A 57,671-nucleotide genomic window follows, 5' to 3' on the forward strand; every position below is an offset into this window, starting at 1 on the left:
AACCGCTTCAAGCCGCTGGCGGCCAAGCAGTGGGTCGAACTGGTCTACGAAGGCTTCTTCCACGATCCGCTGAAGGCCGATCTGGAAGCCTTTCTGGCGTCCAGCCAGCGCTGCGTCAACGGCACGGTCACGCTGCGCACCGAAGGCGCGAGGGTCGATGCCGTCGGCGTCGAGTCGCCGCACATCCTCAACGCCAAAGGCGCGACCTATGCGCAGTCGGCCGACTGGGGCGTGGAAGAGGCCGAGGGTTTCATCAAACTGTTCGGCATGAGCTCGTCGCTGTGGGCCGAAGTGAACCGGGACGCCAAGGCATGAGCATGCTACTGGACGTCACGCTCGAACATCTCAAGGCGCTGGTCGGCTTCGATACGCGCAACCCGCCGCGCACCATCGATACCGGCGGCATCTTCGACTACCTGCAGGCGCAGTTGCCGGATTTCGACTGCACGCTCACCGACCACGGTGCGGGCGCGGTCAGCCTGCTGGCCGTACGCGGGAACCCGCGGCTGCTGTTCAACGTGCATCTGGACACGGTGCCGGATTCGCCGCACTGGACGGCCAGTCCGTTCGAGCTGCGCATCGGCGACGACCGCGCGACCGCGCTGGGTGCGTGCGACATCAAGGGCGCGGCGGCGGCGATGCTGGCCGTGGCGCAGGCGGGCGCGGGCGACTGCGCGTTCCTGTTCTCCACCGACGAGGAGGCCAACGATGCGCGATGCGTGCCGAACTTCGTGCGCGGCAAGCACGACTACGAAGCCGTGATCGTGGCCGAGCCGACCCGCTGCGAAGCGGTGCTCGCGCACCGCGGCATCAACTCGGTGCGCATGCGCTTCGCGGGTCGCGCCGGGCACGCCTCGGGCGAGCAGCAGGCGTCCGACAGCGCGCTGCATCAGACCGTGCGCTGGGGCAGTCGCGCGCTGGACTACGTCGAGGCGCAGGCGCATCACCGCTTCGGCGGCATGACCGGCCTGCGCTTCAATCTCGGTCGCATCGAGGGCGGCATCAAGGCCAACGTCATCGCGCCCGAGGCCGACCTCAAGTTCGGTTTCCGGCCGCTGCCGTCGATGGACCCGGATGCGCTGCTGAAGAGCTTCCACGATCTGGCCGATCCGCATCCGGCCGAATTCGAGGAAACCTTCCGCGGTCCGTCACTGCCGGCCGGCGACATCGCCGCTGCCGAGTCGCGCCGGCTGGCCGCGCGCGATCTGGCCGACGAACTGGGGCTTCCGATTGGCAATGCCGTCGATTTCTGGACCGAGGCCTCGCTGTTCTCCGCCGCCGGCTACACCACGATGGTGTTCGGTCCGGGCGACATCGCCCAGGCGCACACCGCCGACGAATGGGTCGCGTTGGACCAGCTCGCGTCCTACGCCGATCACCTGCAACGCATCATTCACGAAGGGCATGCGTAATCCCGTCATGGACACGCACAAGAATACCCGGCAAACCATCGTGCGGCTGTTGTCGTCGATGGGCAGCGCCAAGGAAATCCAGCAGTACCTCAAGCGTTTCTCGCAGCTCGATGCCAAGCGCTTCGCCGTGGTCAAGGTCGGCGGAGCGGTGCTGCGCGACGAACTGGACGCACTGATCTCCTCGCTTTCGTTTCTGCAGCAGGTCGGCCTGACGCCGATCGTGCTGCACGGCGCAGGGCCGCAGCTGGACGCGGAGATGAAGGCCGCCGGCATCGAGAAGCAGACCGTCGACGGCCTGCGCGTGACTTCGCCCAAGGCGCTGGAGGTCGTGCGCCGCGTTTTTCAGGCGCAGAACCTGCGCCTGGTCGAGGCCCTGCAGGAAATGGACGTGCGCGCGACGTCGATTCTGTCCGGCGTGTTCGAGGCGCGTTTTCTGGACCGTGATCGCCTCGGACTGGTCGGCGGTGTCGACGCGGTGAACCTGGCGCCGATCGAGGCCAGCTTGCGCATTGGTTCGATCCCGGTCATCGCCTCGCTGGGCGAGACGGCGGAAGGACAGATCCTCAACGTTAACGCCGACTTCGCCGCCAACGAGCTGGTGCGCGCATTGCAGCCCTACAAGATCGTGTTCCTGACCGGTACCGGCGGCCTGCTCGATGAACATGGCCAGATCATCGACTCGATCAACCTGCGCACCGAATACGAGCATCTGATGGCGCAGCCCTGGCTGCATTCGGGCATGCGCCTGAAGATCGACCAGATCAAGCATCTTCTGGACGACTTGCCGCTGACCTCGTCGGTGTCGATCACACGACCGGGCCAGCTGGCCAAGGAGCTGTTCACGCACAAGGGATCGGGCACGCTGATCCGCCGCGGCGAACGTGTGCTCACGTTCGAGAACAGCTGGGAAGGCGTCGACACCTCGCGCTTGCGCGCGCTGATCGAGTCGAGCTTCCGCCGCCGTCTGGCCGCGGACTACTTCGAGCGCACCCGGCCGTATCGCGTCTACATCAGTGAGAACTACCGCGCGGCCATGATCCTCACCGAAGAGGAAGGCTTCGCCTACCTCGACAAGTTCGCCGTGCTCGACGACGCACAGGGCGAGGGCATCGGACGCGCGGTGTGGCAGGTAATGCGCGAGGCCAATCCGATCCTGTTCTGGCGTTCGCGCCATGGCAACCTCGTCAATCCCTTCTATTACGCCGAGTCCGACGGCTGCCTCAAGCAGGAACACTGGAAAGTGTTCTGGTACGGCCTGGACGATTTCGACGCTATTGCGCGTTGCGTCGCGCATTGCGCACAAAGGCCGGCCACACTGGAGGACGAGACATGAGCGACTGGCTGCAACCGCTCACGCTGGAACATGCAGAGGTGCGCCTCGAACCGCTGGCGCGCACGCATCACGACGCACTGATCGAGGCGGCGTCCGACGGCGCGCTGTGGAACCTGTGGTTCACGTCGGTGCCGAAACCGGACGACATGGCCGCGTACATCGACGATGCGCTGGCCGATGCCGAGGCGGGTCACGCGCAGCCGTTCGTCGTGCGCCGCCGCCGCGACGAACGCATCGTCGGCTGCACGCGTCTGGGACACGCCGATGCGGCGAACCGGCGCGTGGAGATCGGCTGGACCTGGTACGCCGCCGGCGCGCAGCGCAGCGCGGTCAACACGGCCAGCAAGCGGCTGCTTCTCGGGCACGCTTTCGAGACGCTGCAGTGCGCTGCCGTGGAGCTGCGCACGCATCGGTTCAATCGTCGTTCCCGTGCAGCCATCGAGAGACTGGGCGCGTTGCAGGATGGCATCCTTCGCAACCACCGACGCATGCCCGACGGCAGCTATCGCGACACCGTGGTGTATTCCATTCTCGCCTCGGAGTGGTCGGCCGTGCGTCGTCATCTCGATCACATTCTGGAGCAAGCAGCATGAGCCGAAGCGTCGGTCTCGTCGGTGCGCGCGGTCATACCGGCGCCGAACTGATTCGTCTGATCGCCGGACATCCGCACCTGCGCCTGGACTTTGTGTCCTCGCGCGAGCTGGATGGTCAGCGCGTCGCCGATCACCAGCCCGATTACCAGGGCGACCTCGTCTACGAGAACCTCGATCCGGCGGCGGTGGCGACGAAGGGCTGCGACGTGGTGATTCTGGCGCTACCCAACGGCGCCAGCGTGAACTTCGTCGATGCGCTGGATGCCGCGGCGCCGGAGACGATCATCATCGACCTGTCCGCGGACCATCGTTTCGATCGCAGCTGGTACTACGGCTTGCCCGAACTGACCCGCGAGCGCTACCGGGGACAGCGGCGCATCAGCAATCCCGGTTGCTATGCGACCGCGATCCAGCTGGCAGTCGCGCCGTTGAAGGATCTGCTGACCGGACCGCCGGTGTGCTTCGGCGTTTCGGGCTATTCCGGCGCGGGCACCACGCCTTCGCCGCGCAACGATCCGGAACAGCTGCGCGACAACCTGATGCCGTACGGCCTGGTCGATCACATGCACGAGCGCGAATGCAGCTTCCAGCTCGGCATCCCGGTCGAGTTCATGCCGCACGTGGCGCCGCATTTCCGCGGTCTGACGGTGACCTGCAATCTGTACCTCGATCGCGCGCGCAGCGAAGACGAACTGATGCGCCGCTATCGCACCCGCTATGGCGACGAGCCGCTGGTCCACGTGGTCGACGAGGCGCCCTGGGTCAGCCGCATCGCCGGCAAGCACTACGCGGAGATCGGCGGCGTCCGTGTCGCGCCCGGCGGCAAGCGCGCCGTGGTGGTGGCCTGTCTGGACAACCTGCTCAAGGGCGCGGCGACCCAGGCCATGCAGAACCTCAACGATGCGTTGAGCATGCGCGAGCTCAAGGGCATCCCGCTGTAACGCGCGACGAACCATGTACATGAACCACGACAGAAAAGGGCTGCGGCGATGAGCGACCTGCTTTGGCAGAAAGAGGGCGTGCGCGTCGATGCGCGCATCATGCGATTCCTGGCCGGCGACGACGTGCTGCTGGATCGCGAGTTCCTGCTGCACGACATTACTGCCAGCAAGGCGCATGTGGCGGGCCTGGGCCGCATCGGCGTGCTCGGCGCGGACGAGGTCGCCTCGATCACGCGCGAGCTCGACGCGCTGGCGGAGGATTTCCGCGACGGCGACTTCATTCTCGATGACACCCACGAGGACGGCCATTCGGCCATCGAGGCGCGTCTGGTCGAACGTCTCGGCGACGTCGGCCGCAAGGTGCATACCGGCCGCAGCCGCAACGACCAGGTGCTGGTCGCGACGCGTCTGTGGCTGAAGGAACAGCTGGCCGCGCTGGGAGATCTCTGTGTCGCCATCGCGGAGGTCTGCCTGCAGCGCGCCGGTGCCGAGTCGCTGCCGCTGCCCGGCTACACACATCTGCAGCGCGCGGTGGTGTCCTCGACCACGATGTGGTTCGCGGGCTTCGCCGAGGGCTTTCTCGACAATGCCGTGCGCGCTCGCGCCACGCGTGACTGGCTCGACGCCAATCCGCTGGGCACCGCGGCCGGCTACGGCGTGAACCTGCCGCTGGATCGCGCATTCACCACCGAGGAACTCGGTTTTGCGCGCATGCAGGTCAGTCCGATCTACGCGCAGCTGTCGCGCGGCAAGTTCGAGCTGGGCGCGCTCGATGCGCTGGCGTCGACGCTGCTGGATCTGCGCCGCATGGCGTGGGACCTGTCCCTGTTCACCACCGCCGAGTTCGGCTTCGTGCGCCTGCCCGACGAATACACCACCGGCAGCTCGATCATGCCCAACAAGCGCAATCCGGACGTGATCGAAATGCTGCGCGCCAGCTATGCGCCGGTCGCCGCCGCGCGCGTGGAGATCGAACAGCTGCTGTCGCTACCCAGCGGCTATCAGCGCGACCTGCAGTTGAGCAAGGGGTCGCTGTGGCACGGTTTCACGCACGGTCTGCGCGCGCTCGATCTGATGCCGGATCTGCTTGCACGCCTGCAGTGGAACGAGGCGGCCATGCGCGCGGCGATCGAGCCGTCGATGTACGCCACCGATGTCGCCATCGAACAGGCGGCCGCAGGCGTGCCATTCCGCACCGCGTATCGCGCAGCGGCGGAAGCGGGCAGCGATACCGGCAGCGGCCGCACGCCGGAATCGAGCCTCGCCGCGCGCGTGTCGCCCGGCGGCGATGCGGCACCGGGCCTTGAAATATTGCAGCAACGCCTCAATGGTCTAAAGGATATGCATCGCGAATCGAATTGATTGCAATCACAGAAGGCGCATGACCACACCGAGGAAATTCAAGCAACAACCCGTCCCTCCCTGGAATCGAGCCGTGTTGAAAGTCGGCAGCAGTCTGCTGGCCGGCAACGACGGCGGCCTGAGCACGCAGTACGTGCTGGGCCTGGCGCAATTCATCTCTGCCTGTCATGCCGCCGGTCGCGAGATCGTGCTGGTCTCGTCGGGCGCGGTGGCTGCGGGCCGCATGCTTCTGGAAGGCCATTCCGACGAAGACACCAGCAGTGCCGCCAGGCAGGCCATGGCCGCGCTGGGGCAGACCCAGACCATCGCCCTGTGGCAACGCCTGTTCGACCGACCGCTGGCGCAGGTGCTGCTGACGCATGACGACATGCGCAACCGGCGTCGCTACCTCAACGCGCGCGCCACGCTGCAGGAACTGCTCAGCCACGGCGTGCTGCCGGTGGTCAACGAGAACGACACCGTTGCCGTCGACGAACTGACGCTCGGCGACAACGACAACCTCGCCGCCATCGTCGCGGCGCTGGTCGATGCCGATCTGCTACTGATCGCCACCGACATCGACGGCCTCTACACCGGCAACCCGCGCACCGATCCGGACGCCGAACCGATCAACGAGGTCGACGAGATCACTTCCGAGATCATGCACATGGCGTCGGGCGCCGGCAGCAGTGTCGGCACCGGCGGCATGCGCACCAAGCTGGAAGCAGCGCAGAAGGCGTCCGCGGCGGGCATCGAGACCATCCTGTTCAACGGCCGCGATAGCGAAGTATCGCGCCTGTTGTCCCAGGACCTGTTGTGCGGAACGCGTCTTCGCAGCACCTCGTCGCGCCTGCAAGCGCGCAAGTACTGGTTGCGTCACACGCCATCTGTTCCCGGCTACATCCGCGTCGACGCCGGCGCCGCGCGCGCCCTGATCGAAGAGGGCGCTTCGCTGCTGCCCAAGGGCGTGCTGGAAGCCGGCGGCGAATTCCAGCGCGGCGACATGGTCGAGATCATCAACGACGACAATTCGCAATGCATCGCCCGCGGCATCACCCAGTACGGTGCCGCGGAAATCAACATGATCCACGGTTGTCACACCCGCGACATCGAGGAGCGCCTCGGCTACAGCTACGGCGATTCCATCGTGCACCGCGACGACCTGGCGACGACCGATCCCCTGGATGCCATGACGACAGGAGTTGAATTTTCATGACTGATTCCGTGCGCGAACTCGCGCTGAAGTGCAAGCAGGCCGCCGTGCAGGTGGCCGAACTTTCCGAGAACGACAAGAACGCGCTGCTGCGCGCCATGGCCGACGAGCTGGAGGCGCAGGCCGAGACCGTCCTGGCCGCCAACGCTGAGGACATGAAGGCCGCACGCGAGAAGGGCATCGGCGAAGCCATGCTCGACCGTCTGGCGCTGGACGAGAAGCGTCTGGCCGGCGTCGCCGACGCGCTGCGCTTCGTCGCCAGCCTGCCGGATCCGGTCGGCGAGGTCACCGAAAGCCACACGTCCGACAAGGGCTTCGAGATCCAGCGCGTGCGCGTGCCGCTCGGCATTATCGGCATGATCTACGAGGCGCGTCCCAACGTCACCGCCGACGCCGCGGCGCTGTGCCTGAAGGCCGGTAACGGCGTCATCCTGCGCGGCGGCAAGGAAGCGGTGCGTTCCAATACCGCCATCGCCGCCTGCCTGCGCAAGGCGTTGCGCGACGCCGGTCTGGATGAGCACGCCGTGACGCTGATGGAGGACCTCAGCCGCGAAGCGATGATGGAGATGATGCAGCTCAACGACATCCTCGATCTGCTCATCCCGCGTGGCGGCGAGGGCCTGATCCGCTTCGTCAACGAGAATGCACGCGTGCCGGTCATCAAGCACTACAAGGGCGTGTGCCACCTCTACGTCGACGCCAGCGCCGACCTGGGCAAGGCGCTCGATATCCTCGTCGACGGCAAGACCACACGACCGGCCGCCTGCAATTCGCTGGAAAACCTGCTGGTCAGCAAGGACGTGGCCGACGCCTTCCTGCCGCGCGCCGTCGAAGCGCTGCGCAAGCACGGCGTGGAGATCGTCGCCGACGAAGCCTCGCGCAAGATCGTCCCCGATCTGGCCGAAGCCACCGACGAAGACTACGCCACCGAATTCCTGGCGCTGAAGATCGCCGTGCGCGTGGTCGACGACGTCGACGCCGCCATCGCCCACATCCGCCAGTACGGATCCGACCACACCGAGGTCATCGCAGCCGAGGACGAATCCGTCGCCAACCGCTTCGTCCACGCACTGCGCGCCGCGGTGGTGATGATCAACGCCTCGTCGCGCTTCTCCGACGGCGGCGAGCTGGGCCTGGGCGCCGAAATCGGCATCTCCACCACCCGTCTGCACGCCTACGGCCCGATGGGCGCCGAGGCACTGACCATCGAGCGGTTCGTCCTGCGTGGACACGGCGAAGTCCGCCACGCCGAGAGCAAGGCGGCGGCGTAGGGCAGGGCAAAACCGCAGCCATCGATCAAACGCCTGCGCCCGGAGCGCAGGCGTTTTTTTATGTCTGACACTTTGCCTTTTACGAAGCCACTTCCGACCGATAACTCACTTACGCTCCCGGATCTGTCATGTATCCACTCGCCGTTCAGCGAGCAAAGAATGTCTGATGTCGGCAACGCCTTGAATGTGTGGGCACTTTTCCTTGACTGTCCGTTCGGACTCCCTGAGTATCCGGTGTTATGCCCCGGATGTGGGGTCTACATGTAGTTAGATGCGAGCACCCTATGGCACCAGCGGCAACAATCAAAGGGCAACGAATGTTCGAGGACGAATCGTTCATTTTGCTGTGGTGTAAAGGGCCGCTCGGTATCAGCTATCCTCTATTCACGAAGTTTTACGTATACGTGAAGTCGAGAGATTTGCTTGTGAAGGTTTCTGCTAACGAAAAGCAGTTTTTGCTCGCTGTCATGGCAGAATGGAAACGCATGGGTCTTCAAGCTCGAGAGCTGGCCCACACCGACCTATTTCACGATTTTTCGCAAGCCGTTTCGAGCAGGGGGCGCGCGCTATGGAATTCATTCTTTAGAAGCACAGCGGCGCAGCAAACGGCTGCTACATATCAGTCGTATATCTAACTGTTCATCCAAGCGGGCGCCGTACCGGCGCCGTTTAATTCAAGCGTTAGCTCTTAATATCAGACATGATCTATTGTCCATACACAAACAAAGATATTGAGTCTTCTTCTACTAACAAGGAGCATATTATTCCATTGTCGCTAGGAGGCTCGAATAGCTTCATTCTGCCGGTAGATAATAAATTTAACTCTGAGGCCGGTTCAGATATTGATGGCGAGCTTGCTAACGATTTGTTGGTTCTTTTCAGGCGTAGAAGCTTTGATGCAAGAGGTCATAGCAAAAAGAAACCCAAAATACTGAGCAAAAATTCCAGTATGCATTCTGGTGCCAGGCCTGTCCAAGTTGAGTTTGCAGGTGAAGAGGGTCTCAAAGTCTTTGATCCTGTTCGAAGGCGAACACTGAGTGAGGATGAGATTTACGGTAAGGAATTCAATAGCAAGTTCAATATTTCTAGGTATGGGCGCTTGAGGTTTGCTGCCAAAACAGCTATGGCTGGTGGCTACTTTGTGTTTGGCGAGTGGTTTCGCGCAAACGTCAAGCATTCAGAGATTCGAGATCTAATGAACTTTAATCTCAATTCCGAAAGAAAAAATTTCGAGGGATTTGGGTTAAAGGTTATTGATGAATTCACTACTCCAGAAGAAAAGGATATCAGTCAACTGGCTGTGGAAAAGTTTTTTTGCCAGGTCATTAACGGTTCCTGTGTATATTTTGTACCAGGGCCAGTAAATATCGGGATTACCGTGGGTGTTCTTGGGCAATTTGTAGCAACACTGAACGTCCCAGCGAATACGGAGGGCTTCCCATTCACAGATGAAAATGACCTCGGCCATGCTGTTATTATTGAAGGTGGTAAAATGCAAAGAATGTCTTACCGCAACTTGGCGAAAAAAGCTTATGAGCATCTGCCTAATAGGAGCTAACAATGAAAAACGGTTCAAAAAGGGTTCCGCTTGCACATACGCCCGTTTGAATTGGAGTGGCGAAGGCTTCGAAAGTGCACCTGGAGCCGTTCTTAAGATGCGCCACCTTCTACGATGAAACGCGCCTGCAAGAATAATTCAAAAGCATTCTCGTGATTTTATGTCTAGATTTTCTGAAGAAAACCTTGACCGACTCCGTGACGCTCGAGTAGTTAATCGAAGAGGTGAAATCACTCCTGCCGGGGTGATTCTTCTTCGTTCTGTTGCAAGGCGAATGGGAATTGAATTCTAACAAAGCGTTGCACCGGATGAGTCGGTGAACGCGGCGTTAGAACTCATAGTAGCGTTTCTGGGGCAAATGATGTCTAGCAATAAAAGGCATAGTAGGCAGCAATACTTAGGGGTCGGCATAGCGTTTGGTGTTGCGATCGGCGCAGGATTAGGTCTTGCTTTCGGCAACTTGGCGTTGGGCATGGGGCCGGGCATTGCTATCGGAGTCGCACTTGGCGTCGCAATGTCTCGTGGCAAGCGCTCAAGTTGTGACAACAAGCGGCTCCCGGAGCAGCAGGATCCTGTAAAGCAAAACGGTTCCAGGTACACATATGCCCGTTTGAATCGGAGTAACAAAGGCTTCGAAAGTGCACCTGGAACCGTTCTTGAAGGCGAGCGTTAGCCGCCACAATCAAGACCGGCAGTCGTTTTGGAGAAAGGCGTGGATATCGATCTATTTCAAACCGTAGATGCTCTAGACGACGCACTTCTCCATCAGAAGTATTTATTGCTTAGAGACAATGTTCTTCTTGCATCTGAAAAACGGGTAATTAGTTCGTGGTCGAAAGGGTTTCAGGATCGTGATAACAAGATGAGGCGCGAGTTTCAGACCACGTTTCACTCGACCCTGTGGGAGTTATACCTGTTTCAAATACTAAAATCGATTGGACTAAATATTGACTGGAGTAAAAACCGCCCAGATTTTATTGCTAAAGGCCAGACAGAATTAAATGTCGAAGCTGTTGTCTCTGAAATTAAGCAGGGCGGCAGGCCAGAGGCTGACCGCGGCTTCGATGATCTGTACAGCATGATTGAGCCACCGTGGGAAGACACTGATTACCAAGAGATTATAGCAGAAGCCATAACGAGGTACTCCAACTCCATCCTAAGCAAACAAAAAAAGTACGTAGCGCAGTACTCAAAACTTGATTGGGTAAAGAACGAAGTTCCGTTTGTTATCGGTGTGTCATCATATTCGCAGGTCCGCTATGGAAAGGAATATCACTATCCCATGGTGGCGTTGCTATATGGGAAACTGTACGATCCTAGATCGGATACGTATGTGAAGGAAGCGGAAATTATAAAACCAGGAACAACTGCTGGGATTCCGCTTGGGATTTTTCAGTCAGAGGATATGAAGTGCGTATCCGCCATTCTATTCTCATGCACGGTGACCCTCGGCAAGCTCGCTTCGTTAGCTATATCTGATCCTGCAATAGGGCATCCGACGAATTACGTGCTTCTGGTCAGGTACGACTACGAGCCACCGCATTATAAAATCCAAGAAGTGTCCCCAGAAACCCCGGAGGACCTATTCGATGGCTTGTTTGTTTTCCACAATCCAAACGCTGACCACGAGCTCCCACGGTCTCTATTCGACTCAACCAGCGCCATTCAGGTTTGGGAAAGTGGAGGTGGGCTTTACTTCGAGGGAGGTGATCTTCCGGTAGTGGCGCGCCTGAACCTTGCAAAGATGTTGGTGTCTGGCGAATTCAAAAATATGCTGCTACAAGACATCTTTAACAGATTTAATTCGGAGTGGTTGCGTGCAAACAGTGGCGGCTAACTATGCGCTCAAGCGACGACCAAAAGGCGGTGGCCTTTTGGTCGTCGCTTGAGCTTTGTCGTTAGACCGTATATGGAGATCGAAATTGACTAACAAGCTAACGGTCGAGGAAGCAGCGGAGATCATTAGCGCAGGTTTTATGCCACTGCGCTGCGTCGCGGAACCATGGGATTACAAAAGTAAAATTAGATTCCGTATCTTCGATGCCAATGACGAACCACTGCTATGCATGGAAGATCTGACACGATCTCAGGCTACAAGCCCAAGGCAGTTAGAGTCTGTCATTGTTCACGCACGCAGCAACCTTACAGGCCGCGGCTGCGAGCTCGCGCCATGGAGTTTTCCTACTCGTGCATAGCTACCCGTACTAAAAACAGTGCCAGGGACAATTTCTTGGATGCTCACCCGCTACTCGGGATCGCTGCGGCTACCTCGGGCGTTAGGCTCCAGGTGATCTTTTTATCGGAGAAGGAATGAATAGGAGAAAAAGGCTGACCTTCTGGGGCGCAGACGAGAACGATGACAGCCTTCCTCGCAGCGTCATGGACGGCCGCAAAACCGTCACGGCCGACACAGTTGCTGACTACTACACGCCATATGGAGAATATGGCGATGGCAGCTATGAGCCAGGCGACATCATTGAAGTCTATGACTTGAAGCAGAGGCTTCGCTGCATCATCAAGGCAACCAAAGTCTATACGATAGAGTTCGGCAACATTCCGGAGGAAGTCTGGCGCGGCGAAACGTTTTCCAGCGCGGACGAGTTCCGGGAGTGCCACATTCGGTGCCTACCGCATTTGCACCTGCATGACCGCTTCGAGTTCGTGACACTGCATTTCGAATTGGTTGAAATCATTGCGCGGGAAATTCCGTAATGGGCCGAACAACCTTCAAGGCGGACGCCTTCGGGGCCGCTTAACTCCAGCGTTGGGTCTCAGGAGAAGGCCATGTTGCAACATGAGAAGATCAACTACGTTGAGTATCCGTCCCGAGATCTCGAAGAGACGAAGCGCTTCTTTGGGCAGACATTCGGTTGGGCATTTGAGGATTATGGTCCCGATTACGCTGCATTCTCCGATCAGGGATTGGATGGCGGCTTCTTCCGGTCCGATTTGGCAGCCCGCACTGAAATCGGAAGCGCTCTCATCGTTCTCTACAGTGATGACCTTGAAGGCACGCTCCGCAAGGTCGAGGCTGCTGGTGGCAAAGTGATCAAGCCAATCTTTTCTTTCCCGGGTGGACGCAGGTTCCATTTCATCGAGCCAGGCGGAAATGAGTTGGCTGTATGGTCGGAGTCCGAGGCCTGACCATGCGGCCACGTAGACATGCTGGCGTGCTCCGCCTGATTTAACCGTCACTCGTTCATGCTAAATAACGGTCCCAGATGCCCTTTCAAGCGGCGATCTTGGCCTTCGGCTCGGGTCAGCGATTGATCTGATTCTGCAGATGTTCGGGATAGCGCGCGCCGTGCACGGTGATGCGGTCGAGGGACTGTTGGATGCGGTCGAGGTCAGCATCCGTGAGTTCGATGTCGGCGGCGGCGAGGTTTTCCTCCAGGCGATGCAGCTTGGTGGTGCCGGGGATGGGCACGATCCACGGTTTCTGTGCCAGCAGCCAGGCGAGGGCGATCTGCGCGGGTGTGGCGCGCTGGGCGTCGGCGATGGCGGTCAGGGCGTCGATCAGGCCCTGGTTGGCCTTGCGGGCGTCTTCGCTGAAGCGCGGCAGGTTCTGGCGGAAGTCGTTCTTCGCAAACTCGGTGTGCGCATCGATGGCGCCGGTGAGGAAGCCGCGGCCCAGCGGGCTGAAGGGGACGAAGCCGATGCCCAGCTCTTCCAGTGTCGGCAGGATGTCGCGTTCGGGTTCGCGCCACCACAGGGAATATTCGCTCTGCACGGCGGCGACCGGCTGCACGGCATGGGCGCGGCGGATGATGTCCGCGCCGGCTTCGGACAGGCCGAAGTGTTTGACCTTGCCCTCGGCGATCAACTCGCGCACGGTGCCGGCGACGTCTTCGATGGGCACATTCGGATCGACGCGGTGCTGATAGAAGAGGTCGATATGGTCGGTCTTCAGTCGTTGCAGCGACGCATCGGCCACGGCGCGGATGTGCTCGGGTCGGCTGTTCAGGCCACCTTCGCCGCCGATCACGAAACCGAACTTGGTGGCGATCGTCACCTGGTCGCGCACGGGCGCCAGCGCCTGACCGACCAGTTCTTCGTTGGTGTAGGGGCCGTAGACCTCGGCGGTGTCGAAGAAGGTCACGCCGCGATCGACGGCGGCGCGCAGCAGGTCGACGCCGACCCGGGTTTCCACGGGCTGGCCGTAGGCGTGGGTCAGGCCCATGCAGCCCAAGCCGAGGGCCGAGACCTGCAATCCAGAGCGGCCGAGTTCACGGGTTTTCATGGGGACTCCTTGATGCGTGGGGCAGGGCGCGTGCGGCCGTGAGCGAGGACGGCCTCCTGCTTTATGGTTGCGCGAATATGTTTTTGCAACCGGCGCTCGCATGCGCCGGGCATGCGGGTGGGATGGTGGAGCACGGTCAGTTTGTGGAACCGCCCGACGATCTGGAAGGATGGTGGTTTCGCGGCAATGGGATGATCGAAGGATGCGCGTGCGCTACATCGTGTTCATGGGCGTTTCGGGGAGCGGCAAGTCGACCGTGGCCCGGCGCGTGGCGACGGCGCTGGGCTGGCCGTTCGTCGAAGGCGACGATCTGCACCCGACGGCCAATGTGGCGAAGATGCGCCGGGGCGAGGCGTTGGACGATGCCGACCGCCAACCGTGGCTGGACGCCGTCGCGGAGACCCTCCGGGCATGGCGCGCGGAAGGGCAGCCCGGGGTGATGTCGTGCTCGGCGCTGCGGCGCATGTATCGCGACCGCATCGTGGACGGTCGGGACGATGTGCTGTTCGCCTATCTGCACGGCACGCGGGCGCGGCTGGCGCAGCGACTCGCGGATCGTCGCGGCCACTTCATGTCCGCCGATTTGCTGGACAGCCAGCTGGCGACGCTGGAAGTGCCGATGTCTCCGCCCGAGCGTGTGGTGCGCCTGGACATCGAGCGTGATGCGGAGGCGCTGGTGCGCACGGTGGTTGGTGTCGTGTCCGAGTCTGCCGTAGATTGACGATCTTCCTTCATCATTCCGCGCGAGGTGGTCCCGCGATGCGCGCATGGGCGGCTCTGATCGTATTTCTCCTGCTGGTGACGCTGACGGCGGCCTCCGGGTCGTTCTTCCAGCCCGGCGACTGGTACGCGCACCTGCAGAAGCCGGCGTTCACACCGCCGAATCTGGCGTTTCCGATTGCCTGGACGCTGCTGTATCTGAGCATGGCCATCGCCGCGTGGCGCGCCTGGCTGCGGCGTGGCTTCGACGGCGCGCAGGTGCTGTGGCTGGTGCAGCTGGCGCTCAATGCGCTGTGGTCGTACGTGGTCTTCGGTCGGCACCTGCTGGCGGCGGGCGCGGTGGAGATCGCGGTGCTGTGGCTGGTGATCCTGGCGACCACGGTGGCCTTCTTCCGGCGGGACCGCGTGGCGGGCTGGCTGATGGTGCCCTATCTGGCCTGGGTTGCTTTCGCCTTCGCACTGAACGTCGCGCTGTGGCGGTTGAATCTTCCCGGTTGAGAACGACGGTTCCGGCGGCAGCGGAAGCATCCATCCGTGCGGGCGAAAGGCTTGCCGGATGTTCGACGCGCTGTGCGCCGACAAAAAACGGCCCGGCATCGCGCAAGCATGCCGGGCCGGATTCGGTGACGCGGACGGCGGGTCAGTAGCCGGCCGCGAGTCCTGCCGGGCGGCGGCGGTCGTTGGCGCCTTCCAGCAGTCCAGTCTTCGGATTGCGCAGGATCGCCTCGTCCGCGCCCCAGGAGCGGATCTCGTGGAACTTGTGGCCCATGGCTTCCAGCGCGCTCTGCGTGGCCGCGCTGAGCAGGCCCGGTTCGACCATGGTCATGTCCGGCAGCCACTGCATGTGCAGGCGCGGCGCATCGACGGCCTGCTGCATGTTCATGCCGAAGTCGATCACATTGACGATGCTCTCCATGGTGGTGGAGATGATGGTCGAGCCGCCGGGGCTACCGGTGACCATGAACAGCTTGCCGTGCGGGTCGAGCACCAGACTCGGCGACATCGAGCTGAGCGGACGCTTGCCCGGCTCGATCTGGTTGATCTTGCCCTGCACCAGACCGAAGGTGTTGGGCACGCCTGGCTTGGACGTGAAATCGTCCATCTCGTTGTTGAGGAAGAAGCCGGTGTCGCCCGCCATCTGGCTGATGCCGAACAGGTAGTTCAGCGTGTAGGTGACGCTGACCGCATTGCCCTGCGCATCGACCACGGAATAGTGCGTGGTGTGCATGCCTTCGGCCGGGCCGAGGCTGCCATGGATCTCGCTCGACGGCGTGGCCTTGTCGGCCTGGATGGTGCTACGCATCGTGGCGATGTGCTTGGGGTTGAGCAGCTTGTCGATCGGGTTGTGCACGAAGGCCGGGTCGCCGAGGTAGGTGTTGCGGTCGGCGAAGGCGCGGCGCTCGGCCTCGATGATGTAGTGCGTGGCCTTCACCGAGCCGTAGCCCCACTTGTGCAGCGGATAGGGTTTGAGGATCTCCAGGATCTGGCAGATGGTCACGCCGCCGGAACTCGGCGGGGCGGCCGAGACCACGGTGTAGCCGCGGTAGCCGCAGGTGACCGGCTTGTCCCACTTCACGGAGTAGTCGGCCAGGTCCTTCATCGTGATGAGGCCGCCATTGGCCTTGTTGGCCGCCGCCAGCTTGCGCGCGATCGAGCCGTGGTAGAACGCCTTGGTGCCGTGGTCGCGGATCAGCTCCAGCGTGTGCGCCAGTTGCGGTTGCTTGAGGCGGTCGCCGACCTGCCAGGGCTTGCCGTCGTGGAGGAAGATCGCCGCCACGTTCGGCCACTTCGCGAACAGCTTGGTGTGCGTGGCCATGATGTTGATGTCGCCCTGCTTCAGGACGTAGCCCTTGCGCGCCAGCGCGATGGCGGGGTCGATGACCTGTTTCAGCGACATCGTGCCGTACTTCTTCAGCGCGCTGTCCAGGCCCATCACGGTGCCGGGCACGCCGACGCCGAGGTAGGTCCTGGTGCTGCGGCCCTTGACCACGTTGCCGTCCTTGTCCTGGTACATGTCCGTGGTTGCCGCCAACGGCGCCTTCTCGCGGAAATCCAGGAACAGGTTCTTGCCGTTTTTCAGGTGCACGACCATGAAGCCGCCGCCGCCGATGTTGCCGCAGCACGGATGTACCACGGCCAGCGCGTAGCCCACGGCCACGGCGGCGTCGACGGCGTTGCCGCCCTTCTTGAGGATCTTCAGGCCGACCTGGGTCGCCAGGTGCTGCGCCGAGACCACCATGGCGTGCTTGGCGCGCACGGGCTGCGCCTGGGCCAGCGCTTGACGCGTGGTGGGCGGCGCGGAGACGTCCAGCGCCGTGTCGGGAATGTTCGTGTTCTGCGGCGGTTTCGCCAGTGCCAGCGGGGCGGCGAGGAACAGGAAGAGGGGTACGAATACGAGTCGCAATCTAGGCATGATTCGGGTTGTCTTCGCGGGGACGATCCCCCGACATTCCGACATCCAGAGCGATTTCGCAAGTTTTCAAGCTCGGCCGCGCCGCATTCAAACCTCTGTTTGAGGAGGGCTTCGCGTTTCAGCGCTGCGCGGCCCACGCCGCGACTGCCTTGGCGAAACCGAGGCAATCCTGGAAGCGGTTGTACAGCGGCACCGGGGAAATGCGGATCACATCCGGCTCGCGCCAGTCGCCGATGATGCCGTGTTCGGTGAGATGCTCGAACAGTGCGCGGCCCTGATCGCGTCCGCCGAGCACGCGGATCGACAGCTGTGCGCCGCGGCGCTTGGATTCACGCGGTGTGACCACTTCCAGCACTTCCGGAAGCTGCGTGTCGACCAGCCATTCCAGGTAGCCGGTCAGGCGCTCGGATTTCTCGCGCAGGCGAGTCATGCCGGCCTCGCGGAACAGCTGCAGCGAGATGCGCAGCGGCACCAGCGCCAGGATCGGCGGGTTGGACAGCTGCCAGCCTTCCGCGCCCGGGGTCGGGTCGAAGAGCGGTCCCATCTGGAACCGCGTGTCCTTGTTGTGGCCCCACCAGCCGGCGAAGCGCGGCCGCGCGGTCCGGGCATGGCGTGCGTGGACGAATGCGCCGCCGACCGCGCCCGGGCCGCCGTTGAGGTATTTGTAGTGGCACCACACGGCGAAGTCTGCGCCGCTGTCGTGCAGCGCCAGCGACAGGTTGCCCACCGCATGCGCCAGATCGAAGCCGACCACACAGCCGCGCGCGTGGCCCATCTCTGTGATCGCGGCCAGATCGAAGGCCTGACCCGTGCGGTACTGGATGCCGGGCGTCAGCACCAGCGCGGTGCTGTCGCCGTGCTCGGCCAGCGCGCGTTCGATGGCCGCCATCGAGATCGTGCCGTTTTCCTCGTCGGCGGCCAGTTCGATCAGCGATTCGGCCGGATCGAAACCGTGGAAGCGGATCTGCGATTCCACCGCGTAGCGGTCGCTCGGGAACGCGCCTTCCTCGATCAGGATCTTGTGACGCTCGCGCGTCGGCGTGTAGAAGCTGACCATCAGCAGATGGAGATTCACGCTCAGCGTGTTCATCGCCACCACTTCGGACATGTCCGCGCCGACCAGCTCGGCCAGATCCTCGCGCACGAACTCGTGGTAGTTCATCCACGGCAGGCGGCCCTTGAAGTGGCCTTCGACGCCCAGTTCGCCCCAGTAGTCGAGTTCGGCGTTGACGGCTTCACGCACGGCGCGCGGCTGCAGACCCAGCGAATTGCCGCAGAAGTACAGCGTGTCGCCGTCGGCGTGCGGCGGAATCAGGAAACGGTCGCGGAACTCGCGCAGCGGATCGTCGCGGTCGGCCGTTTCGGCCCAGGCGAGGGTGGCTTCGTAGGGTGCAGTCATGAATCGTCCGTTTCGTGGGCGTGAAGATCGAGCGCGCGGGTCAGGCCTTCGCCTTGGGTTCGAAGCGGGCCTTGGGCAGGTCCAGCCATTCCAGCGCGGTGCCGTGCATCAGACGCGCATTGGCCGATTCGTCCAGCTCCAGCGCCTCGATGCCCGATCCCGGTTCCTGTTCGCCGAGCGGGAACGGGTAGTCCGTGCCCAGCATCACGCGGTCGTGGCCGACCACGTCCAGCAGATAGGCGAGTGCCTGCGGATCGTGCACGCAGGAGTCGAAGTACAGACGCGCCAGGTACTCGCGCGGATTGCGCGCGTTGTTCTTGGCCACCAGATCCGGACGCATCTTGAAACCGTGCTCGATGCGGCCGATGGTGAACGGGAAGCTGCCGCCGCCGTGCGCGAACATCACGCGCAGCTTCGGCAGGCGTTCCAGCACACCGCCGAAGATCAGGCTGCAGGCGGCGCGGGACTGTTCGGCGGGCATGCCCACCAGCCACGGCAGCCAGTAGTCGGGCATGGTGTCGCGGCCCATCATGTCCCACGGGTGGATCATGATCGCCGCGCCGAGGTCGGCGGCGGCCTCGAAGAACGGGAACAGTTCCGGCGCGTCCAGGTTCCACTGGTTGCAGTGCGAGCCGATCTGCACGCCAGCCAGGCCCAGTTGCTCGACGCAGCGCTCCATCTCCTGGATCGCCAGCGTCGGCGACTGCAGCGGCACGGTGCCGATGCCGACGATGTGCCGGGAATGTTCGCGGCTCAGGCCGGCAGCGTGGTCGTTGAGGAATCGGTGCAGTTCCAGCGCCTGATTGCCGCGCGCCCAGTAGGAGAACAGCACGGGCACGGTCGAGATCACCTGCACGTCGACGCCGTGCGCGGCGTAGTCGGCGATGCGCGTATCGACGTCGAAAGCCGAATCCCACACCTGGCGGAAGAACTTGCCCTCGCGGTAGATGCGATGGCGGCCGGCGCTGTGGGTCATCACCGGGAAGCGCGGCTCGCCGTACTTTTCCGCAAGATTCGGCCAGTCACGCGGCAGGATGTGGGCGTGGGTGTCGATTTTCAGCATGGGCGGCAGTGTAGAGGCTGGCGCGCCGCGCTGCACGTGATCGCTCAATCCGGCGTGGTGGAGCGCATGTCGCGGTCGAGCACGTGATGCAGGGTGTCGACGTTGTCGGCCAGTCGGTCGCTCAGCGCGATCAGGCTCGGCGTCATCGCGCCGGTGTGCACAGCGAGTCGAGCAGTCAGCGCCTGTTGGCGCGCGCGCAGGTCCGGGGGCGGTACGTCGCGTTGCGTGTCGCAGGCTTCGGACAGTGTGCGGACCGTGGCCGCGACATGGGTCAGGTAGTCGTCCAGCACGTCGCGCGCCGGGAGCGTTTCGCCGTCGTGTAGCACGGCTTCGAGGGTCATCGCGGTGCGCACCAGCCGGTTGCCGTTGGCGAACAGCGATTCGCCGCCCTGGCGCAGGGCGGGCGGTGCGCCGGGTTCGGCGCGCAGGCGTTCCAGCGAGGCCTGGGCATTGCTGCGCGCCAGCCGGGCGGCGGCGCGGGTGTCGTCGCGCTGGCGTCGCGTGCCGTGCTCGGTCAACGCTTCCAGGTAGTCGGCGTAGGTGCGCAGCATGTCGGCCAATGCCGCGCGCGTGCGGCCGCGCTCCCAGGTCGGCCAGACCAGATAGGCAGTCAGGGCGAGGCCGCAGCCGAGCGCGGTGTTCAGCAGGCGGTCGAGCACGGCGGCGTCGGGGCTGCTGCCTTCGAACGAGAGCAGGATCACCACCGCGCCAGTCAGCGCGGCGACGGCCAGTCCGTAGTGTGCGGTGGCCAGATAGCGGAACGCGAAAACCAGGATACCGAGCAGTAGCACGTGCGCCCACACGGCGTCGGGCACGGCCATCAGCAGCAGACTGGTCAGCACCAGTCCGAGCACGGTGCCGACGATGCGCAGCAGGCCGAAGCTGAAGGTGGCGGCGAAATCGGGTCGCAGCACGATGGCCGCGGTCATCGGCAGCCAGTAGCCGCGGGGCAGGCCGAGCGTGCGTTCCAGCCATTGCGCCAGAACCAGGCAGACGGCGCAGCGCAGCGCGTGGCGGAAGGCGGCCGAATGCAGCGTGAGGTTGGCGCGCAGCGTGGCCTAGGGCGAGACGCCGCGCAACGCGCGCGGCAGGTGCGCCTCGCTGCGCAGGGCGCGGATCTCGCCGCGGCTGCCGGCCCAGCGGGCATTGCGCGCGGCGGCGGTCAGCTGTCCATGCAGGGCGCGCAAACGTGGCGCCAGGACCGAGGATGCATTCAGCGCATCAAGACGTTGGCGAAGACGTTCGGCGTGCTGCTCGGCCGCAGTGGGTTCGCGGCCGTGTTCCAGCGCCTCGGCGAGTTGCGAAAGCGTATCGCCGATGGCCGCGGGCAGCGCGCCGTCGACGGTCGTCTCGGTGCGGCGAAGCTGGTCGATGGCCAGCAGCTCCAGACGTATGCGCTCGGCCAGCTCGGTCAGCACGCGCAGGGCTTCGACGGCGCGGCCGCGCACCGGGTGGCGGCCGAGCAGCATCTGCTGCAGGCGGTTGATGGCGTCGCTGAGCGCTGGAGCCTCTTCCTCGCTTTCGCGCCGCGTGGCGAGTTGCGCCAGGTCGCGGAAGATCGACGCCAGTGCCTGGCGCTCGGGGCGGTAGCGTTGCAGCGGCCACGCCGCCACCGAGACGACCGCCAGCAGCAGGCCGCCTGCAGCGATCAGCACGCTGGCCGGCCAGGCCTGCGACCACGGCATCGGCGAGGCGGCGGCGATGACCAGCAGGATCATGCTGATCATGCCCACCCGCGCCATGTCGGCGCCGAACACCACCAGCAGTCCGCCGAGGAAGCCGCTCGCGGCGACGGCCGCCAGCAGCCATGGCAGGTGCGCGCCCAGCAGGAAGCCGGCCAGCGCGGCGACGCCGGCGGCCAAGGCTGCCAGCACGATGCGCGTCAGACGCTGCCGATACGGACCGGGCTGATCGGAGAAGATGACGTTGAATGCGCCTGCGCCCAGTCCCAGGCCGACGGCTTCGTGTCCAGTCGCCACGCCGATGGCCAGCGGGCCGGCCACGAGCAGCGCCGCGCGCAGGGCGATCCGCGGCGGGACATCAGGGCGTTTGAAGTGCGTCAGCGTGTGCAGCAGGCTGGCGCGTAGCGAATAGGTGGGGGACATGCGGCGCAGGCGATGGCGTCGAAGTCCGCATTGTGCGTCATGCGCACGATCGCGGGCGAGGGCACTGCGCGGCGCGGACGCCGTGCAGTGCGGTTTTGTTCATGCTCGCTAGGTGGCTGTCTCAGGCGCGGCCGGCGAATTCGCCGGTCACGGTGTTGACGCTGACGCGCTCGCCGATCGTGATGTACTCGGGCACCTGGATCTCCAGGCCGGTTTCCAGCGTGGCCGGCTTGGCGCGCTTGGTGGCGCTGGCGCCCTTCAGCTCCGGCGCGGTGTCGGCGACGGTCAGCGTCACTGTCGCCGGTACCTGCAGGCCGACCGGCGCATCGTCGATCAGCTGCACGTAGCAGTCCTCCAGGCCGTCGACGATGTAGCCGGCGTTGTCGCCCACCAGCTCTGGCGGCAGCAGGTACTGGGTGTAGTCCTCCTGATCCATGAACACGAAGGCGTCGCCTTCCTTGTAGGAATAGCTGGCCTGGCGGCGCAGCAGCTCGACTTCCTTCAGGTCGTCGTCCGCGCGCAGGCTGAGATCGAATTTCTGCGCACCCGGGATCGCGTACATGGTGAAGCGGAAGGTGACGTTGCCGCCACGCGCGGTGGGCGCGCTGCGCTCGATGTCGCGCACCTGGTAAACGGTGCCGTTGTGTTCGACGACGTTGCCGCGCTTGATGTCGGAGGCTTTCATGGCTCGAGAAGTGAGTGGTGAGAACGAAAGGTGGGAAGACCGGGGCGAGCGGACGGAGGCATCGGTCCAGAAAAGACGTCGCGTTCCGCGTGGCTCGCCCCTGGCTCCGATGGCTTATTTGGGCTGCAGCCGCACGCCGCCGTCGAGACGGATGGTCTCGCCGTTGATGTAGCGATTGACCAGGATGAATGCGGCCAGTTCGGCGTACTCCTCGGGCTTGCCCAGGCGTGACGGGAACGGGATCGACGCCGATAGCGATTCCTGCACGGCTTCGGGCATGCCGTCGACCATCGGGGTCCAGAAGATGCCCGGGGCGATGGTCGCCACGCGGATGCCGAAACGCGACAGCTCGCGCGCCATCGGCAGGGTCATGCCGACCACGCCGCCCTTCGAGGCGGAATAGGCGGCCTGGCCGATCTGGCCCTCGTACGCGGCGACCGACGCAGTGTTGACGATCACGCCGCGCTCGCCGTCTTCGCCGGCTTCGTTGTGCTGCATCAGGTTGGCGGCGGCCTTGGCGACATTGAAGCTGCCGACCAGGTTCACCATCACCGTGGTGGAGAAGTTGTTCAGCGGCATCGGCGCTTCACGTCCGAGGACGCGGCCCGCACCGAGGATGCCGGCGCAGTTGATGACGGCGTTGAGGCCGCCCATGGCTTCCTTGGCGGCTTCCAGGTTGGCGACCACGCCGTCCTCGGAGGTCACGTCGGTCCGGTAGAAGGTCGCGGCATCGCCGAGGTCGGCGGCGGCCTGCTGTCCCTTCTCCTCGTTGACGTCGAACAGCGCGACCTTGCCGCCGTGGGCGACCAGATGGCGCGCGACGGCGTTGCCGAGTCCGGAGGCGCCGCCGGTGATGACGGCCTTGATTTCGTTGAGCTGCATGACCTTGGGTTCCTGTCTTGGCAAACGTCCATGGTAACCGACGGCGCTGGCATGGATGTAGATCCGCGCGTTCCACGCAGGGGGTCGCTCTTGCGCGATGTGTTTTCTGAACGTATTCTGGCTGAATAAATTGTGTGATGCAGTTCACACATTGGCTCGGGGTGAGTCGATTCCGCGCACGGCGGATCCGGCAAGGGGAAAGGGGAAAGCATGAAGCAGGTGCTCGTTTACGAGCGGCCGGTTCCGATCCATCGGGACCGTCACAGGACCATGCGCATACGTCCCGTTCCCGGTGGTTACGCTTTCGCGCGAAACGTCAATTCGGTGCCGCTGGTCGGTTCGGAGTTCGCGGCGGCGGCCTGCCATTTTCCGATCGTCTTCGCGGGCGGTTCGCCGGAGCAGATGATGCCGGCGGCGCTGCTGGGTCTGTCGCAGGACGAGAATCTCTTTGTCGATGCCGAAGGGCGCTGGGCGGAAGACGTCTACGTGCCGGCGTTCCTGCGCCGGTATCCCTTCGTGGTGGCCGAGAACGGCGAGGGCGAGGATTTCACCGTCTGCGTCGACGAGGCCGTGATCGACGAAGCGGACGATGCGATGCCGCTGTTCGATGCCGACGGCAACGATTCGGAGATGCTGCAGCACGCGATCGCGTTTCTCGGCGAATACCAGAAAGACGTGCGCCGGACGCGCGAGTTCATGGAGCTGTTCGCGCATCACAAGCTTCTCGTCGAGAAGGTGATCCGTCTGGAGCGTCCCGGTAACGAACCGGCTACGCTCAGCGGCTTCAGCGTCATCGACGAAACGCGGCTGAACACCTTGGGCGCGAAGACGCTGCAGAAACTGGCCAGGTCCGGCGCGCTCGGGCTGGCCTACGTGCACCTGATGTCGCTGAGCAACGTGCAGCGGCTGTCGGCGCGCATGGACAGGAAACACCAAGGAGCGCACGGGCTGCACTGAAGCCCGTGCGCAATTGTGGAATTCGAGTCATCGGCGCGCGTGCGCCATCACGGCCTTTGTGCCGTTTTCAGTTATCAGGGGAACAACATGCGTACCAATGTGCCGTCCCATCCGGGCCAGGGATCGACGACGACTCATGATCGGAAGCGCACGCAGCCGCTTGCATTGAAATCCCTGGTGGCGGCGATGTCCGCCGTGCTCGGCGTGACCCACGCCGCCGGTGCGATGGCAGCCAGCAACATCAACAAGGACGGGCGCACCCAGACCACCGTCACTACCACGCCGGCGAGTGGACACAACACCTACGACATCGTCACCAGCACGCTCAACGCCGGCGGCAACACCGGCTTCAACTCGTTCCACGATTTCCAGCTGGACAGCGGCGACACGGTCAACATGCACGTGCCAACCGGGGCGAAGAACCTGGTCAACCTGGTCTGGGACAGCCAGACCGTCATCAACGGCACCCTGAACAGCTATATCGGCAACAGCAGCAAGGTCGGCGGCAATGTCTTCTTCGCCGATCCGCACGGCATCGTGGTCGGCAACGGCGCGACGCTGAACGTCGGCGCGCTGTCGCTGAGCGCGCCGACCGCCGACTTCATGAGCACGCTGCTGGATTCGAGCAACAATGTCGATCCGGACGCGACCGCCGTGAATCTGCTGCTGACCGGACAGGAGCCCGAGGCGGCGGCCGGCAGCGGCTGCATGATCTGCATCCGCGGCACCATCAATGCGCAGAGCGCCGTGCGTGTGCGGGCGACCGCCATCGACGTCAGCGGCACGATCTACGTGCAGGGCGACGGCAAGGACACGCTGTCCACGGCGGTCAACGTCGAAGGGCAGACCGATCCGCAGATCGTGTCCGACGGCAACACCATCCGCCTGATCGCCGACGCCAGCGAGGAAGCCGGGTTCGGCGATGCCGACGCCAAGGCTTCGGTCAACGTCAGTGGCACGCTGACGACCGACAGCACCACCACCGCGCCGGCGTCCGGCAGCGATGCAGCGGGCAGCTGGGGTCTGATCCAGGCGACGGCCCACGCCGAAGCCACGGCCGAGTACAAGACGCCGACCAGCTCGGCGGACACCGTGACCCTGGCCACCGGACAGGTCGGCGATCTGTTCAAGGACCAGGAATCGCTGGTCAAGAACGGTTTTGCCGCGGCCGCGCAGGACGCGAATCTGGCGGCTTCCGACAAGCTGGGGCAGGTTGCCTACGTGCGCGCTTCGGCGGAGGCCACCGTCGATGTCACCGGCAGCATCCTGGCGGCGGGCGATGTCGATCTGGCGTCGTCGACGGCTGCGAAGGCGGCCACCGAGGCGACGTCCGAAGCCGGAGCCAATGCCGCGCCGGTGATGGTCGGTGCCATGTACGGCGCGATCTACAGCAAGGCGGAGACAAACGTCGGCAGTGCGGCGGTGGTGCATGCGGGCGGTGCGCTGTCGCTGAATTCGGACACCGAGAACGAACTCGAGGTCTCGGCCGAGACCGTCGCCGGCGATCAGGCGCTGGCGACCACCGTGGCGTGGTCGCAGGCCGCCGTGGAGTCGGCCAGCACGCTCGACGGCGACATCCAGGCGCAGTCGATCCAGGTGCTTGCGCACAACAGCAACAGTTTCTCGACCGAGGCCAAGGCCTCGACCAACCCGACCACCGGGTCGGTCGGCGCCGCCGGCGCCGTCAGCCTGCAGACCGTCAGCGCGAACGCGAAGCTGGACAGCAGTCCGACGCTGGTTTCGGGAGGCAGCGGCGACGTGGTGATCGCTGCCGGCAGCGACACCAGCAAGAACGCGACCTCGGCCAGCACCGACACCGAGGCCGAGAGCACTGCGGACACCCAGGACAAGACCGCCGAGACCAATGCCGATCTCGGCAGCACGCTGGCCAACAAGAGCAACGGCGGTCTCAATGCCGACGGCAGTTCGGCCACCGACGCGCTGCCGTTCCACCTCGGTGCGGCCGTGGCCTACACCGACAGCAGCAACACGGCGAACGCGAGCATCGGCGACGGCGTGAAGATCGACACCGAAGGCAGCGTCACGGTGTATTCGAATCTCACCGATGCCGGCATCCACAACGGCGCGTCCAGTGCGGCCGTGTCGAAGGCCGACGAGGGCGACACGGACAGCTCCGGCAACCCGGTTTCGGTCGATGTCGCCGCTGCCGTGGCCTATGCCCACTACAGCCACGACGCCTCGGCGACGATCGGCAAGAACGCCGACATCACCGCCGAGAACATCGGCGTCGGTTCCAACGTCAACATCCCGTTCGACTGGTACTTCGGCAACGCCGACAACGTCGACGCGATCAAGAACATGTTCGGCAGCCTCGACCAGTTCGTCGACGGCGCCACGGCGCTCAAGGACCTTGCCGGCAGCACGCCGGAGGACATCACCAACGGCGTCAGCGGCTACGCCAGCGCCAGCGCGGGTGGCGACACGCCAATCGCCGTAGGCGGCTCGGTCAACTACTTCGCGATGACCAACCGCAACACCGCCTGGGTCGGCGACGGCACCACGCTGCACGCGACCTCGGCCGCCGCGGCGACGCCAGGTCAGGACAGCTGGGAATCGGAGGTCGAATGGCTGTCCTCGCCGGTCGAGTGGGAGCATTCGATCGACGTGCAGGCCGACACTTCGGTCACGTTGTTCAACCTGGTCGGCGACATCACGCCGTGGAAGCAGAGCACCAAGGGCGACAAGGCCGCCATCGGCGGCGCGTTCAACTACACCGGCTACAAGAACACCACCGTCGCCGGCGTCGGCGGCGACGCCAGCCTGACCAGCGACCATAACGACGTCGCGGTCAACGCCACCAGCACCGACCGCATGATCGCGCTCAGCCCGATCTCCGGAAAGGGCGGCACGCTGGCCATGCAGGGTACGGTCGCGATCACCGACGTCGACGACACCACGCACGCGACCCTCAGCGCAGGCAGCGACGTCGATGCGCGCGCGCTGGACGTGGTCGCCAGCAATCCGGTGATGATCTGGTCGCTGTCCGGCGCGCTGGCGATGTCCAGCGAGGCCAGCATCGGCATCAGCGTGGGCATCAACCAGACCACCACCGACACCGTGGCGAAGATCGGCGACAACCGCGCCGACGACCCCGCCGTGGCCGGCGGCGCGATGGTGCCCAGCGAGAGCGGCGGCACCATCGCGGTCGATGCGCTGAACGTCAACGCGGTCAGCAGCGGCCAGTCGGGTGCATTGTCGCTGGCCGGCTCCAAGGGCGGTTCGAACGGCAGCTCCAGCAGCGGTTCCGGCAGTTCCGGCGATACCGGCGAGGGCGAGAGCAGCGGTGGCGAAGGTTCCGGCGAAGCCCTGACCTCGCTGATCGAGAACATCAAGACGGTCAACGAGAACTTCCAGACCGGGCTGGCCGCCGTGGACGGCATCTCCAGCCTCGCCGGCGGCAGCGACGGCGGCGGCGGCGATTCCATGCTGGACAAGGCCGGCGAGGTCATGGAGCAGGTCTCCAGCGCCTCGGAGTCGGTGGGCAGCGCGGCGGAGAGCCTCAACAAGCTCAAGGACAAGGCGTCCGGCATCGGCAAGAGCAAGGGCGGCAGCGAAGAGGGCACGTCCAAGTCGAAGGGCGGCAAGTTCGGTATCGGTGTGTCCGGCTCGGCCAGCGTCAACATCGCCAACCTCGGTGCCAAGGCCGAGATCGACGGTGTCACCCTCGACAACGGCAGCACGGGTACCGACGTCACGGTGCAGGCGCTCGACCAGGCCTCGCTGATCAGCGGTTCCGGCGCGGCGGCGCTGAGCCAGAGCAAGAGCGGTTTCGCCGGCGCCATCGCCGGTGCGGTGGCGTACTCCAGCGTCGCCAACACCACCACCGCGGTCATCGCCGACAGCACGCTGAACCACATCAACCACGCCGTGGTGCGTGCGCTCGACGGCAGTTTGCAGGTCGATGTCGCCCTGGGCGTCGCGACCAACACCAGCAACACCACCTCGACCACCATCGCCGGCTCGGTCTCGATCGGCAAGTCGGCCAACACCACGCACGCCGGCATCGAGGGCGGCAGCACGCTCACCGCCGGCAGCGCGGCGGACAGCAGCGTCGAGGTCACGGCCTACGACCACTCGCGTATCGGCGTGGGCGGCGGCAGTCTGTATTTCAACAAGAGCGGTGCGACCAGCGGCAACGTCGGCGTCGGCTTCACCTATGCCGACATCGGCAATACCACCAGCGCCGATCTTTCCGGTCACACCGGTGCAGCCACCGACAACGACATCTCCGGCTTCAAGGGCCTGACCCTGCGCGCGCTCGATTCCTCGCTGATCGGCGCGGGTTCGGTCGCCGGCGGCTACAGCGCCAGCCAGGACAGTGCCAGCCTCGCCGGCGCCGTCGTGTGGACGCAGATTGGCAACACCACCCAGGCCTCGGTCGATTCGGGCATGCGTCTGGGCCTCGACGGCGATGTGCTGGTTCAGGCCAGCGCCGTCGCGCCGATCATTGAACTCGACAGCATCGTCGGCGACCGCGACACCGAAGGCTACGACTTCAGCGGCGCGACGCTGGGTGCGCCGAGCGTCGACCACAGCGGCGACAAGACCGCCGGCTCCGACGGCGATCCGAGCCAGCCGGGTAGCGACGTGCTGACGCTGGGCGACAGCGGTGTCGGCAGCTCCATCATCGCCATTGCCGGCACGGTGCAGGTCGGCGGCAACAACGTTGGTTTGTCCTACGTCGGCAACAACGTGCACAACACGCACACGGTGCGCATCGACGACGCCAGCATCGACACCACCGGTTCGGTGCAGCTCGGCGCGCACGACGACACGCGCATCGTCGGGCTGGCGGTGGGCGTGGGCGTCAGCAGCGGCCAGTTCGCCGGTCTCGGCAGCGCTACCAGCAATGTCGTCGGCAACACCGACAGCATCCTGCTGGGTTCGGCCGCAACCGCGGGCCACACCGCGAACATTCACGCCAACAGCCTGACGGCTGAAGCCTCCGACGACACCAGGATCTACAGCCTCGCGGGCAACGCCGCTATCGGCAAGGGCCAGGCGGCCGCGGGCGGCGCGCTGACCTACAACGACATCGCCAACACCATCACCACGCACGCCGGCCATACCTCGCTGGACATCACCAACGACGCCAGCCTGAACGCCGACGAGTCGGCGCAGATCATGGCCGGAGCGGTGGCCGGCGCGGCCAGCAAGGGTTTCGCGCTGACGCTTTCCTTCGGCTGGAACCAGACCGCCGACAGCAATCAGGTGCTGGTCGACGACGCCAGCGCGATCACGGCTGGTTCGCTGAGCCTGGGCGCGGACAATGCCGCGACCATCTATGCGCTCAGCGGCGGTGTCAGCATCGGTGGCCGCGCGGCCGTCGGTCTGGCCGCGAGCGTCAGCGATATCGGTGACACCACGCATGCCGGCATCTCCAACGCCGGTCTGGATGTCGCAAGCGGCGCGGTCAACGTGCATGCTTCGGGCACCGGTACGCAGTACGCGCTGTCGGTGGCCGGTGCGGTGGGTTCACAGGGCGCGGGTGTCGCCGGCGCGGAAACCACCAGTCTGATCAGCAGCGACGTGACGGCCTCCGCCAACGACCTCTACGGTCTGAAGAGCGACGGCAGTGTCGACACCGCGGCGGCCGCGCAGGCGTTGAGCCTGAGCATCGAGGCCGAGAACACGGCAGGCATCTACAGCTTGGCCGGCGGTGTCGGCATCGGCCAGTCGGCGGGCGTGGGCGCGTCGGCGACGATCGCCGACGTCGGTGGCTCGACTTCGGCCAGCCTGAGCGACTCGACGCTCGACGTGACCGACACCACCGATGTCAACGCGCACGCGGGCACCACCATCGACACGGCCTCGCTGGCCGGTTCCGCAGCCAGCAGCGTCGCGGTGAGCGCCTCGGACACCACAAATCTCATCCACAACAGCATCGCCGCGACGATGACCAACGTCGCCGCCGGCGACGCCAGCGACAGCAGCGTCGTGTCGACCAACGTGACCACGGTCAGCGCCGACAACGACGCCACCATCAACGCGCTGTCCGGCGCGGTCGGCGGCGCGGGTTCGGTCGCGGTCGGCGCGGCGGTGTCGGTGAACAACATCGCCACCACCACGCGCGCCTCCTTCCTCGGCAGCGCGGACGGTTCCACGTCCGGCCCGGTCTACAAGGCCAGGCAGGTCGTGGTGCAGGCCGGCACGAGCAGTACCTCGCACGTCAACACCATCGCGGTGGGCGCGGCCGGCGGCGGTTCGACCGCAGTCGGCGGCTCGGTCGCGGTCAACCTGCTCGGCGGCACGACCTCGGCGACGATCGCCAATCAGGCCGACGTCATCGCCAGCGACAACGTCGGCGTGCTGGCCGGCAACCAGCAGGGCATCAACGTGTTTGCCGGACAGGCGGCCATCGGCGGCGACGCCGGCGTCGGCATCGGCGTGGTGGTCAACAAGATCGACGGCAGCACCGACGCCAGCGTCGAGAACAGCGACGTCAGCGCCTACGGCCACGGCAGTGCGCTCAGCGTTGACGCCGGCACGGCGAGCAAGACCGACGCGCTGCAGGCGGGACTGGATATCGCCAAGAGCGACGCCAACGCCAAGAGCATCTCCGATCCGACCCATTACCTGACGCCGGATCTTTCCGGATCGACCAAGTCCGTGCACGGCGTGGCCGTGAACGCGGTCAACCAGCAGTCGATCGCCACGCTCGGTGTCGGCGCGAGCGTCAGCGGCGGCGTGGCCGTCAGCGGGCAGGTCGGCGTGAACATCGTCGGCGGCAGCACCAGCGCCACGATCGACAACGCCCACATCAACCAGGCCGACCGCACCGTCCAGGCCGGCAGCGGCAGCATCGTGGGCGACAATGGCGTCTATTACACGCAGGCGGCTTCGGATCAGCAGGTCGACGTGACAGCGGGCAGTCGCCAGTACGAGGCCAACTTCATCGTCAACGTCGCCGGTTCCGGCGGCGGTTCGGCGACCGGTAGCGTCGCCACCAATGTCTTCAATGCCGATACTTCGGCGAAGGTCAGCGGTTCGACGGTGTCCGCGCAGGATGCGGCGGCCGTCGATGCGGTCGGCCAGCAGTGGTCCCTGATCACGGCGGTGGGCGCGAGCGTCAGCGGCGGCGTCGGCGGCGCCGCCTCGGGCGGCGTCAACCTGTTCCAGGCGAGCACCCGCGCGACGCTGGACGGCGGCACGCTCGATGCGGGCAGCCTCGACGTGCTCGCGCAGGGCGACACGGTCAGCGCGCAGTTCACCGGTGCACTGGGTATCGGCATTGGCGCGGCCGGTCTGGCCGGCGCGGCCGGTGTCAACGTCGACCACACCACGACCACGGCGAAGATCACCGGCGGTGCGACAGTGGTGAGCGACAACGACGTTCACGTCGACGCGAACAGCAAGAACGTGGCGCAGAGCATCGTTGTCGGCGCGGCCGGCGGCAGCAGCGTCGGCATCGCCGGCGGTGCCGTGGTCAACGTGGTGTCCAACAACACCCATGCCAGCATCGAGGGCGGCAGCAACGTCACCGCCGCCGATGTGGCGGTCGATGCGCTCGACCAGCAGTTCATCAGCGCCTACTCGGGCGTGCTTGGCGGCGGCTTCGTCGGCGTCGGTGGCGGCATGAATCTGGTGCTGCTGCAGTCCAGCGTTGGTGCCGGCATGCAGGACAGCACGGTCCACGCACGCGGCCCGGTGTACGGTGATCACGGCCACGTCGATGTGCACGCCGAGTCGGATCGCGATATCCAGTCGGTCGCGGTGGCGGTCGGCGGCGGTGCGGTCGGCACCGGCCTTTCGGCCAGCGTGGTGGTGGCCGGTACCGGTGACATCACCGGCGGCGGCGGTGCGGGCGACGACTTGACTGCGGACGGCCAGCTCAATCTGAACAACCTGGACAGCCTGTCCTCCGGCAGCAAGCTGGATAGCGATCCGTCGTCCTACGGACTGAACGATTCGCAGCTGTCCTCCAGCGACCTTTCCGGTATCAACAGCAGCGCCAGCTACAGCCTGAGCAGCGCCACCGGCAGCAACCACAGCGCGTTTGGCGGCAACGACGGTGTGCAGGCGAAGATCAGCGGCGGCAGCGTGACCGCCAACAACGGCATCGACGTCGACGCCAGCGTCAAAAGCAGCACCGACAACATCGCCGGCAGTGGTGCAGTGGGCGTGGTCGGCGTAGGTGGTTCGGTGGCCTACACCTCGCTCAACAGCGATATCCAGGCATCGGTCGGCGGTGGTACGGCCACGGCCGGTCACGGCATCTCGATCCAGGCCGGCGCGGCCGACGGCAGCAACGGTCCGGCGGCCAAATCCACGGCGTACGCGGGCGTGGGCGGTCTGGTCGGTGTTGGCGCGGCGGTGGCCATCAGCGATGTCCACAACACGGTTTCGGCGACGGCCGGCGGCGCGCTGGATTCGTCGCGCTCGGGCAAGGGCACCCTGAGCCTGAAGGCCTCCGACAGCAGCACCTCGCTGGCCGGCAACGCCAATCAGAAGGACCCCAGCGGCATCAACGTCGGCGGCGTGGTCGCCGGCGCGGTCGTGGTCGACGCGAACCGCTCGAGCACCGTCAGCGCGACGCTGGCGGACAGCGCCGACGTCAACGATTTCGGCGCACTGACGCTGTCGGCGAGCGACAGCGGTGCGATTACCGCCAATGGCGTGATGGGATCCGGCGGCATTCTCACGGCCATCAGCGCCGTGGTCGCCACGGCCAGCGACAGCAGCCACGTGACCGCACACATTGGCACGCATGCCGACATCACGGCCGGTAGTACCAGCGTGACGGCCTCGGCCGATCCGGTGATGAATGCCGGTGCGGTCGGCATCACCGTGGGTGGCATCGGCGGCGGCATCGGCGCCAACGTTGCGGTCGCCGACATGACCGCCAGCGTCGAGGCTTCGGTGGCCGACTACGCGGTGTTCCACCAGGGCACGCTGTCCGTGGACGCTTCGGTGTCGCCGACCGTGAACGCTTCCAGCAGCGGCGGCGCGGGCGCGGCCATGCTCGGCGTCAACGCTTCCACGGCCACGGCCTCGGACACGGCCAGCGCCAACGCGACGGTCGGCGACAGCGTCACGCTGCCGGCGACTTCGGTATCGATCTCGGCCACCAGTGACACGCATCAGGACGCCAGCGCCACGGGCGTGAGCGTGGGTCTGGTCGCGGCGGGCGCATCGGTTGCCAAGGCGACTTCCAATACCACGATCAACGCCTCGCTCGGCAACGGTCTGCTCGACAGCAGCAATAATCCGGTCGCGGCCGCGACCACGGGCGCGCTGTCGGTCATTGCGCACGGTTCGGATTCCAACATCGCCTACAGCAAGGCCGGCAGCGGCGGTCTGGTCAGCGGCAATGGCGCGTCGGCGACGACCAGCGCGACGTCCACATCCAGCGCCAGCGTCGGACAGAACCTGGATCTGGCCAATCTGGCCAGCTTCCAGCTCAATGCCACGCAGAACGTCGAGTACGGCGGCGAGGCCAATTCGGTCCTGGCCGCGGCGGTCGGCGGCAGCGGCGCGAACGTCGACAACACCATCGCCACCACGACCAACGCGACCATCGGCAACGGCACGGCCATCGCCACCGGCGGTGACATCGACGTGCTGGCCAAGACCTTGGTGGCCAGCGCCGACGGCAAGAACGCCGGCGCCATCGGCGGCGCGGGTGGTGTCGTGACCGGCACGGCGGCCGGCGTCAACACCACGGTGACGGCCCACAACAACCTCAAGCTCGGCACCGACGTCCAGATGACGTCGGGACTGGACAGCTCGACAAGCGTGATCGGCCACATCTCCCTGGTGGCGGGCACGCTGGTGGGCGGCATGGCCGATGCGGCGACCATCAGCACCGGCGGCGCGGTGCCGGTGGCCAATGCCAACGTCCATGTCACCGGCCAGTTCGGCAACGATCTCGAGGTCGGCGACGGCAGCAATCTGCTCAGCTACGGCCGCACCAATCTCGCCACCTACACCGTGCTCGACCAAGTGGCGGCGACGGCGACTTCGAACGCATGGGGCGCGGCGCCGGTCGGCGCTTCGGATTCGAGCGTCAAACTGACGTCGAATCAGACGCTCAAGGTCGGCGACAACGTCCACGTGAAGAGCTACGACGAGGCCGACATCGTCGCTGGTCGCGACATCCTAGGCTTGCACAAGACCAAGCTGGCACCGTCTGCGGTCGCGCAGTCGTACGTGCGCGGCTTCATCGCCATTCCGCATGCCTCGGCCACGGCGAACACGACCAGCAACGCCACGCTGACCCTGGGCAGCGGCAGCACGGTCATCGGCGCCGGCGACGTGGCGATCGGTGCAGTGCAGGGCGACGCCCCGGTGTCCACCAACGGCACCGGTCACGGCTACGAGCTGGGCTTCATTCCGGCCACGCAGCATTCCAATCACCAGAGCAGCACGGGCACGACCTCGACCACGATCGACGGCACGGTCGTCGCCGGCGCGTTCAACAAGGTCAACCTGAAGATCGCGCAGGACGGCACGATCGACGCCTCCGGCACCAACGCGCCGTACAACCTCGTGCTCGACAAGACGCTGAATCCGACCACCGAGCTCAACAAGCTCAATGGCACGCCGGACGGCACCTACAACGGCATCGACAACGCCAATGTCGGCGGCATCCTGTTCGATCCGCTCTATGTCGGCGGCGGCAACGTGTATCTGTACGGCGCCAGCGTCGGCGGCAACGGCACCATCACGGCGCAGGGCGCGCCGTCGGTGACGATCGACAACGCCAGCCCGTACTACATGTTCATCCCGAAGATCGAGGCCAGCTTCGGCAGCTCCGGCAGCGTGCTGGTCTCGGGCGGCGCGAATCCGAGTGCGCTCGGCAACCTGACGGTGAATGAGGCCCCGTCCGACGCCTTGCCCACGGTGACGATCAATTCCACCTATCCCTCGCAGCCGGGCGGCGCCACGCCGGGCATCATCCTCGGCGACGTGGTCAATCTCGGCGGTTCGCTGAACATCAAGGACCTGGCCGGTTCGCTGCTGGAGCGCGGCGAGATCCACACCAACTCGCAGAACGTCTACGTGCCGAACGGCTACGTCGTGGTCAAGCCGACCAGCGGCGATACGTGGTTCTCCGGCGCCGATCCGACCAGCAATCTCGATTCGAGCTGGATCAAGGCCTTCCTCGACGCGGCCATCTCCGATCCGGATCATGCGGCGGCGGCCATCGCGCAGTCGTACTACGACCTCGGCGGCAGCAACGGCAACAGCGTCTACTTCAACAACACCTACTACAGCGACGAGCAGGCGCAGGTGCTGGTGCTCTACGGTTCCTGCGCGCCGCATACCGGCGGTTCGGGTTCGGAGGAAGCGCTGGACGGCTGCAACGTCAGCGGTCCGAGCGGCACCACGTCCGTGCTGGGACGGCCGGTGCCGAACATCCCGTACGTCGCGCTGCAGCAGAGCGGCAAGTTCTCCGGCAACCAGCTGGCCTCGACCGGCGCGTACACCGGCCAGAAGTTCATCGTCGAGGCGAAGTACATCGACATCGACGGCGCCATCAACGCCGGCACACCGGCGACCTGGACCGTGCAGACCACCGATGCGCTGAAGGACTTCATCGCCCATGTGAAGTCGCAGTACGCACAGGGTCAGATCAGCAATCCGAACATCCAGCTGACGGCCGGCAACAGCAATGGCGCGATCAGCCTGGACTACAACGGCGAGCCGCTGCTCACGCTGGCCGGCGGCCAGGCCAGCCAGCTGATCGGCGCGACCTACAACGTCGCCAACAACCAGCTGATCCTGAACAACGTCAATGCCTCCGGCGGCGGCAGCGTCCGTCTCAGCGGCAAGATCGTGAGCACGGCGCAGGGCAGCATCAACATCAACAGCGGCTACGGTTCGGTGACCGTGGACAACACTACCGGCGTGCCGCTGGTGGTGCAGAACGTGTTCGCCGGCAGCGGCGGTCTCGGCTTGATCACTCTCGACGACAAGCTGAAGACGTGGACCTCCGGCGCGAATGCCGGCAAGAACGTGGTGACCTGGTACGTCAGCCAGGATGGTGCGCCGGCGAAGATCTACGACAACTACAACGGCGCCACCGACTGGACCGACGCCAATGCGCGTCTGCTCGGCGGCGTGAACAGCTCCACACAGTACGCGCCGAAGGCCGGCGCCGAGTACCAGTGGACGGCCAGCACCAGCGTCGCCCGTTCCTTTGACCGGACCTCGGGCAACCACAGCTGGAGCCTCGGCGACTGGGGTTGGTCCAGCGCCAGCGGCGGCACCGCCGGCCAGCACTGGGCGCTGGGCAGTTCCGGGTTTATCGACGGGGCCGGCAGCTCCGGCTACGTCGATCTCGCGGGCAACGACTACAAGCTGTCCATGAGCGGGTACTTCACCAACCAGTTCAACGTGATCGTGGCGTACCACGGTTGCGACAGCGACGGGAACTGCCACTACGGCTCGCACCAGAGCGGTACCGACAGCAGCGGCAACGCCGCTTCGCTGTGGGGCTTCATCTATCCGTACCAGGGCACGCTGACCGTCACTGACACGCAACGCGCCGATCTGCCGATCAACATCAACTTCATCACCAGCGCGTCGAACAACGTCGACATCACGTCCAACAACGACGTGCTGCTGAGCGGCCAGATCACCAATACCCACGGACCGACCAGCGTGCACGCCACGCAGGGCGACATCGTCCAGTCCAACGATCATGCGCTGATCTGGACGCACAGCCTCGCGCTGCAGGCCGATGCCGGGCAGATCGGCAGCGCCAGCGATCCGATCCAGGTGAAGATCGCGCATGACAGCAATCCAGGCAGCACGCTGACGGCACAGACCGGCGGCGGTGACATCGCCCTGAATGTCGACTCCGGCAGCAGCGCCCAGCAGTTCAGGGCGATCTCGAGCGGCGTGCTGGCGAGCGGCCTGTCGAGCCATGGCGACGTGCTGATCCGCTCCACCGGTTCGCTGGTGGGCATTCCGGGTCGCAGTGTCGACGTCATCGGCCGCGACGTGAACCTGACCAGCACCCAGGGCGGCATCGGCAGCATCGCCACACCGCTGAACATCGAGACCCATGCGGACACGCTCGCCAACGGCGCACCTTCGGGCGGCCAGCTCGACGCGCACGGCGTCGGCGACGTTGCCCTGAACGACACCGGCGGCGACGTGTGGGTCGGCAGCATGGTCTCGGACAACGGCGATGTCCGGCTCTCGGCGCCCAACGGCGGCATCTACGATGCGCGCCAGCTGGATGCCGATTCCACGCTGTCCTCGGATCAGGCCAGAAAGATCTGGGACCAGCTGCATCTGACCGACGGCAACGCGGCCGACACCACCATCGCGGCGATCGAGCAGCAGGTGGATACGGGCTACGCGCAGTATTACCAGCTGCTCAAGGTCGGTACGGTCAGCAATGGCCAGTACACGCTGAACAGCGATGCGGTCGATCTCTACTGGCCACTGGCCGCGGCCGCCAACGGCATGGATCCGTCGAGCGTGACCGATCCGGCAACCCGGGCGACGCTCGCGCAGCAGTACGTCAGCGACCGCTACCAGACCATCGTGAAGGATTTCACGACCTACATCGGCACGGACTGGCAGTCGCAGAGCGACTTCGCCGGCACCGATCCGGTGAGTAACTTCAGCTTCACCATGGATCCGAACTCGGATGCCTACAAGAACCTGACCAAGGACTCGACCTGGACCGAGGAGCAGCTGACCTCGGCCATCAACGAGGCCGCGCTCGGTTCGCCGACCGGCGGCACCGTGGGCACGGTCGCGCCGAACCTTTCCGGCAAGAACGTCACGCTGATTGCCGGTGACGGCGGCATCGGCCGCACCGACAAGCCGCTGTCGATCACCTACCAGGCGCTGAAGGACCTGTACGCAGGCAGTTCCACCGCGCTGACCGCGCAGCAGGTGGCGGCGCTGGGTCTGGCCAATGCGCCGGGCGACGTGCAGCTGATCGACGCCAGCGGCAACGTGATCTCACCTGACGATCCGAATCTGCAGAACAAGCTGGACCACCTGTCGGTCACGCAGACCATGCCGCTGTATGTGACCGCGACGGGCACCGTCACCGGTTCGGCCTCGGCCTCGGTCTACCTGCAGGCCAACGGCGATCTGCACTTCGACGACTTCAGCTCCGGTACTGACATGCGTGTGGCGGCCACGGGCAGCATCGGCGCGGCGGACGGCGTCGACACCAGTCAGCCGGTGCTGACCTCCGGCGGCGACCTGCTGCTGACGGCCGGTGGCGGCTACATCGGTCTGGGTAACGACAGCGCCGGCGGCGCCGGCGATGCGCTGCCGGTGCAGATCGGCGGCGAGCTGCGCAATGCCTCGGCGGCCACCGATCTGCTGCTGACCCAGCTCAGCGGCGATCTCCGCGTCGGCACCGTGTTTGCCAATGGACTGGCGTCGCTGGATGCGCAGACCGGCAGCATTCTGGCGCAGCAGAACACCCTCAGCATCAAAGCGCGCGACATCGTGCTGACCGCCGACGGCGACATCGGCCGCCGTGATGCGGTGAGCACGGGCGTCGATGCGCCGTTGAAACTGCAGGTCGGTTCGGACGGCTCGCTCAATGCGACCGCCGGCGGCGCCGTCAACATCGACTCGCCGACGGGCAACCTGCATGTGGGCACGATCACCAGCGGCGACAACCTGGTGCTGACAGCCGAACTGGGCAGTCTCGACGCCAAGCATCTGACCTCCAACCATGGCACGGTCGTCTCCACGGCCGGCGCCGACGGCAGTTACGACGACGTCCAGGCTGATGGCGACGTCACCCTGGGCGCGACCGGAAGCCTGACCGAAGGTTCGATCACCAGCACGCAGGGCAACGTTCTGCTGACCGGTGTCACCGGCATGCAGCTCAAGGACATCAGCGCGCTGGCCGGCACCATCACCGCGAAGCTGATCGGCACTGGCGCGCCGGTGCTGAACGTGGCCGACAACGGTCTGGTACAGGCGGCATCGGACGTCACGCTGCAGTCCTCGGGCAGCCTGACGATGGGCACGGGCAGCGAAGTGACCAGCGGCGCGCTGGCGAAGCTGATCAGCAGCGGCGACATGACGCTGGGCCTGGTCGCCAGCACGGCCACCAGCGGTACCGGCATCGACCTCGATGCGGGCGGCGCGATGGCGGGCAACGGCGATGCCGTGAATCTGCGCTCGCGCAGCGGCGCCACGACGGCCATCCACGCGGTCCACGACATCGGCAGCGCATCACTGCCGCTGACCGTGGACGTGGATACGCTGCACGGTAGCAGCGATCAGGGCAGCATCTGGCTGCACGGGCTGGGCGACGTGCACTTCACGGACCTGCAGGCCGGGCAGGGCAATCTGGATCTGTCCGCGCAGAACACGCTGGCCTACGACAACCTGGTTTCGGGCGGCGACAGCCATCTGCAGGCGCAGACCATCCAGGGCACGACGCTGCAGGCTGGCGGCTCCGCGACCTTCGCCTCGACCGGCGACACCACGGTCGACACCGTGCATGCCGGCAGCTTCCTGACCATGAACGCGGGTGGCAATCTGACGGCGACGACGCTGAACGCCGGCACCGACGCCACGCTCATCGCGGGCGGACTGCTGTCCTACACGAACGTGACGGCGGGCGGCGACGGCCATCTGCATGGGCAGGTCATCCAGGGCGGCAAGCTGGTCGTCGGCGGGCACGCCGACACGACTTCGACCACGGATACCACCGTGGACACGATCCAGACCGGCGACGATCTGGTCATGAACGCGGGCGGCAACCTGACGGCGACGACGCTGGATGTCGGCACCGACGCCACGCTCACCGCGGGCGGATTGCTGTCCTATACGAACGTGACGGCGGGCGGCGACGGCCATCTGCAGGGGCAGGTCATCCAGGGCGGCAAGCTGATCGTCGGCGGGCACGCCGACACGACTTCGATCACGGATACCACCGTGGACACGATCCAGACCGGCGACGATCTGGTCATGAACGCGGGCGGCAACCTGACGGCGACGACGCTGGATATCGGCACCGACGCCACGCTCACCGCGGGCGGATTGCTGTCCTATACGAACGTGACGGCGGGCGGCGACAGCGTCCTGCACGGCGACAGCATCCAGGGTGGCAAGCTGGTCGCGGGAGGTCATGGCCAATTGACCTCGACGGCGAATACGACCGTCGACACGATCCAGACTGGCGACTTCCTGACCGTGAACGCGGGCGGCCATCTGACCGCAGATACCCTGAACGTCGGCACGGATGCCTCGCTGCGCGGCGGCTCGCTGATCCGCCTCGGCACGGTGACGACCGGCAACGACCTGTCGGCCGTCAGCGGCGGCGATCTCGATGCGCAGACGCTGGACATCGGCCGCGATGCGACGCTGAACGCCACGGACGCACTGGCGCTGACGGGCGCGGTCAAGACCGGACGCAACCTGGACATGACGTCGGGCGCGCACATGGGCTTCGCCACGCTCGATGCGGGCGGGCACGTCTTCGGCCAGTCGCTGCACGGCGACATCGACGGCGTCGGCGTGACGGCATCGGATTGGATCAAGTTCATCGCCGACGGCTACATCCATATCGGTTCGATGAACGCCGGCACGGACGTCACGCTGCAGGCCGGCACGGATGTCCAGGCCGATTCGATCCTCGCCGGACACGATCTCGACGTGACGGCGGGCCGCAATATCGACCTGGTGTCGGCCACGGCTGGCAACGCCATCAAGATGGATGCGGGCGGCAGCCTGAACGCGCACGACATGAAGGCCGGCCACAGCATCGATCTGGCGGCCAACACCATGAGCTTCGTCTCGCTGGAAGCGCCCGACCGCATCACGTTGCTGGCGCGCAAGGGCGACATCGTTGCGGACACGCTGACCACGCGCGATGCCTACATCTCCGCTTTCGGCGCGATCCGCCTGAATGCGGCGAACATCGGCGACCGCATCAACCTGGCCGGCGACACCATCGATGCGCATCTGTACCAGACCTCGACCGGCCAACCGCTGTTCTCCGCGCTGACCGGGTTCCGCAACGGCGTGGCCCGACGCATCACGATTGATGCCGATGTGCCGCAACAGTGGATGATCGATCGTCTTGCCGCGGTCAACGCGGCGCTGGCGACCACTGCGCCCAGCGTGCACGTGGAAGCGGGACACATCGAGAACATCCTTTCGCTGGACACGGCTTCGGCGCGCATCCGCATGAACCAGCACGACCCCGTGCTGGTGCCGGCGGACGTCCAGCTGATGCAGAAGACTTACGACTTCAAGCTCTATCAGGACGGCGTGCACACGCTGACGGATGCCTTCGTGGTGCGGTACGGCCACGGTTACCAGATCCAGACGCCGAACTACGTCTACGACCATCAGTGGGTGTCGCCCGACTACTACGGCGATGCCGCACTCCGCTACAACGGCCGCACGCTGACGCTGCACACCGAGCAGGACGATGCGTCGCCGCGGGATGGCGCCATGCCGTCCTGGTCGACCGACGATGGCAGCGACCTGGTCCAGCCCGATCCGTCCGTGCAGGGCGCACCCGTCAACACCAAGGCTCCACGATGATGATTCGTTCCACCCCGTTCCGCATGCTGCGGCTGCGCGCTGTCCCGTATGCCGTGCTCGCCGCGTGTCTGTTCGCCTCCACGGCACAGGCCGCGCCGCAGACGGTGCCGAGTACGCTGCAGAACGATGCCCAGCGGCTGCAGCGCTACTACGAGCAGCAGCAGGCCACGCCGAAGAAACCCACGGATCCGCTGCAGGAGCAGAAAGCCGAGCCGAAAGACCGGCATGCGGTCGCGAAGGCCGCCGGTCCCGGTTTTGTGCTTCGCCGCGTCCGTTTCAGCGCTTCCGTATTGCTCAAGCCGGAGGCGCTGCAGCAGGCGGTCAAACCCTATCTCGGACGCAAGGTGACCAAGTCCGATCTGGACGCCATGCTGGACCGCATCAACGACCTGTATCGCGCGAAGAACATCACCACGGCACGCGCCATTCTGCCCAGCCAGTCGATCAATGACGGCGTGGTGCGTGTGGAGCTGGTGGAAGGCCGTCTCGGCAAGATCACGGTGGCCGGCGACAAGCACGTGCGCAAGGATTTCATCCTGCGGCGCATCGACCAGCAGTCGGGCCAGATCGTCGACGCCAATCAACTGCGCAAGAATCTGGTCTATCTCAACCAGACCACCGACCTGACGGTCCGCGCGTTGCTGGCTCCGGGCGCGGCGCGCGGTCAGACAGACATCCGCCTGGCGGTGCAGGAACCGGACCGGCACGATCTGGTCGCCTTCGTGGACAACAGCGGCGTCGACAGTACCGGACGCTATCGCTACGGCCTGCAGGGGCATCTGTACGGTCTGTTCGGCGTGGATGACCTGCTGGAAGGCAACATCGCCCATTCGAAGGGCGGCAATGACGGCGCCATTTCGTACTCGGTGCCGCTGTTCGTCAACAACGGCCGGCTGGGCGTCAGTTTCGCGCACAGCCAGATCAACATCCTCGATCGCGCGTTCCGCGATCTCGACATCACCGGCACGTCCACGGTGAAGTCGATCAACTACAAGCAGCCGTTCATCGCCACGATGCGCACGCAGTTCAGCGGCGTTGCGGCCTACACCATCAGCGAATCGGTGACCCGAATCGGCGGCAAGCAGATCGCCGACACCACCAACCATTCGGCGACGCTGGGACTGAGCGTGGACCACAGCAGCGATGGCCGGCGCTGGAACATCACGCAGCTGGTCACGCGGCTGGATTCCAACGAGCCGATGCTGGGCAAGACCCATTTCAATCTCACGCCGGGCAGCGCGTTCCTGATCCAGCGCCTGGGGCGTTCGCACTGGGCGCTGCGCGCCAATGCCGGCTGGCAGTTCAGCTCCGGCACCAATCTGCCGTCGGCAAATCTGTTCCAGATCGGCGGTCCGGGCAGTGTGCGCGGCTATGAGCGCGGCGTGCTCGCCGGTTCGCGTGGCTACTACGTCGGTCTGGAACTGCACCGCGCCTTCACCGAGAAGCTGGACCTGTTCGCTTTTGCGGATCATGGCGAAGTGCGCGCCGATTATCCGAAGTCGAGTTCGATCTCGGGCGCCGGTCTGGGTGGCATGTACCAGTATCGCTGGCTGACGGCCTCCGCCGATGTGGCGAAACCGTTCGATACGGTAACGCCGCAGCAGGACAGCATCCGTTTCGACTTTCGTCTGAGCGTGAATTTCGACTGAGCTCGGCCCGCTTGCGCCGAGAACGGAATGCCGGTCTCAGCCTCGGTCGGAACGGTTCCATTGCTGCATGAACACGGGTAGGCGCGCTGCTTCGATGGGGCGGCTGAAGAAGAATCCCTGTGCGTCGTCGGTGCCGATGCGCTCGAGGAATGCAAGCTGTTCCTCGGTCTCGACGCCTTCCGCCACCACCTTGAGCCCAAGGCTTTCCGCGATGCGCACGATGGCTTCGCAGATCGCGGTGTCCGCAGGTTGCACCGGGATGCCCTGCATGAACGTGTGGCTGATCTTGACGCTGTCGATCGGAAGGTGTCGCAGATAGTTGAAGGACGAATAGCCTTCGCCGAAGTCGTCGATCGTCAGGCGCACGCCCATCCGCTTCAGGGCGGTGAAGGTGTCCAGCGTATCCGGCGCCTCGTCGATCAGGATGCGCTCGGTCATTTCCAGTTCCAGCGCGTTGCCGGGCAGGTCATGCGCCTGCAGCGCGGCCTGCACGCTGTCGCTGAAGGTGCCGCTCAGCAACTGGCGGAAGGAGACGTTGACGGCGATGTGGTCGAGCTCCAGCCCCTGGTCGCGCCATTCGCGCAATTGCCGGCAGGCTTCCTTCACGACCCATGCGCCGATGCGCACGATTTCGCCCGAATTCTCCGCGTGGGGGATGAAGTCCGTTGGGGACACTTCGCCGAACTGGGGGCTGCGCCAGCGCAGCAGTGCCTCGGCACCGACGATGCGACGTTCGCGAAGCGAGACCTTGGGCTGGAAGGCCAGCCACAATTCGCCGTGATCGAGCGCCAGGCGTAGCTGCGATTCGATCTGGTTGCGCATGCCGAGGTGGTCGTTGAGGGTCTTGTCGAAGGCGCGGAAAGTGTGCCGTCCCCGGCGTTTGGCCTCATGCATCGCCGTGTCGGCATGCTGGATCAGCAGCTCGGCGCTGTCGCCGTGTTCGGGATGGCAGGCGATACCGATGGATGTGGTCAGTACGAAGGCTTCGCCCTCGAGCTCGAACGGTTGCTCGAAGGCCCGGATGATCCGTTGAGCGCAGGCGCGCGCTGCGTCGTCCTGCGCGCAGCGCGGCAACAGCACGATGAATTCGTCGTTGCCGTAGCGGCCGCAGCGCGCATGGCCTTCGCAGCACATGCGCAGACGCTCGGCGGTCGCGAGCAGCAGGCGGTCGCCGGCATGGTGACCCAGCATGTCGTTGAGGATCTTGAAGCGGTCGAGGTCGATGTACAGCACCGCGGGCCCGATTCCGGGCTCGGCGGCGGCGAGGGCGTCCCGGGTCGCTTCGAGCATGGTGTCGCGGTTGGGCAGTCGGGTCAGCGAATCGATGCGTGCCTGCTTGCGCATGTGCTCGGCCGACACGCGCAGTTGCCGTTCGGCCTCGACGCGGGTGCTGATGTCACGCGCCACCGCGACGACGCGGTGCTGGCCGGCATCGAGGAACACATTGGAATGAACCTCTACCGGAAAGGTCGTGCCGTCGGCACGCCGATTGACGCCGACCACGCTGAAGGTTCGGTCCACGCCGTGCGTGCGCATGACCGCCGTCATGTGATCCTCGGGAAGATTCGGGTTGAGGTCGCGGACGTTCATGCCGCGCAGGGCATGCAGCGGGTATCCGAAGGTGCGCACGGCGGCGGCATTGGCATCGACGATGTCGCCGCGCGTGTCGTGAAGGGTCACGGCATCGGGCACGGCATCCAGCAGCGTGCGATAGCGGGCGGCATGGTCCGCGCTGGTTTTCGTCTGTCCGGAATTCGAATTCGGATCAAGTGAATCCGCCTGCGCGACGCTGGAAGCGTCGTGCTCGTGCGATACAGCGCGATCCTCGTCTGAAGGCTTCTTGCGCATCCATGGTGCCGGTGCAACCCACGGCCCCCTTGCCATGTGGGAGTCATCAGTCTAGCACCACTTTCACGCTTGCGGCATCATGAATGAGTTGGCACTGATTTCTTCAGAATCAGTGGCTTGCGATGGCTTTCGCCACGCGGCTCGATGTGCTTCGTCCGAGCTCGGCCGACAGCCACAGGCCCGTCTGTGCGAGTGCTTCCAGGTCGACGCCGGTGGCGATGCCCATGCCCTCGAGCATGTAGACCACATCCTCGGTGGCGACATTGCCGGTCGCGCCCTTGGCGTAGGGGCAGCCACCGGTGCCGGACACTGCGCTGTCGATCACGGCGACGCCTTCCTCCAGGCAGGCATGGAGGTTCGCCAGCGCCTGGCCATAGGTGTCGTGGAAGTGCACGGCAAGAGCCTGCATGGGCACGGCCTCGGCGACCGCGCGGAGCATGGAACGGGCCTTTTCCGGCGTGCCCACGCCGATGGTGTCGCCCAGCGAGACCTCATAGCAGCCCAGCGCATGCAGTCGCTCGGCGACACGCACCACGTCGGCAACCGGCACCTCACCCTGATAGGGACAGCCAAGCACGGTGGAGACATAGCCGCGGACCTTCACGCCGTCCGCATGCGCGCGTTCCAGCACTGGAAGAAAGCGTTCGATGGACTCGTCGATGCTGGCGTTGATGTTCTTGCGGTTGAACGCCTCGCTGGCTGCGCTGAACACGGCGATTTCGGTCACGCCGACTTCGCGGGCGCGGTCGTAGCCTTTTTCGTTCGGCACCAGCACCGGATAGCCGACGCCCTCGCGCTTGGCGATGCCGGTGTAGACCTCGGCCGCATCGGCCAGCTGCGGCACCCATTTCGGACTGACGAAGCTGGTCGCCTCGATGGTCTGCAGGCCGCAGGCCGAGAGACGGTCGATCAGCTCGATCTTGGTCGCGGTGGGGACGATGGTCTTCTCGTTCTGCAGACCATCGCGGGCGCCGACCTCGACGATGCGCACGGAAGCGGGCAGGGACATCGGTCTACTCCTCGGCCTCGAATTGCACCAGCAGGGCGTCGGCCTCGACGAATTCGCCCTCGCTGGCGGAGATGGTCTCGATGCGGCCTGCGCGCGGTGCCTTCAGGGACAGCTCCATCTTCATGGCCTCCATCACCAGCAGTTCGTCGCCTTCGGACACCGTGTCGCCCTCGGCGGCCTTGACCAGCACGATGCGACCGGGCATCGGCGCGATCACGCGGTTACCGCCGCCGGCTTCCTCGCCGCCGAACTGGAAGGCCGGCGCGTGCTCGAAGACGTGGCGCTGTCCTTCTGCGTGCAGCACCGCGCGACCGTTCTCCAGTCGCAGCGGAAGCCGGTGCGCGACGCCGTCGAGGTGGAAGGTCAGCACGTCGTCGACCAGACATGCGTGCTCGATGCACGACGTGCGCCCTTCGGCGTCGGTCAGGCGGTAGGCGCCGTCGTGGCCGTGCGCCTCGATCTCGATGCGCTCGCCGCGATGCAGCAGTGCGACGATGCGCTTGCCGGCATGGCCAATGCGCCAGGCGTCCGCGCGCGCCCACGGCGAATGCGGGTCCGCGTTCGCCGTGCGGCCGGCGGCGCGGCATTCGTCTTCCAGGAGCATGGCCGCGGCGGCAGCTTGCAGGGCCAGTGCGGGGACGGACGCATCGGTAGCGAGGAATTCGTCCAGATGGCGATCGAGATAGCCGGTATCGATGCTCCCCTCGACCACGCTGGGGTGACGCGCCAGGCGTTCGAGGAAGGCAACGTTCGATTTCGGTCCCGTGATGTCGCAGTCGGCCAGCGCCGCGCGCAGGCGCTGCAGCGCGCGCGGACGATCGCTGTCGTGCACGATCAGCTTGGCGATCATCGGATCGTAGAAGATCGTCACGGCGTCGCCTTCGACCACGCCGCTGTCGAGCCGCACGTGCTCGGAGACGGGCGGTAGGTGCAGGCGTTGCAGGCGGCCGGAGCCGGGCAGGAAGTTCTGTTCCGGGTCCTCGGCGTACAGCCGCACTTCGATGGCGTGACCGTTCGCCTCGATCTGCTCCTGCGCCAGCGGCAGCGGTTCACCGGCGGCCACGTGCAGCTGCCATTCGACCAGATCGAGTCCCAGTGTCATCTCGGTGACCGGGTGCTCGACCTGCAGGCGCGTGTTCATTTCCATGAAGTAGAAATCGCCGTCCGCGCCGACGATGAATTCCACCGTGCCCGCGCCGACGTAGTCGACGGCCCTGGCGGCGGCGATCGCCGCCTCGCCCATCGCCGCACGACGTTCGGGCGTGAGGAACGGCGAGGGCGTTTCCTCCAGTACCTTCTGGTAGCGGCGCTGGGCGGAGCATTCGCGTTCATTGAGGTGGACGATGCGGCCGTCGTGGTCGCCGAAGATCTGGAACTCGATGTGACGCGGATGCTCGACGTAGCGCTCCAGGATCACGCGCGCGTCGCCGAAGCCGCTCTGCGCCTCGCGCTGCGCCGCGCCCAGCGCGTCGGCGAAGTCCTTCTCCTCGCGCACGATGCGCATGCCCTTGCCGCCGCCGCCGGAGGCCGCCTTGATCATCAGCGGGAAGCCGGTCTTGCGCGCCTGTTCGGCCAGGTGGCCGGTGTCCTGGTTCTCGCCGTGGTAACCGGGCACCAGGGGCACGTCGTGCCGGCTCATCAGCGCCTTGGCCTCGGCCTTGGAGCCCATCGCGTCGATGCTTTCCGGTTTCGGGCCGATGAAGACGATGTCGGCCTCGGCGCAGGCACGCGCGAAGTCGGCGTTCTCCGAAAGGAAGCCGTAGCCGGGATGGATCGCTTCCGCGCCGGTCTGCTTGGCGGCTTCGAGGATGGCCTCGGCGCGCAGGTACGAGTCGGCCGGGCGCGGTCCGCCGATGGGGCGGGCCATGTCGGCCTGCAGCACGTGCTGCGCGCCGGCGTCGGCCTCGGAATAGACTGCCACGGTCTCGATGCCCAGGCGACGGCAGGTGCGGATCACGCGGCAGGCGATCTCGCCGCGGTTGGCGATCAGGATGCGTCGAAACATTTACTCTCCTTCCCAGTAGTCGCGTGCGTCCGTGGCACGGCCGATATGGCGGAAGCGTGCTTCGCCGCCGGCGAAGGCGCCGAACTTCCCGGAATCGGGGTACTCGCACACTTCGACTTCGGCCATGGTGCTGACGGCCAGGTAGCGCAGTTCGGTGTCGCCGGTATTGATGATCTGATGCGCGGTTTCCGGCCCGCCGGGCGGGCAGGCGACGAGATCGCCCTGGCGCAGCGGATAGCGGTCCTCGCCCATGCGCAGCTCGCCACGGCCTTCCAGCACGAAGAACATTTCCTCTTCGCTGCGGTGGCTGTGGAACGGACAGTTGCGCTTGCCCGGTGCGACCACGGTGAGGTTGTAGCCGAGCTTCCTCGCGCCGATGCGGCTGGCGATTTCGCCCCAGCGCACGTCATAGCCGGGCGGCACGTCGGGCGACGGACCGTCGGACGCGTCGAGGCCGCGCAGCTGCACTTCGTCGAGATTGAGAATCGGTGAAGACATGGCCTCTCCCGGTGCCGGATCAATGCCAATGATGACAGACCGCCTCGATGACGTGCCCGTCGGGGTCGCGCACATAGGCTGCGTAATAGTGCGCGTGGTAGTGCGGACGCAATCCGGGTGCGCCGTGATCGATGCCGCCCGCAGTCAACGCTGCACGGTGGAACGCGTTCACGGCATCGCGGCTTTCGGCGCGGAAGGCGACATGCAGCCGACCTTGCACAGGGTCGCCGCAGCCGATCCAGAACACGGGTTTCTCCAAAGTGCCGAAACCCACGCCTCGATGACCATCTCCGTCGCTGCGATCCACGCTCGCGACTGGCGCCATGCCCAAGGGAGCCAGCACCTTCATGTAGAACGCACGGCTACGCGGCAGATCCGTCACGGCGAAGTCGACATGATCGATCATGCTCGGGACTTGCTCTCGCGCCAGGAGGCGCGGCGTTTCTCCAGGAAGGCGCCGAGACCTTCCTGGCCTTCCTCGCCGACACGCAGACGGGCGATCAGCTCGGCGTTCTCGGCATCCCGTTGCGCCGCTTCGCGTTCGTCCATGCCGCCCGTGCGCAGGGCCAGGCGCTTGGCCTCGCAGCGCGCCAGCGGACCGCCGCGGCGCATCGCCTCGAGGACCTTGTCGACGGCGTCGTCCAGCGCATCGGCCGGCACGCTTTCGTGCAGCAGGCCGATGGATGTCGCGCGCGCCGCGTCGAAGGTCTCGCCGGTCACGAACAGGCGGCGCGCATGGCGCAGGCCGATGGCGGCGAGGACGTAGGGCGAGATCGTCGCTGGCACCAGGCCGAGCTTGACCTCGGACAGACCGAAGCTGGCGTCCTCGCTGCCGATGGCGATGTCGCAGCAGGCGATCAGGCCGATGCCGCCGCCGAAGGCCGCGCCGTTGACGCGGGCGATGGTCGGCTTGGACAGGAAATTGAGCTGGCGCAGAAGCTGTGCCAGGCGCAGGGCGTCTTCCTTGTTCTCGGCCTCGCTGGCGTCGGCCATGCCGCGCATCCAACGGGTGTCCGCGCCGGCGCAGAAGCTGGGACCGGCGCCGGTGAGCAGCACGGCCTGCGCAGCCGGGTCGCGTTCGGCGGCTTCCAGCGCGTCGGTCAGCTCGGCGACCAGCGTGGCATTGAAGGCGTTGTGCAGCTCGGGACGATTGAGCGTGATGCGGGCCACGTCGTCGCGACGCTCCGTGACGAGGGTTTCGTACATGGCGCTGCGGCTCCTTCCTGACGGGTACAAGGCGCCCATGATAGCGGCCTCCGACGTTCGAGGCAGGGCCGTGACGTGTTGTCGCGCACTTCGCGAAGTGCACAAAGACGAGTTATAATGCGAACCATTCTTATTTTGGCTGGATGTCCGTGCAACTCTCCGATCTGCCGAAAGGTGCTCAGGCCGTGGTACACACCGTCGAAGACGCTCATCCCGATGACCTGATCGCGCGCCGATTGCGCGATCTGGGTTTCGTCGAGGGCGAGTCGGTGCGCGTGGTGGCGCGTGCGCCGCTGGGCGGCGACCCGATGCTGGTGCAGGTCGGCTACACGCGCTTTGCGCTGCGGCGCAACGAGGCATCCCGGGTGCGGGTGAAGGACGAGGTGACGGCATGAACGCGGCCAGCCTGCGCATCGCCCTGGTCGGCAACCCGAATTGCGGCAAGACGGCGCTGTTCAATCTGCTCACCGGCAGCCGGCAGAAGGTCGCCAACTACGCCGGTGTCACGGTCGAACGCAAGGAAGGCCGCATTCTGGCGCCATCCGGGCGCAACTATCAGCTGCTGGATCTGCCCGGCGCCTACAGCTTCGATGCCGCCAGCCCCGACGAGGCGATCACGCGCGACATCTGCAGCGGCGCGCATCCTGACGAGGAAGCGCCCGATCTGATCGTGTGCGTGGCCGACGCTACCAATCTGCGTCTGCATTTGCGTTTCGTGCTGGAAGTGCTGCGCCTGGGGCGTCCAGTGGTACTGGCCCTGAACATGATGGACGCGGCGCGTCGTCGCGGCATCCACATTGACACGGAAGAGCTGGAGCGCCGGCTCGGCGTGCCCGTGGTCGAGACCGTGGCCGTGCATCGTCATGGCGCGAAGGCGCTGATCGAGCATATCGAGACGCGCGAGCCGGAGTCGGCCGCACGTGAGGGCGCGGTCGATGACGACCGTGATCTTCATCAGCAGGTACGCGAGCTGATCGCCGCTGCGGTGCAGGTTCCGCCGATGGCCTCGCGCATCGACGATGCCATCGACCGCTGGGTGCTGCATCCCCTGTTCGGGCTGGCGATTCTCGGCGTGCTGATGTTCTTCATCTTCCAGGCGGTGTTCTCCTGGGCCGAGCCATTGATGAACGGCATCGATGCCGGCGTGTCCGGGTTGGGCGCGTGGGTGAGCGGGCTGCTGCCGGCGCACAGTGCACTGCACAGTCTGGTGCAGGACGGCATCTTCGGCGGCCTGGGCACGGTGCTGGTGTTCCTGCCGCAGATCCTGATCCTGTTCCTGTTCATTTTGGTGCTGGAGGAATCGGGCTATCTGCCGCGCGCGGCATTTTTGCTCGACCGGCTGATGTTCAAGGCCGGGCTGACCGGCCGTGCGTTCATTCCGCTGCTGTCGAGTTTCGCCTGCGCCATCCCCGGCATCATGGCGACGCGCTCGATCTCCGATCCGCGTGATCGCTTGACGACGATCCTGGTCGCGCCGTTGATGACCTGCTCGGCGCGTCTGCCGGTCTACACGCTGCTGATTGCCGCGTTCATTCCCAAGCACAGCGTGTTGGGCGTGTTCAATCTGCAGGGGCTGGTGCTATTCGCGCTGTATTTCGCCGGCATCCTGAGCGCACTGGCCGTGGCCTACGTGATGAAGCATCTGCGCCGCGACAAGAGCGAGCACGCGCTGTTGATGGAGCTGCCCGCGTACCGTTTCCCGCACGTGCGCGACGTCGCCTTCGGGCTGTGGCAGCGCGTGAAGATCTTCCTGCGCCGTGTCGGTGGCATCATCCTGTCGCTGACCGTGCTGCTGTGGTTCCTGTCCAGCTTTCCGGCGCCGCCGCCTGGCGCGACCGGACCGGCCATCGACTACAGCCTGGCCGGACGCCTCGGTCACGCGCTTCATCACGTGTTCGCGCCGATTGGCTTCAACTGGCAGATCTGCATTGCGCTGATCCCCGGACTCGCCGCGCGCGAGGTAGCGGTGTCCGCGCTGGGCACGGTGTACGCCATGTCCGGCACCGACGACGCGGTGGCCTCGCATCTGGGCGTGCTGATCGCGCACCAGTGGTCGCTGGCTACGGCGCTGTCGCTGCTGGCCTGGTACGTGTTCGCGCCGCAGTGCATGTCGACCCTGGCGGTGATCCGACGGGAAACCAATTCGTGGCGCAACGTGGCGCTGGCCGCGGGGTATCTGTTCGGTCTGGCCTACGTGGCGTCGTTGATCACCTATCAGATCGCGAGGTTGTTCACATGAGCTTCGCCATCGTGCAATTCCTGATTCTGGGCGCGCTGCTTCTGTACAGCGCGATCTTCGCCGCGCGCAAGCTGGCGCCCGAAGTCACACGGCGCCTGCTGGGCCGCGCTTCCGCCGCGCTCGATCATGCTTCCCGCAGCCGTCTGACGCGCCGCGTCGGTCGCTGGCTGCAGCCGGCCGAGGCTCGAAGCGGCGGGTGCGGCAGCGGTGATGGTTGCGGCACGTGCGGTGGATGTGCGCCGGCGCCGCAGATCGAATCGAGCGCACCGATGCCGCTGCATATCCGTCCGCATCGCCGGCGCTCCTGAGCCCGCCGCAGCACGTTTCCGCACGCGTTCGCGGAACTTGAAAGGCCCCGGCGCAGACTAAATATTCGACCTGCCGAATTTCCTTCGACACGAGATCGAATCATGCGTCGCATCCTTCTGTTCCTGGGTACGAACCTGGCCGTCCTGGTGCTGCTGAGCATCGTCGCCCATCTGTTTGGCGTCGATGTGTGGGCGGCTTCGCGCGGCTACGGCGGCATGGGGCCACTGCTGATCTTCGCAGCCGTGATCGGCATGGGAGGTTCGCTGATCTCGCTGGCGATTTCCAAGTGGATGGCGAAGATGTCCACCGGCGCGCGGGTGATCGAGCAGCCGTCCAGCGAAGCCGAGCAGTGGCTGCTGAACACAGTGCGCCAGCATGCACAGGCGGCCGGCATCGGCATGCCCGACGTGGCGATCTACGAGGCGCCGGAAATGAACGCGTTCGCTACCGGCGCCAGCCGCAATCATGCGTTGGTGGCGGTCAGCACGGGGCTGCTGCACGGCATGGACCGCGACCAAGTGTCGGCCGTGCTCGGCCACGAGATCGGCCACGTCGCCAATGGCGACATGGTGACGCTGGCGTTGATTCAGGGCGTGCTCAACACTTTCGTGATCTTCCTCGCGCGCATTGTCGGTCGCATGGTCGACAGCTGGCTCAGCGGCGGTCGCGACGATCGGGGCGGCGGCATCGGCTACTTCGTCATTGTGATCGTGCTGGAGATCATCTTCGGCCTGTTCGCATCGATGATCGTGATGGCGTTCTCGCGCTATCGCGAGTTCCGCGCCGATGCGGCCGGTGCACGACTGGCCGGACGCGGGCGCATGATTTCCGCGCTGGAGCGCCTGGGCGCCAGCTACGGCGAATCGACGCTGCCGAAGAACATGCAGGCCTTCGGCATCTCCGGCCACCTGGCCGGTGGCTTCAAGCGCCTGTTCATGAGCCACCCGCCGCTGGCCGAGCGCATAGAGGCCTTGCGCCGCGCAGGATGAGCGCGGATATCCTGCGCCGTCGCGCGGGGCGGCGGCGTTTCATTCTTCAATGCGCACGTTCATCGCTGGGATGTGCTGTGCACTCGTGGCAGGATGGCGCGCATCCACATGCAGGTCGAGCTTCTTCATGAAATTGCTTCTGGTCGAGGATTCCAGGCGTTTGCGTGAAACCGTGCAGCGCGGATTGCAGGCCGAGGGTTTCACGGTCGATGTCGCGATGGACGGTGCGGAGGGGCTCACGTTCCTGCGCACCTACGAGTACGAGTTGCTGGTGCTGGACCTGATGATGCCGCGCATGGACGGCATGGCAGTGCTGCGCGCGCTGCCCTCGCTGCCGCATCGTCCGAAGGTGCTGGTGCTGTCGGCGCGCGACCAAGTGACCGATCGTGTCGCCGCGCTCGACTCCGGTGCCGACGATTACCTGATCAAGCCGTTCGCCTTCGACGAACTGCTGGCGCGGCTGCATGCGCTGGCGCGCCGCCCGAGCCTGGCCCATGCGCCGGTGCTGGAAGTCGGACCGTTGCGCATCGATCTGCGTGCGCACCGCGTGGCGACCGAGGACGAGCACGAGTTGCCGCTGACGCCACGCGAGTTCGCCCTGCTTTCCTTGCTCGCGCGTAACCGGGGCAGGGTGTTCAGCCGTGGCGAGATTCTGGAGCGGGTGGCGGGAAGCGATTCGACCGCTTCGGATCGCAGCATCGAGGTGCTGGTCTTCGGATTGCGGCGCAAGCTCGACCAGGTTGCGCCCAAGGGCTTGATCGAGACCCGCCGCGGCGCCGGGTATCTGATCCAGTGATGTCCCGTCTGGACTCGATGGCCTCGCGCATTGCGCTGATGATCGGCGTGAGCATCGTTATTCTGCTCGGTCTCGCGGCCCTGACCATGGACCATCTCGTCGATGCCGAGATGGAACAGCGTTTCGATGCCAGTCTGCTGGCACAGGCGCGCGCGACCTCAGCATTGGTCGAGCTCGGACCGGACGGTCTGGACATGGACGAGCTGCAACGCATGCCGTCGCACCTTCTTCTCGGTGACACGCGCGCCCTGTACCAGATCCAGTGCGATGATGGGCAGGAGCTGAGCAGCGATCCGGCCCCCATCTACGTTCCACGGGGTTGGCAGGAGGGCGCGGACTCCGCCCCGGCGTTCGCGGATATCGATAGCGGGAGCGCGCAGCAACGTGCGGTGTGGTTCGCGTTCCGTCCCGCAGCCGCACGACGGGCCACGGGCGCGCAGCGTGCCCCAGTGCCCGAGTGCCGCATGCTGCTCATGCTGCCGCGTACGCAACTCGACAACATTCTGTTTGCCATCGACGGGATTCTGCTTATCACGCCGATGCTGGCCTTGATCGTGGCGCTGCTGATCTCGCCACTGCTCGTGCGCAAGGGGTTGCAACCGCTCTCGACACTGGCCGAATACATGCGCGACGTCGGCCCACAAGCCCCCCGTGAGCGCCTGCCGCAGAGTCGGACGCGTGAACTGGCGCCATTGACGCAGCGATTCAATGAAGTGCTGGCGCGGATGGACGAGGGCATGCAGCGCGAGCGGCGCTTCGCCAGCGCGCTCGCGCACGAGACGCGGACCCGGCTGGCGGAACTGCGCACGCTGGTAGACGTCGAACGCAGCTATCCCAGTGGGCGTTCGCTTTCCGAAGTGCTGGCCGACGCGAGTACGATCGGAGGCGAACTCGAAAATACGGTTTCGAGCTTGTTGCTGCTGACGCGGCTCGAAGCCGGCATCGAAAAACTCGAATGCGAGCGCGTCGACTTGAGCGCGCTGATCGTCGAGCAACTGAAGTCGTTGCAGGATGTGTTGCAGCAGCGCAACGTTCGTGTCGACGTGCAGGCCCATGCAAGCGGGGTGTTCCTGGACAGCGACGCTTCGCTGTTGCGCATCATCGTCGTGAATCTTCTGCGCAACGCGGCCGTCTATGCGCCAGAAGGGGCATGTATCGAGATTGCCTGGGGGAACTGCTGCATGCAGGTCATCAATGCGGCACCGGAACTGGATGCCGATGAAGTCGCACACCTGGGGCGCCGGCACTGGCGCAAGCATTCGGCGGACAACGAAGGCCATGCCGGCCTTGGTCTGAACCTGTCCGTGGCCGCGGCGCGGGCGCTGAACCTGCAGCTGACGTTCACGCTGGATGGAAGCCAGCGCCTGCATGCGATGCTGCGTTGGACCTCTTGAGCCTTACTTGAAGTGGTGCACGAATCCGACGCTGAACCCGCCGGGCAGCCATCCCAGAATCAGCGGACTCTTGCGATGCGAAGCCCAGATGCCGACGCCGACGCCCAGCGCCGCACCGGCCAGTACATCGGTCTGCCAGTGGCCGTGGGTCTTCATCCGCGCAACGGCGTCATAGGCCGGTAGCAGGGCTAGCGCGTAGACGGCCGGATGATCGCTTCCGTAGCGCACGATGAAGGGTGTCACCGCGCCGCTCAGGGCCGCGACTTCGCCGCTGGGGAAACTCTGGTATCCGCTGCCCTTGAAGAACTCGTTGGGGTTGTTGGTCTGTGACGGACGCTTGCGCTGGAAGGTCAGCTTGAGTCCGGCCGAACCCAGCGCCGAGAACGACATCGCGTCCAGCGAGCGCCAGAAGGTGTCGCCGAGCCGGCTCTGGTCGCCGAGTGCGAACGAGCCGCCGATCACGGTGACGATCATGGCGTACTGCAGATTCTTCTGGTTGCTTCGCTTCCAGATGCCGCTGTTGTCGTAATGCAGCTTGTGGTCGATGCCCAGCGGGCCGCCTCCGGCGTATGCGTTGGACAGCGGGAGCAGGCATGCCATTACCACGATGGCGGAGACGATGAATATGCGACGGGCCATGAAACGTTCTCCGTATGCGATTGTACGCGTCACGTGCATGCAGACTCGGGTAAAAGCATACTCGGATGCTTCGGCATCTGGATCATCCCGGTGACGATCAGCGTCCCGGGACGTGCAGCAGTCGAGTGCGCCGTTTCAGCGTGCGCAGGGTGACCTGGATGGCGGCCGCTATGGCGAAGGCCGTGATCCAGAACGTGTTGTGATGGGCCCAGTCGAGTGCCGACAGCTTGTCGATGAGCAGGCCGCGCGAGAGTTGCAGCACGAAGAAGGCCAGGCCGACGATGAATACACTGTTGTATTCGCGCCGCATGACGGTGCGCATACTGGGCCGGAGTTCGTTCGGTCTCCAGCGCAGCGGATTCGGCAGGAAGGCCGGGGTACGGTCGGCCCAGGCGCGCCAGGCCTCGCCGTGGGTCTGTGACAGGAAGCGATCCTCGCACGCCAGGATGCGCCGGATGTACAGCGCGTGTGCGAACTGGAACAGCAGCATGAACCACAGTGATCCGGTGGCCAGGGCGAAACCGGTCATGGTCCATGCGTTGGCCACGTACAGCGGATGACGCACCACGGAATACATGCCACGCGTATTGAGTTTGTCCGCGGACTGCTGGCGCGTGCTCCGGCGCGAGGTATCGGCGGGCACCATCGATACCGTGAGTGCACGCAGGAGCAATCCGCTGAGTGCGATGCAGAAGCCGGTCAGCGTGAGCGCATCAAGCGTGCGATGCGCGAGCGCATCGGCTGGCCAGCCCGGCCTCCAGATGGCCAGCACGAGGGCGGGAAGCAGCACGACGCCGACCAAACTGCGGCGATGGAAAAGCCAGGTACCCTGCCTTTCCAGTCGAGTTTCGGGGCGGTCTTGCGGTGCATTCATGCGGTGGACTCCAGGAGTCGGGTAGGACGCTCCGCGCGATGCGCGCGACGCAGACGGTCGACCCAGCGCGATGCCTGCTCGGCCACTTGGGCTCCGGATGAGCATGTCTGTGTGTCGATGGCGTGATTGGTGCCGCCGTAGGGTGCGTATTTGTCGCTGTTGTCGCGCGAGAACAGTCCCAGGGTCGGCGCACCGACCGCACTGGCGAGATGCATCACGCCGCAGTCCGCGCTGATGAAACCGTCCAGGTTGGCGAGCACGGCGGCCAGTTTCCGGAGGTTGCGCGAGTAGAACGGATGCGGCGTGCCCGGCAGCTGCGACAGGCCATGTTCGGCCAGGATGTCCACGATGCGGACATCCGGGTGCCGTTGGCGCAGGACGGCCATGAACTCTTGCCACCATGTTTCCGGGTAGCGCTTGTCGCCGGTGGCATTGGCAAAAATGCCGAGCACGGGACGCGTGTCGGTGCTGTCCGCGGGTTGCTCGAGAATGGCATTGAGCACGACCTTGCCACGGTTGCGCTCCATCGGTTCCAGTCCGACGTTCAAGGATGGCCAGGATTGCGCGCGAGTCATG

At 65.3% G+C, this 57,671-nt stretch carries 40 protein-coding genes (2 of these 40 running past the window's edge); 23 read left to right on the forward strand and 17 right to left on the reverse strand.

Annotated features, from left to right (window positions below):
• From BTJ49_RS13340 to BTJ49_RS13405, 12 genes are all read left to right on the forward strand, one after another.
• Positions 1–315, forward strand: the end of a protein-coding gene (locus BTJ49_RS13340; protein ID WP_206098424.1) for an argininosuccinate synthase. It extends 888 nt beyond the left edge of the window; only the last 315 of its 1,203 coding nucleotides appear in the window; its start codon lies off the left edge, out of view; it ends in the stop codon at positions 313–315.
• Complete coding sequence (locus BTJ49_RS13345) at positions 312–1,412, forward strand: acetylornithine deacetylase (protein WP_113065907.1); 1,101 nt, start codon at positions 312–314, stop codon at positions 1,410–1,412. Before BTJ49_RS13340 ends, BTJ49_RS13345 begins: the two co-directional genes overlap by 4 nt.
• A gap of 7 nt (positions 1,413–1,419) precedes the next feature.
• Positions 1,420–2,745, forward strand: coding sequence for an acetylglutamate kinase (locus tag BTJ49_RS13350; protein ID WP_113065908.1), 1,326 nt, complete (start codon positions 1,420–1,422; stop codon positions 2,743–2,745).
• Positions 2,742–3,338, forward strand: coding sequence for a GNAT family protein (locus BTJ49_RS13355; RefSeq protein WP_113065909.1), 597 nt, complete (start codon positions 2,742–2,744; stop codon positions 3,336–3,338). The genes BTJ49_RS13350 and BTJ49_RS13355 overlap by 4 nt, the downstream gene beginning before the upstream one ends.
• The gene (argC, locus tag BTJ49_RS13360) at positions 3,335–4,279 is read left to right on the forward strand and encodes an N-acetyl-gamma-glutamyl-phosphate reductase (protein WP_113065910.1); all 945 of its coding nucleotides are present in this window, start codon (positions 3,335–3,337) and stop codon (positions 4,277–4,279) included. The genes BTJ49_RS13355 and argC overlap by 4 nt, the downstream gene beginning before the upstream one ends.
• A 48-nt stretch (positions 4,280–4,327) precedes the next feature.
• Positions 4,328–5,641, forward strand: coding sequence for an argininosuccinate lyase (locus BTJ49_RS13365; protein ID WP_113065911.1), 1,314 nt, complete (start codon positions 4,328–4,330; stop codon positions 5,639–5,641).
• Positions 5,642–5,660: 19 nt separating this feature from the next.
• Positions 5,661–6,836, forward strand: coding sequence for a glutamate 5-kinase (proB, locus tag BTJ49_RS13370; RefSeq protein ID WP_113065912.1), 1,176 nt, complete (start codon positions 5,661–5,663; stop codon positions 6,834–6,836).
• Complete coding sequence (locus tag BTJ49_RS13375; protein ID WP_113065913.1) at positions 6,833–8,104, forward strand: glutamate-5-semialdehyde dehydrogenase; 1,272 nt, start codon at positions 6,833–6,835, stop codon at positions 8,102–8,104. The genes proB and BTJ49_RS13375 overlap by 4 nt, the downstream gene beginning before the upstream one ends.
• A 700-nt stretch (positions 8,105–8,804) precedes the next feature.
• The gene (locus BTJ49_RS15565; protein ID WP_146742344.1) at positions 8,805–9,662 is read left to right on the forward strand and encodes an HNH endonuclease; all 858 of its coding nucleotides are present in this window, start codon (positions 8,805–8,807) and stop codon (positions 9,660–9,662) included.
• 712 nt (positions 9,663–10,374) lie between these two features.
• On the forward strand, positions 10,375–11,499 hold the full coding sequence (locus tag BTJ49_RS13395) for a hypothetical protein (RefSeq protein WP_146742345.1): 1,125 nt from the start codon (positions 10,375–10,377) through the stop codon (positions 11,497–11,499).
• A 473-nt stretch (positions 11,500–11,972) separates the two neighbouring features.
• Positions 11,973–12,374, forward strand: coding sequence for an ASCH domain-containing protein (locus BTJ49_RS13400; RefSeq protein ID WP_205300777.1), 402 nt, complete (start codon positions 11,973–11,975; stop codon positions 12,372–12,374).
• A 72-nt stretch (positions 12,375–12,446) separates the two neighbouring features.
• Positions 12,447–12,806, forward strand: a complete 360-nt coding sequence (locus tag BTJ49_RS13405; RefSeq protein WP_113065918.1) for a VOC family protein — start codon at positions 12,447–12,449, stop codon at positions 12,804–12,806.
• A gap of 115 nt (positions 12,807–12,921) precedes the next feature.
• Here the strand turns inward: BTJ49_RS13405 and BTJ49_RS13410 are convergent, their stop codons facing one another.
• The gene (locus BTJ49_RS13410; protein ID WP_113065919.1) at positions 12,922–13,902 is read right to left on the reverse strand and encodes an aldo/keto reductase; all 981 of its coding nucleotides are present in this window, start codon (positions 13,900–13,902) and stop codon (positions 12,922–12,924) included.
• Positions 13,903–14,104: 202 nt separating this feature from the next.
• Between BTJ49_RS13410 and BTJ49_RS13415 the strand changes: the two genes are divergently transcribed.
• Complete coding sequence (locus tag BTJ49_RS13415) at positions 14,105–14,623, forward strand: gluconokinase (RefSeq protein ID WP_168184749.1); 519 nt, start codon at positions 14,105–14,107, stop codon at positions 14,621–14,623.
• 38 nt (positions 14,624–14,661) lie between these two features.
• Positions 14,662–15,120 carry a TspO/MBR family protein gene (locus BTJ49_RS13420; protein ID WP_113065920.1) on the forward strand — a complete coding sequence of 153 codons (459 nt, stop codon included), beginning with the start codon at positions 14,662–14,664 and terminating at the stop codon, positions 15,118–15,120.
• A gap of 142 nt (positions 15,121–15,262) precedes the next feature.
• Here the strand turns inward: BTJ49_RS13420 and ggt are convergent, their stop codons facing one another.
• The 7 genes from ggt to BTJ49_RS13450 all read right to left on the reverse strand — a co-directional run bounded on the left by ggt (position 15,263) and on the right by BTJ49_RS13450 (position 23,169).
• Entirely contained in the window at positions 15,263–17,035 is a 1,773-nt protein-coding gene (gene ggt / locus BTJ49_RS13425; RefSeq protein WP_113065921.1) for a gamma-glutamyltransferase, read from the reverse strand.
• A gap of 118 nt (positions 17,036–17,153) precedes the next feature.
• Positions 17,154–18,434 (reverse strand): kynureninase, encoded by a 1,281-nt coding sequence (gene kynU, locus BTJ49_RS13430; RefSeq protein ID WP_113065922.1) that lies wholly within the window; start codon positions 18,432–18,434, stop codon positions 17,154–17,156.
• 40 nt (positions 18,435–18,474) lie between these two features.
• Positions 18,475–19,497: an amidohydrolase family protein gene (locus tag BTJ49_RS13435; protein WP_113065923.1), complete on the reverse strand. Its 1,023-nt coding sequence runs from the start codon at positions 19,495–19,497 to the stop codon at positions 18,475–18,477.
• 44 nt (positions 19,498–19,541) lie between these two features.
• Positions 19,542–20,549 (reverse strand): FUSC family protein, encoded by a 1,008-nt coding sequence (locus tag BTJ49_RS15975; RefSeq protein ID WP_343125533.1) that lies wholly within the window; start codon positions 20,547–20,549, stop codon positions 19,542–19,544.
• Positions 20,550–20,555: 6 nt separating this feature from the next.
• The gene (locus BTJ49_RS15980) at positions 20,556–21,602 is read right to left on the reverse strand and encodes an FUSC family membrane protein (protein ID WP_240601835.1); all 1,047 of its coding nucleotides are present in this window, start codon (positions 21,600–21,602) and stop codon (positions 20,556–20,558) included.
• Between the two features lie 121 nt (positions 21,603–21,723).
• Positions 21,724–22,287 (reverse strand): elongation factor P-like protein YeiP, encoded by a 564-nt coding sequence (gene yeiP / locus BTJ49_RS13445; protein WP_113065924.1) that lies wholly within the window; start codon positions 22,285–22,287, stop codon positions 21,724–21,726.
• 114 nt (positions 22,288–22,401) lie between these two features.
• Positions 22,402–23,169 carry an SDR family oxidoreductase gene (locus BTJ49_RS13450; RefSeq protein WP_113065925.1) on the reverse strand — a complete coding sequence of 256 codons (768 nt, stop codon included), beginning with the start codon at positions 23,167–23,169 and terminating at the stop codon, positions 22,402–22,404.
• Between the two features lie 210 nt (positions 23,170–23,379).
• Here BTJ49_RS13450 and BTJ49_RS13455 point away from each other — a divergent pair, with 210 nt between their 5' ends.
• The 3 genes from BTJ49_RS13455 (at position 23,380) to BTJ49_RS13465 (ending at position 43,289) form a co-directional block, all read left to right on the forward strand.
• Positions 23,380–24,126 (forward strand): SapC family protein, encoded by a 747-nt coding sequence (locus tag BTJ49_RS13455; protein ID WP_113065926.1) that lies wholly within the window; start codon positions 23,380–23,382, stop codon positions 24,124–24,126.
• A 165-nt stretch (positions 24,127–24,291) separates the two neighbouring features.
• Entirely contained in the window at positions 24,292–41,640 is a 17,349-nt protein-coding gene (locus BTJ49_RS13460; protein WP_168184751.1) for a leukotoxin LktA family filamentous adhesin, read from the forward strand.
• A complete protein-coding gene (locus BTJ49_RS13465) occupies positions 41,637–43,289 on the forward strand; it encodes a ShlB/FhaC/HecB family hemolysin secretion/activation protein (RefSeq protein WP_113065928.1) in 1,653 nt (550 codons plus the stop codon). The genes BTJ49_RS13460 and BTJ49_RS13465 overlap by 4 nt, the downstream gene beginning before the upstream one ends.
• 36 nt (positions 43,290–43,325) lie before the next feature.
• Here the strand turns inward: BTJ49_RS13465 and BTJ49_RS13470 are convergent, their stop codons facing one another.
• From BTJ49_RS13470 to BTJ49_RS13495, 6 genes are all read right to left on the reverse strand, one after another.
• On the reverse strand, positions 43,326–45,137 hold the full coding sequence (locus tag BTJ49_RS13470) for an EAL domain-containing protein (RefSeq protein ID WP_304598396.1): 1,812 nt from the start codon (positions 45,135–45,137) through the stop codon (positions 43,326–43,328).
• A gap of 109 nt (positions 45,138–45,246) precedes the next feature.
• Positions 45,247–46,146 carry a hydroxymethylglutaryl-CoA lyase gene (locus tag BTJ49_RS13475; RefSeq protein ID WP_113065930.1) on the reverse strand — a complete coding sequence of 300 codons (900 nt, stop codon included), beginning with the start codon at positions 46,144–46,146 and terminating at the stop codon, positions 45,247–45,249.
• Between the two features lie 4 nt (positions 46,147–46,150).
• Complete coding sequence (locus BTJ49_RS13480; protein ID WP_113065931.1) at positions 46,151–48,151, reverse strand: biotin carboxylase N-terminal domain-containing protein; 2,001 nt, start codon at positions 48,149–48,151, stop codon at positions 46,151–46,153.
• Complete coding sequence (locus BTJ49_RS13485; RefSeq protein WP_113065932.1) at positions 48,152–48,649, reverse strand: cupin domain-containing protein; 498 nt, start codon at positions 48,647–48,649, stop codon at positions 48,152–48,154. It lies immediately after the preceding gene.
• 19 nt (positions 48,650–48,668) lie between these two features.
• A complete protein-coding gene (locus tag BTJ49_RS13490; RefSeq protein ID WP_113065933.1) occupies positions 48,669–49,055 on the reverse strand; it encodes a VOC family protein in 387 nt (128 codons plus the stop codon).
• Positions 49,052–49,855 (reverse strand): enoyl-CoA hydratase-related protein, encoded by an 804-nt coding sequence (locus BTJ49_RS13495; protein ID WP_113065934.1) that lies wholly within the window; start codon positions 49,853–49,855, stop codon positions 49,052–49,054. Before BTJ49_RS13495 ends, BTJ49_RS13490 begins: the two co-directional genes overlap by 4 nt.
• A gap of 149 nt (positions 49,856–50,004) precedes the next feature.
• Between BTJ49_RS13495 and BTJ49_RS13500 the strand changes: the two genes are divergently transcribed.
• The 6 genes from BTJ49_RS13500 to BTJ49_RS13525 all read left to right on the forward strand — a co-directional run bounded on the left by BTJ49_RS13500 (position 50,005) and on the right by BTJ49_RS13525 (position 55,582).
• Entirely contained in the window at positions 50,005–50,250 is a 246-nt protein-coding gene (locus BTJ49_RS13500; protein ID WP_113065977.1) for a FeoA family protein, read from the forward strand.
• Complete coding sequence (locus BTJ49_RS13505; protein WP_113065935.1) at positions 50,247–52,094, forward strand: ferrous iron transporter B; 1,848 nt, start codon at positions 50,247–50,249, stop codon at positions 52,092–52,094. Before BTJ49_RS13500 ends, BTJ49_RS13505 begins: the two co-directional genes overlap by 4 nt.
• Positions 52,091–52,402, forward strand: coding sequence for a DUF6587 family protein (locus tag BTJ49_RS13510; RefSeq protein WP_113065936.1), 312 nt, complete (start codon positions 52,091–52,093; stop codon positions 52,400–52,402). The genes BTJ49_RS13505 and BTJ49_RS13510 overlap by 4 nt, the downstream gene beginning before the upstream one ends.
• Before the next feature lie 102 nt (positions 52,403–52,504).
• Positions 52,505–53,392 carry a protease HtpX gene (gene htpX, locus BTJ49_RS13515; protein ID WP_113065937.1) on the forward strand — a complete coding sequence of 296 codons (888 nt, stop codon included), beginning with the start codon at positions 52,505–52,507 and terminating at the stop codon, positions 53,390–53,392.
• Between the two features lie 127 nt (positions 53,393–53,519).
• On the forward strand, positions 53,520–54,188 hold the full coding sequence (locus BTJ49_RS13520) for a response regulator transcription factor (RefSeq protein ID WP_113065938.1): 669 nt from the start codon (positions 53,520–53,522) through the stop codon (positions 54,186–54,188).
• Positions 54,188–55,582: an ATP-binding protein gene (locus BTJ49_RS13525; RefSeq protein ID WP_113065939.1), complete on the forward strand. Its 1,395-nt coding sequence runs from the start codon at positions 54,188–54,190 to the stop codon at positions 55,580–55,582. Before BTJ49_RS13520 ends, BTJ49_RS13525 begins: the two co-directional genes overlap by 1 nt.
• Positions 55,583–55,585: 3 nt before the next feature.
• On the opposite strand, the gene BTJ49_RS13530 is transcribed toward BTJ49_RS13525, so the two are convergent.
• The 3 genes from BTJ49_RS13530 to BTJ49_RS13540 all read right to left on the reverse strand — a co-directional run.
• Positions 55,586–56,182 (reverse strand): phosphatase PAP2 family protein, encoded by a 597-nt coding sequence (locus BTJ49_RS13530; protein ID WP_113065978.1) that lies wholly within the window; start codon positions 56,180–56,182, stop codon positions 55,586–55,588.
• Between the two features lie 136 nt (positions 56,183–56,318).
• Complete coding sequence (locus BTJ49_RS13535) at positions 56,319–57,095, reverse strand: isoprenylcysteine carboxylmethyltransferase family protein (RefSeq protein WP_168184752.1); 777 nt, start codon at positions 57,093–57,095, stop codon at positions 56,319–56,321.
• Positions 57,092–57,671, reverse strand: the 3' portion of a protein-coding gene (locus tag BTJ49_RS13540; RefSeq protein ID WP_113065941.1) for a glycosyltransferase family 9 protein. It continues 599 nt past the right edge of the window; 580 of the gene's 1,179 nt are visible here — the last part of the coding sequence; its start codon lies off the right edge, out of view; the stop codon is at positions 57,092–57,094. Before BTJ49_RS13540 ends, BTJ49_RS13535 begins: the two co-directional genes overlap by 4 nt.

Source organism: Oleiagrimonas sp. MCCC 1A03011 (assembly GCF_003267965.1).
GTDB lineage: Bacteria > Pseudomonadota > Gammaproteobacteria > Xanthomonadales > Rhodanobacteraceae > Oleiagrimonas > Oleiagrimonas citrea.

Bases quoted from the DNA above. Each gene is read 5' to 3' on its own strand.
- BTJ49_RS13345 (WP_113065907.1), top strand. From the start codon at position 312: ATGAGCATGCTACTGGACGTCACGCTCGAACATCTCAAGGCGCTGGTC.
- BTJ49_RS13350 (WP_113065908.1), top strand. From the start codon at position 1,420: ATGGACACGCACAAGAATACCCGGCAAACCATCGTGCGGCTGTTGTCG.
- BTJ49_RS13355 (WP_113065909.1), top strand. From the start codon at position 2,742: ATGAGCGACTGGCTGCAACCGCTCACGCTGGAACATGCAGAGGTGCGC.
- argC (WP_113065910.1), top strand. From the start codon at position 3,335: ATGAGCCGAAGCGTCGGTCTCGTCGGTGCGCGCGGTCATACCGGCGCC.
- BTJ49_RS13365 (WP_113065911.1), top strand. From the start codon at position 4,328: ATGAGCGACCTGCTTTGGCAGAAAGAGGGCGTGCGCGTCGATGCGCGC.
- proB (WP_113065912.1), top strand. From the start codon at position 5,661: ATGACCACACCGAGGAAATTCAAGCAACAACCCGTCCCTCCCTGGAAT.
- BTJ49_RS13375 (WP_113065913.1), top strand. From the start codon at position 6,833: ATGACTGATTCCGTGCGCGAACTCGCGCTGAAGTGCAAGCAGGCCGCC.
- BTJ49_RS15565 (WP_146742344.1), top strand. From the start codon at position 8,805: ATGATCTATTGTCCATACACAAACAAAGATATTGAGTCTTCTTCTACT.
- BTJ49_RS13400 (WP_205300777.1), top strand. From the start codon at position 11,973: ATGAATAGGAGAAAAAGGCTGACCTTCTGGGGCGCAGACGAGAACGAT.
- BTJ49_RS13405 (WP_113065918.1), top strand. From the start codon at position 12,447: ATGTTGCAACATGAGAAGATCAACTACGTTGAGTATCCGTCCCGAGAT.
- BTJ49_RS13410 (WP_113065919.1), bottom strand. From the start codon at position 13,902: ATGAAAACCCGTGAACTCGGCCGCTCTGGATTGCAGGTCTCGGCCCTC.
- BTJ49_RS13415 (WP_168184749.1), top strand. From the start codon at position 14,105: ATGCGCGTGCGCTACATCGTGTTCATGGGCGTTTCGGGGAGCGGCAAG.
- BTJ49_RS13420 (WP_113065920.1), top strand. From the start codon at position 14,662: ATGCGCGCATGGGCGGCTCTGATCGTATTTCTCCTGCTGGTGACGCTG.
- ggt (WP_113065921.1), bottom strand. From the start codon at position 17,035: ATGCCTAGATTGCGACTCGTATTCGTACCCCTCTTCCTGTTCCTCGCC.
- kynU (WP_113065922.1), bottom strand. From the start codon at position 18,434: ATGACTGCACCCTACGAAGCCACCCTCGCCTGGGCCGAAACGGCCGAC.
- BTJ49_RS13435 (WP_113065923.1), bottom strand. From the start codon at position 19,497: ATGCTGAAAATCGACACCCACGCCCACATCCTGCCGCGTGACTGGCCG.
- BTJ49_RS15980 (WP_240601835.1), bottom strand. From the start codon at position 21,602: ATGTCCCCCACCTATTCGCTACGCGCCAGCCTGCTGCACACGCTGACG.
- yeiP (WP_113065924.1), bottom strand. From the start codon at position 22,287: ATGAAAGCCTCCGACATCAAGCGCGGCAACGTCGTCGAACACAACGGC.
- BTJ49_RS13450 (WP_113065925.1), bottom strand. From the start codon at position 23,169: ATGCAGCTCAACGAAATCAAGGCCGTCATCACCGGCGGCGCCTCCGGA.
- BTJ49_RS13455 (WP_113065926.1), top strand. From the start codon at position 23,380: ATGAAGCAGGTGCTCGTTTACGAGCGGCCGGTTCCGATCCATCGGGAC.
- BTJ49_RS13465 (WP_113065928.1), top strand. From the start codon at position 41,637: ATGATGATTCGTTCCACCCCGTTCCGCATGCTGCGGCTGCGCGCTGTC.
- BTJ49_RS13470 (WP_304598396.1), bottom strand. From the start codon at position 45,137: ATGCGCAAGAAGCCTTCAGACGAGGATCGCGCTGTATCGCACGAGCAC.
- BTJ49_RS13475 (WP_113065930.1), bottom strand. From the start codon at position 46,146: ATGTCCCTGCCCGCTTCCGTGCGCATCGTCGAGGTCGGCGCCCGCGAT.
- BTJ49_RS13480 (WP_113065931.1), bottom strand. From the start codon at position 48,151: ATGTTTCGACGCATCCTGATCGCCAACCGCGGCGAGATCGCCTGCCGC.
- BTJ49_RS13485 (WP_113065932.1), bottom strand. From the start codon at position 48,649: ATGTCTTCACCGATTCTCAATCTCGACGAAGTGCAGCTGCGCGGCCTC.
- BTJ49_RS13490 (WP_113065933.1), bottom strand. From the start codon at position 49,055: ATGATCGATCATGTCGACTTCGCCGTGACGGATCTGCCGCGTAGCCGT.
- BTJ49_RS13495 (WP_113065934.1), bottom strand. From the start codon at position 49,855: ATGTACGAAACCCTCGTCACGGAGCGTCGCGACGACGTGGCCCGCATC.
- BTJ49_RS13505 (WP_113065935.1), top strand. From the start codon at position 50,247: ATGAACGCGGCCAGCCTGCGCATCGCCCTGGTCGGCAACCCGAATTGC.
- BTJ49_RS13510 (WP_113065936.1), top strand. From the start codon at position 52,091: ATGAGCTTCGCCATCGTGCAATTCCTGATTCTGGGCGCGCTGCTTCTG.
- htpX (WP_113065937.1), top strand. From the start codon at position 52,505: ATGCGTCGCATCCTTCTGTTCCTGGGTACGAACCTGGCCGTCCTGGTG.
- BTJ49_RS13520 (WP_113065938.1), top strand. From the start codon at position 53,520: ATGAAATTGCTTCTGGTCGAGGATTCCAGGCGTTTGCGTGAAACCGTG.
- BTJ49_RS13525 (WP_113065939.1), top strand. From the start codon at position 54,188: ATGTCCCGTCTGGACTCGATGGCCTCGCGCATTGCGCTGATGATCGGC.
- BTJ49_RS13530 (WP_113065978.1), bottom strand. From the start codon at position 56,182: ATGGCATGCCTGCTCCCGCTGTCCAACGCATACGCCGGAGGCGGCCCG.
- BTJ49_RS13535 (WP_168184752.1), bottom strand. From the start codon at position 57,095: ATGAATGCACCGCAAGACCGCCCCGAAACTCGACTGGAAAGGCAGGGT.